The following is a 57,671-nucleotide window of genomic DNA, read 5'->3' on the forward strand; positions in this document are numbered from 1 at the left end:
TCAGTTGCGAGCTCTGCCATGCTTGGCTGCCATGTTGCTGCGTTATTAGGATCAAACCCTGCATTGCTGTCGCGACCATCTAAATAAACACTTTGTGTTGCAAATTCAGGATTAGTGTTAATCCAATATTCTACGTCGGCTAAATTAAATGATTGTGGATAAACATGGTTTGCGGGCACCTCCATTTGTGTGTATTCATCCAGCATTTTTTGCGCATATTGTGTTTGGGTCATGCCATTAAAAGGCATGCTCACTTGAGGAGATTTAAGCTCAGGGGTCATTTTTACACCCAATTCTTTAAATAGTGCAATACTTTGTTTGTGAGTCATGAGTGTACCTGAGGTAGCGTATAAATCAGTGCGCCAACTCGGTGTACCCTTCATATAATCGCTAACATTCGTTGCATTGGTGTTCGCGCCATCCATTTTACCCTCAAGGGTTAAAAATTCAGCCAGGCTAATATCGCTAGTGCAACATTTAGCTGTAGCAGGTGTACCACTGTTAGGATCCGCTGGCGTAAATGGCACGCTGCATTTAGCGGCAAGTTCTGGGATCGCTAAAATATTAGTGGTGGTATGTAAATCACATTGTGAATGGCGACATACCAGCTCTTTATCATTTGTAAACGTCACATCGCACTCAACAATGCCCGCGCCCATTCGAGCTGCTGCAATGTAAGATTCTTGAGTATGCTCAGGGTATTGCATCGGTGCACCGCGATGACCAATTGAAAAATCAGTACGATAAAAAGGGCCGTCTTTGCATGATTCTAATTTTGTTTTTAGAGCGCTGGTAGTCATATCGTCAATTAAGTAGTCAGGACGAGCACCGAGTTGAATATTTGTACCTTGCGCTACTTCAACAATAACAGGGGTAGGAACTTTAACAATTTCAACTTCAGTGTTGCTGACAACCACTTCTTTTTCGACTATTTCTGTATCGTCAGCGCAGCCAGTGAGTGTAATTAATAATAAACAACTAGCTAGTATAGGTGTGTGTTTCATTGTTTGTCCCTAAAAATCAAAGTGGACGCTACCTTACTAATTATTAGTGACAGTTTCACTACAGAGTAATTAATTTACTCTTTTCGCCATTATTTGGTTTACCACTAATGCAAAAAGTATCACTCCCGCGCCAATACTTAATCTAAGTAGGTCTGCGTCTCTATTCCAAATAAGCACATTAACAACAATGCCTGCAGGAATAAGCAAGTTGTTCATCACCGCCAGTGCGCCCACATTGACAATAGTTGCGCCTTTATTCCACATAAAATAGCCAATACCGGATGCCACAATTCCTAAATAAATCAGTATGCCCCATTGTGTTGACGTGCTAGGCAATTTGTTTGCATCACCAAATAAGACATAGCAGCTACTTGCAACAATGAGTGCGCCAATAAAAAACCAGCCAAACACGCTTTGCTGAGGGATATTTCTGTTTGCCATTAAACGTTTATAGGTCACTTGGCCTGTGGCAAAACACAGGTTGGCAGCTTGCACCAGTAGTAGCCCTGTCAAAAAGTTTTCATCAATACCTTGGTAGCGAATAGCAACAGCACCAACAATGGCCAATATTGCTACAAATAAAAACTGTGGATTAAAGCGTCGTTCAATCACATCGTTTAATAGTGCAATATAAAGTGGGGTCATCACAGTAAATAACAGTACTTCAGGTACGCTAAGGTATAAGAATGAGTGGTAATAAAAGCCATACATGGCACCAAGTTGCAGCGCACCAATTAGCATAAGTTTGGCAATGAGTTTAGGCTCTATGCCACGGTATTTTATAAAAGGTAAAAATACTAGGGTTGCTAAAGCGACACGCATCAAGACGCTAAACCAAGCATCTACTTGGCCTGCTAAGTAAACGCCAATTAAACTAAATGAAAAAGCCCATAGTAGGGTGGTTGCAAACAGGTAGGTCATGGTTGAGTTGTCTTTGCAAAAAACACGATTCTATACCAGTGAGCGATAAAATAATAATCGCATCATAAAAAAGCTCCCGTAAAGCGACGGGAGCCATTGTTTTAAGTCTTTATTGCTGCGCTACAAATTGCTTTGCGTCCGCTTTTAGCTGCTCAAGCGCGGCCTTGTTATAATAACGACTATGCGAAATAACCCCGCTGAGTTTTTGGGTGTTACGCACATCAAGCAATGGGTTAGCAGTTAGCAAAATAATATCGGCGGTTTTACCTTCAGTCAGCTCTCCAAACTGTTCGCTTTTACCTAAAAACTCTGGCCCTGCAAGGGTTGCTGATTGCAGTGTTTGCAGTGGCGTTAGTCCGTAGTCACTAAAGATAGCCAATTCTTGATGCAGTGATAAACCAGGATAAATATATGAATTTAAAAAGCCAGCATCGGTTCCGGCAATAATGGGTACGCCGGCTTGTTGCGCCAGTGGCAGTAACTGTGCGGTTTTTATAAAACGTTCTTTGCGTTGCTTTATTTGCTCTGGTGTATCTTTATTAGCTCTATCTACACGCCATTGATAAGTGGCTTTCAGGCCCTTGCCAAGGTAATTTAAAAACTCATCAGTTTGATGGTTATCTTCATCAATATAGGCGGTAATTCGGCCACCAATTAAAGTAGGTACGACTGCGGTGTTATTTTTAGCTAATACGGCGTATTTATTTAATGCTGTTTGGGTGTCAATATTGGCGGTGATAATTGGCAATGCACTGCGGTAACTTAGCTCACCTGAAGCGACTTTTGCTGATATTTCAGGCTCGTTGCTTGCGGCGGCTTTTAATAAGTAAGTCATGTGCTCGATGGCGTCTAACCCTGCATTTGATACATCTGTAACTGATAGCGAAAACGGAATATGACCAGATATTTGGTAGCCACGTTTTTTCACTTCTTTAACTGCTTTTAAATAAAGTTCAGGTGTTAATGCACTGTCGGTGATTTTGATAAAGTCCACATTCATAGCATCTAGGCTATCTATCGCTGCGTTCATTTCTGCAACGGTTTCTACTTCTAAATCGCCAGGCCAAATTGAGCCTTTACCTTCAAGTTTTGGTCCTGAGGTATAAATTGTTGGGCCAACTAATTGATTACTATTTACTTGCGCTCGCCAATTTAAAACTGACTCACTTAGATCCGCAGCTGCATCACGCACAGTGGTAATACCGTATGCTAAATATAACGGTAGCAGTTGCTTGTTTTCTTCTATCAGTTCTTCGCCGCCACCAAAATGGACATGCATATCCCAAAGCCCTGGCATTAGAAATTGATCATTAGCATCAATGTAATTATCGGTAATGAAGTTATTTTTTAGCGACTGGTTGCTGCGTTTAATGATCACACCATCACGGATGGCAAGAGATTGATCGGCACTAAGTTGCCCTGTTTTTACATCAATAACCGTGGCATTAGCGATCACGATATCGGCGCGCTCTGTTGGTTGAGTCGAACATGCAGCTAGTACTAAGCAGGTTGAAAATATAAGTGTATGTTTCATAGAGTAGTCCTGAATTTTTTATTCAGACTAGCACAGAGAAAACGAGAGGGAGCTAATTTGAGTTAGAAAGCCAAAAACACAGGCTGATTGCGATGAAAAGTGAGAGCCCATTGCGGGCTCCCAGTAATATTAGTTTACTTTATTCAACTAAACCACGGCGCTTCAGCAGCGCATCGGTGGTTGGCTTTTGACCACGGAACTCAATGTAGCTTTGCATTAAGTCGCGACTGTTGCCTTTTGATAGAATTTCTTTACGGAAGCTATCACCGTTTTCACGAGTAAGGCCGCCTTGCTCGGTCATGTGCGCAAACGCGTCGGCTGCAAATACTTCAGTCCAAAGGTATGCGTAGTAACCTGCTGAGTAACCACCGGCAAAAGTATGGCTAAAGTAACAAGACTTATAACGCGGTGGTACTGGGTAATAAGCTATACCGTGTTTTTCAAGTGCTTCGTGCTCGAATTTTTGTACGTCAGTGATATCTTCATCAGAACCAAATGAATGCCATTCCATATCAAGCAATGCGGCTGCTAAGTATTCAGTGGTGCCAAAACCTTGATTGAAGTTTTGTGACTCAAGTACTTTTGCTAGTAGCTCTTTTGGAATAGGCTCACCGGTTTTATAGTGCTTAGCGTAGTTAGCAAGTACTGTTGGTTCGATGTTCCAATCTTCGTTTGCTTGTGAAGGGAACTCAACAAAGTCGCGCGCTGTTGCAGTACCTGCAAGGCTTGGGTATTTAACGTCTGAGAATAAACCGTGCGCCGCATGACCAAATTCATGGAACATAGTCGTTACTTCAGAGAAGGTCATTAATGTAGGCTGGCCATCTGCAGGCTTTGGAATATTCTGTGCGTTGTAAATTACCGGTTTTGTGCCTTTTAAACCACTTTGACCCACGTATGAGCTCATCCAAGCACCGCCACGTTTACCTTCACGCGCATACGGGTCCATGTAGAATAAACCAATGGCGCTGCCATCTGCGTTAAATACTTCAAATACCATGACGTCTTCGTGATAAACCGGTAAATCTTTACGCTCTTTAAAGGTAATACCGTACAGTTTTTTCATCGCGAAGAATAATCCGTCATGGATCACTGATTGCATTTCAAAATAAGGCTTAACAAGCGCTGGGTCTAGGTCATACTTAGCTTGACGTACTTTTTCAGTATAAAATGCCCAATCCCAAGGCTGTAGTGCAAAAGTTTCACCCGATGCATCAATCACTTTTTGGATTTCAGCCGCTTCAGCTTTGGCTTTGTTCACTGCTTTTGGTGCAAGGTCATCTAAAATGCCGTATACATTGTCAGTGGTTTTAGCCATACGCGTAGTCATTACATACGATGCCCAATCTTTATAACCAAGTAACTCTGCTTTTTGCGCACGTAGGTTGGTTTCTTTGATAATGATAGGGCCGTTAGTGTTTTGTGCACGCGTTGCGGATGCTTTAAAAATACGCTCACGTAATTTACGGTTTTCAAGGCTGCTTAAAATTGGCTGTTGCGTGGTGTTCACTAGCGTGATCATGTAGCCTTCTTTGCCTGCTTTTTTAGCAGCTGCGGCTAAGCTGTCAATTTCGCCATCAGACAGACCCGCTAACTCACTTTTATCTGTCACTAAGATCACATCTTCTTTAAATGACTTTAGGATATTTTGCGAAAATTCAGTTGATAACTTAGCAAGCTCTGCGTTGATCTCACGCATTTTGGTTTTTTGTGCTTCGTTAAGTTTTGCACCAGCATTGACAAATTTAGTGTAGTAAAACTCAACTAGACGTTGGTCTTCAGCGTTTAGGTTTGCTTTGTTGTTATAAATGCTTTCAACGCGAGAGAATAATGCTTTATTCAAGTAAATGTCATCAGAGTGGGCCGATAGTACCGGTGCCATTTTAGCGGCAATACGCTGGTATTCACTGTCTGAAATTAAACCAGATAAGTTATAAAACGCTGTTGATACTCGGTCAAGTAACTCGCCTGATAACTCAAGCTCTACCAATGTGTTTTTAAATGTTGCAGGAGCAGGGTTGTTAGCAATTGCTGCGATCTGTGCTTTTTGCTCGGCAATACCGGCGTCAAAGACTGGCTCGTAATCTTTAGTGCCAAACTTATCAAATTCTGGTGCCATGTATTGCAGTGGGCTTGGCTTCATTAATACATTATCAATATTAACTGTTTGTACTTGAGATGCTTGTGCTGATGAGTCTTCTGCTTGTTGTGAACTACAAGCGGATAATAGTAAAACACTAGCAATAGTGCTAGCGATGAGAGATTTGCGCATAAGAGCTCCAATAAAAAAATAAGCCTTTTAAGACAGGTAAGGCATTAAGCATCTTAACTTAGCAAATTTTAGATTATATACAATAAAGTTTATCGGTTTAATGGGGGGATTGAGCGCAAAATACGAGCTTTACGGATAAAATATCGGAAAACTTGAAAATAGTAGCTAAAATATAATTACTAATATAAAAGCTACTGTTAGGTTGTTGTCATATTACTTAATGGGTAATTTACTAAATAGTTAATCATGCACAGCAAAATTAGTTGTAACCTAATACAAACTTCTTTTCACTACCAAAGCTGGCTGGCTGCTGGTGACCGAACTCTTTGTTAATTAAGTTTAAAGTTTGCTCTTGCTCTGCAAGAACAGACAAAATTTTATTTCGGTAATCTAAGCTAGACTCAAATAGTTCTAGATCAACCAAAGGCTGCAAAGTGGCTAACTTTTGATTTAAGGTTAGTTGTGACATCGATCTCTCCTCACGCTTTATTTACCTTACAATATATTTATAGCATCAGTTGTAAGGAATTGTTAATAATTTATTCATAAAAAACATATTGAACTTTAACTTCTCCGTAAATGCCATTATGGCGTGCTAAACTTACTTAACCCTGAATAGGTGTCTTGTTTTATTTATTTTGGAAAAAGTATGACGTTAGAGTTAGTCTTTCAGTATTTATCGTATGTAATTTTTAGTTATAACAACATTGAAATTACCGTCGCTAAAGTTATTCAAGTCCCTTTGATACTTTTTGCGATGTGGTTTGTGGTCACTCGCATTGGCCGTTTAATTCGTAAAACCCTGCTGGCGCGCAAAATGAACCCTGATGCGGTGCTGTTATTTACCCGTATCTATTTAGTATTAAGTATTGCGATATTAGTTTTTACGTCTTTAGAAGTGCTAAATATTCCCCTTACAGCATTTGCTTTTGTCTCTGGTGCTATTGCAATTGGGGTGGGGTTTGGCGCGCAAAATATTATTAATAACTTCATCAGTGGCTGGATCTTAATGTGGGAGCGACCAATTCGTATTGGTGACTTTTTAGAAGTGGGGACTGCAAAAGGCGTAGTCGAGACCATTAATACCCGATCAACTCGTATTCGTCGCAATGATGGTGTGCATATGTTGATCCCAAACAGTCAATTACTTGAAAACACAGTGACTAACTGGACCTTGATAGATCGCAATGCACGTTCATCTGTGAGTGTTGGCGTTGCCTATGGCTCGGATGTACTGCTAGTTGAAAAGCTAATTAAACAAGTATTAAGTGAACACCCTGCAATATTACCGACTCCAGCATCTTCAGTATTATTTGATGACTTTGCTGACAGCTCATTAGTGTTCAATGCTATATTTTGGGTCTGTGCGGAGTCTGAAACTATGCTACGGCAAGTGCGCAGTGATATTCGCTTTAGTATTTATAAAGTGTTTGCAGAACATAACGTCACGATTTCCTTCCCGCAGCGCGATATTCATATTGATGGTGAAATTGCTTTAACGAGACGCACGTTGAAATAACTACATCTATTACTGTGTATAAAAGTCGTTTATTGCCAAGTGCACTAAACGACTTTTTAGTTTGAGTTATTGCTGTTGTGCTAGTTTTTTGAGCTTTAACGAGAACAGTACGATTAAAGCACCAAAAAGCACTGCGTAAGTGGCGACTAACCAAAGTAGAGTATGGATCCCAGCACTGGGGTTAAAAATTAAATACAAGCCAAATAGTACTGACAGGGCGCCGGTAATAATTAATAGCCATTCACCTGAAATTTCAGCTCGTAATTTAAGTGCGACAAAAATTTCAACAGCACCAATGGCAATGGCCCACGCAGCGACATAATAAAGTAATAGTATTGCGGTAACGTTCGGCGCAAATAGGGTAACAAGCCCTGCGATGATTGATAACACCCCACCAGCCAATAACCAGCGCCAATAAGGGTTGTGTTGCTTAGAATTCCAAGCGATCCATGTTCTTAGCATGCCATCAAATAAAAAATAGCCGGCAAAAAATAACAGCATAATACTCAGTGAGGCGCTCGGTGCAAACCAAGTGATCACACCAAAAATGATTGCAATTAAGCCGCGTATAAAGAGTACCGACCAATTTTTTGAAAGTGTTGAGGTGAGATCCATCTTATTCCTTAATGATTAGCTCTGTTATGTTTATATACATTAGCACAAGGTGTGATTTATCAATAAAATATATCTATTAACTTTGCAGAAGTATTGTATAGCAGAATTAAATTTGGCTATGCTAGGTTTACCCATTGAGCATTATAGCTAATTAGCGCCCCCTACTTATTGATGCTCAATACATTTACAGTAATGTGATTGACAGGACAAATGTCCGCATGAAATAAATATATTTGCATAAAATCGTCAAAGTTCGCTTATCATGTCGTTATTTGTTGTAAAAAGTTTGTTTTATTGTACATATTTATGCAGCAAAACTGTCACACAGTGCTATAATCTTCATCGTTCGTTCAGCCTCTTTACTTCGTTTTGCACTCTCGACAAAGAGGTCCGCGCAGCTTACTGCAAGGCGCGAAAAATTGGCCGAGCCCGCCGAGTGAATTTGGCGCAACACACCAACCGTTGAACAAGAGTGCACTAAAAAGGTTAAAACCCGACATGAAAGCAATGAAAAAGATCTACGTTAGCAACCCTAATTAATGCAACGTTGTTCTCTGCCGTAGCAGGTACTTCATTTTCTACTCTTGCAGCTGATGAACAAGCTCCAAGTGCAAAAAGCAAGCTATTAGAAGTTATTCAAATCACTGCACGTAAGCGTGTAGAAAATGCACAGGAAGTACCTGTGGCGGTTTCTGCTCTACAAGGTGATAACTTAGATGCATACAGCTCTGCTGGTATGGATATTCGTTTTATGAATGCGAAAATCCCAAGCTTATCTATTGAATCTTCATTTGGTCGCTCTTTCCCACGCTTTTATGTTCGTGGCCTAGGTAATACCGATTTCGATTTAAATGCTTCACAGCCAGTATCATTGGTAGTTGATGAAGTTGTCCAAGAAAATGCTATTTTAAAAGGCTTCCCTGTATTTGATGTGGCACGCGTAGAAGTTTTACGTGGTCCCCAAGGTACTTTGTTTGGTCGTAACACGCCTGCGGGCCTAGTCAAATTTGATACAGTTAAACCAAGCCAAGACTTTGATGGTTATGGTTCAGTATCATATGGTAGCCGTGGTGCAGTTGATTTTGAAGGCGCGGTAGGTGGTGCATTAACAGACCGTTTATCAACACGTGTTTCTGTATTGTGGCAAGATAAAGACGATTATATTGATAATCGTGCGCCTGGCTTTGAGCAAAAAGATGCTTTAGGTGGTTATACAGATCAAGCTGCTCGTATTCAATTTTTGTACGAAGGTGACGATTTCACTGGCTTATTTAACTACCATATCCGTGATATGGATGGTTCTCCAATTGCGTTCCGTGCCAATGTTATCAAGCAAGGCAGTAATGACTTAGTGGATGGCTATGAGCATGATGTGGTTTTTCATGATGCAGCATCACGTGCAACTCAACAAGTTGACTCTCAAGGTGCAAGTTTAAAGCTTGAGTGGGATTTAGCGAACCATACAATTACCTCTATCTCAGCATGGGAAAGCGCTGAAATTTATTCTCGCGCAGATATCGACGGCGGTTACGGCGGTTATTCAATCAATGACGTACCTGTTGCTATGGGTCCTGGTTTTATTCCATTCTCTTCAGAAAGTGCAGATGGTATTCCAGAACATGATCAGTATACGCAAGAACTTCGCTTATCAAGCAATTTTGCTGGCGATTTAAATTATCAAGTGGGTCTATTTTACTTTGATGAAGCGCTAACTATTGAGAATTATAGCTATGACACGGCAGCTAATGGAGCACTAAACGGCTACGTAATACAGCAGCAAGACACTAAAGCATGGGCTGTATTCGGCTCAGTTGATTACACTTTCACTGATGATTTTAAAGTAACTGCTGGCCTTCGTTATTCTGATGATGAAAAAGAGTTTTCAGCAAATCGTACATTAAGCCCTGCAGGCGGTGGAGCATTGTTTTTAACTGAAAACCCAAGCGATGATCATATCAGCTGGGATATTTCATCAAACTATAAAATCAACGACGATGTTAACTGGTATGCGCGTATTGCTAATAGCTTCCGAGCACCAAGTATTCAAGGTCGTATTTTATTTGGTGATGAAGTCACTGTTGCTAAATCAGAGACTGTTACATCATACGAAACAGGCATTAAATCAGACGTATTAGATGGTCGTGGCCGTGTAAATGCGACTGTTTTTTACTATCAAATGGATGATCAACAGTTAACGGCTGTTGGTGGTGGCGCCAACTTTAACCGTTTAGTGAATGCTGATAAAACGACCGGTTATGGTTTTGAGTTAGATACTGAATGGGTATTAACTGATGAGTTAAATGCCACATTTAACTTAAGCTACAACAAAACTGAGCTGAAAGATAATGATCTCGCTGTTGCAGTATGTGCGCAGTGCACTGTGAAAGATCCAACATTCCAAGTTCCTGGGGCATTTGGCCCTGAAGATCGCGCTATTTTAGATGGTAATAGCCTTCCACATGCGCCAGAGTGGATCTCTAACTTAACGCTTCGTTATACTAAAGAGCTGGCTGGTGGCGACTTCTTCGCTTATACCGATATTTCATACCGCAGCGAAATTGACTTCTTCTTATATGAGTCAGTTGAGTTTGAAGGTAAATCACTATTAGAAACAGGTCTGCGAGCAGGTTATGCATGGGCAGAAGGTGATTATGAATACGAAGTATCTGCTTTTGTTCGTAACATGTTTGACGAGCAACAAGTTATTGGTGCTATCGACTTCAATAATAACACTGGTATGGTTAACGAAGAGCGTTATATTGGTGCTGAATTTAAAGTTAAGTTTTACTAAACTAAACTTTAACTAAATAGGTTAAAGCCCGCATTATTTGCGGGCTTTTTGTTTTCGCTTAGTGAAAAGCCCTATTAGAGCTGCTAAAGTAGCGCTAATTATATTTTAAAGAGAATAGTCATGGCTGGATTTTGGAACTACCGAGTGATTTTTTGTGAAGCAACCAAAGATGAAGCGGCGCAATATCAAATTCATGAAGTTGAATATAACCTAAATGGTAAAGTAACGAATTGGTCAGAAACCGGTGCCGCGCCTTTTGGTAACACCGTTGAAGAATTACAGGCCGATGCAGATCGTTTAAAAACAGCGTTTGAAAAACCAGTTTTAAAAGTGGTTAGAAAAGAGCGCGGTTATGAACTGGTTGACGTTGCAACGGGCGAAGAGGCTTTTGCCGAGCCGCCTGCGGGATTAACTGAGTAATTGATATAGTATAAAGGTGCCTTGTGCGCCTTTTTTGATTGTTAAATAAAGGAATGAGGATGACTTTAAAAGCAGTACTATTTGATATGGATGGCACCTTGGTCGATTCCGAAAGTGTCCATTTTACCTGCTGGAATGATATTTTAGCGCCGTTTGGTGTAAGTTATGATGAAGATGAGTTTTGCCAACGCTTTTCAGGTCGACCCACGTTAGAAGCCGCAATTGAAGTGGTTGAGCAATACAACTTATCAGTAACGCCGCAGTGGTTAGTACAAGCTAAATATGATGCCTTTGAAGAATTTGTACTAACACAACTGCCAGCCCTGATGCCTTTTGCTAAAGAGATTTTACACAAGGTTAAACAAAGTGGTTTAAAGATGGCACTGGTGACAGGCAGTGCTCGCCTTGAAGCGTTGCCGATTTTAAAAGGGTATGGCTTCTATGAGTTGTTTGATTGCGTTGTTACTAAAGATGATGTGCAAAACCCAAAGCCCGCAGGTGACCCTTATTTACTGGCACTTTCTACCTTAGGTATTTCAGCCGAGCAAGCGATTGCGGTAGAAGATACCCATACTGGTGTAACCGCTGCCACGAATGCAAAAGTCGCTGTGGTGGCAATACCGAATAAACATACTTTAGAGCATGATTTAAGTTTGGCATTTTCGCGCATGGATAATTTACAGCAACTATGGCAATGGGTACAAACTAAGCTATAGTTTTAGTCTGCTTGGATAAAAACAAGGGACTGACATGCGAAACGGACTAATCACAATATGGTTGTTGCTCACAGCGTTTAGTTGTTGGGCAACCGAACCACAACTAACTGCAAATGCACAACTTGCTAAGGTGTATCAGCAAGACAAAGCCCCCGCCATAAGTAATTATTTAGTAAGTGAAAAATTTGACGGAGTGCGGGCTATTTGGACTGGCACTGAGTTTATAACCCGTAACGATAATGTGATCCATGCTCCTGCATGGTTTGTAGCTGACTTACCTAACTTGCGATTAGATGGGGAGCTGTGGACTAAACGCGGCGATTTTGCAGCACTTAGCGGTATTGTGCGTACTCTACAACCGTTAGACAGTGACTGGCAAACAGTAACCTATCAGGTTTTTGATATGCCAGATCAAACAAGCCCATTTCAAGAACGCTATCAAAATTACCTTAACTTAGTAAATCGGATAAACCGTTCACATATTCGGGCGGTACAGCAACATCATTTCACCACAGAGCAAGCGCTATCCACTTTTTTTGAGCAGGTAATTGAACAAGGTGGTGAAGGCGTGATGCTACATTTAGCCACGGCAATACACAAAAGTGGCCGTAGCGATGCATTGTTAAAGCTAAAACCTTATATGGATAATGAAGCGGTCGTGATCGAGCATTTACCTGGTAAAGGCAAATACCAAAATATGTTAGGAGCACTGCGGGTAGTAACCGCTGAAGGTTTACAATTTACTATTGGCACAGGCTTTACTGATCAACAACGGCAAACCCCACCGGCCATTGGGGCTACGATCACTTATCGCTATCATGGCTTTACCAAAAATGGCCTGCCACGCTTTGCCAGTTTTATCCGCGAGCGTAAAGCTGAATAACGTTTAAAAAAGCCGGTAAGTATGCTAAATTGCGCGGCCTTTTGAGTAAGTAGTGGTGGCGGGATGTTTGTTGGTTTTGATTATGGTAGTTCTAATTGTGCAATGGGTGTAATGAATGCACAAAACGTTGTCGAGCTAGTACCGTTAGAACAAGGAAAGCACTACTTACCCTCTACTTTGTACACCCATCATAGTGCGTTAGTCGTTGATTTTGTTGCCCAACATTTAACTGGCAGCGCATATGAAAGTGATTTTAAAAGCCAGCGTCAGGCATTACTTAATACCATGGTGCGGATCAAGTCGGATTTAGACCTTGCTCCCGGTGAAGAAAATCTCTTTATTGGCCGCGAAGCCATTAATGAATATGTGCAGTTTCCTGAAGAAGGCTACTTTGTTAAATCCCCGAAATCATTTTTTGGGGCAATAGGCTTAAAGCAAGGACAAATCAACTTCTTTGAAGATATTGCCACCGCGATGATTTTAAAAATCAAACAGCGTGCTGAAACATCACTACAAAAAGAGTTAACACAAACGGTCATTGGCCGCCCGGTAAATTTTCAAGCCGTGGGTGGAGAGCAATCAAACCAACAAGCATTAGGAATTTTAGAGCGTGCAGCAAAACGCGCAGGCTTTAAAGAGGTCGCGTTCTTGTATGAACCGCTCGCAGCGGGAATTGATTATGAAAGTGACTTACAGCACGATCAAAAAGTGTTAGTTATCGATATTGGTGGTGGTACGAGTGATTGCTCGTTTGTACAAATGGGCCCCAGCTTTCGTAACAGCAGTGAGCGTGATCATGACTTTTTGGCTCATACAGGTAAACGTATTGGCGGTAATGATCTTGATATTGCCCTGAGCTACCATGCGCTTATGCCTTTGCTCGGGTTAGGCAGTAAGTTTAAATCGGGTTTGCCTTTACCTAATCAGCCATTTTGGCAAGCCTGTAAAATCAATGATGTGAATTTACAAAGCCAGTTTTATAGTCAGCAGCATACTCGCGAGTTACTTACTCAACTACGAGAAGTTCAAGCGCCCGAGTTATTTCAACGACTGATCGATTTGCAACAAAATAAGCAGGGCCATCAGCTAGTTCAGCAAGGGGAGGCGGCAAAAATTGCTTTATCGTCAGCCACTGAGTTTAATTGTGAGCTCGAATTTTTAGCGCCACAATTACACAAAGCGTTATCACGCGATGATTTAGCATTGGCGGTTGATGATTCTATTATGCAAATAGTGAGCTTAGCAAAACAAGCGATTAAAGATGCTGGCGCCGTACCTGATGTTATTTATCTTACTGGTGGTAGCGCCCAATCACCGCTGATCAAAGCGGCATTAGTTGAGCATTTAGGAGACATAAAAATGGTGAACGGTGATCACTTCGGTAGTGTCACCGCTGGGCTCACTAAATGGGCAAGCATGCTTTATCGTTAATCTGTGGCTGCGTTTATAGCGTAACTTGTCGGGTTGCCAGATACTTTTCGTAATCTGGCAAGCTGCGCTCAAGCTCTACATGCATTAATGATGAACTTAACAACATATCAGCACTCACTTCATTACACGCCACGGGAATATTCCACACTGCTGCTAAACGCAATAACGCTTTAACATCAGGATCATGAGGCTGAGAGGCGAGCGGATCCCAAAAGAAAATCAACATATGGATTTCGTGTTCGGCTATTTTAGCGCCTAATTGCTGATCGCCACCCATTGGGCCGCTAAGTAGTTTGATTACATCTAACCCGGTATTTTTTTCTATTAGGTGACCTGTGGTGCCTGTGCCATACAAGGTATGCTGACTCAAATCATCACGATGTTTATTACACCACGCCTGTAATGCGGCTTTTTTCCCGTCGTGAGCGACTAGCGCGATGTTTTTTTTAGCGGGTAATGTTTGCTGTTTTTGTTCCATGCTGACTCTTATTATTTTTTACACTAAAAGGTTGATAGCAAGTGCTATAAACACAATACCTGTAATTCGGTCTATCCACAATTGCGTATTTGGGTTGTCCCTGAAATAACTTGCAATTTTATCGCCAAAATAAATATAAGTGCAATCAATAGGGAATGCGAAAATAGGGTAGAGCAAGCCAAAAAAAGCCAGCTGAAATGTGGTAGAGCTGGATAAACTCGGATCCACAAACTGTGGAATAAAGGCAATAAAAAACAGTGCGACTTTAGGGTTGAGCACTTCCGTCATCATTGCTTGAAACATTACATTTTGCTTTTTACTGGTGCTGACATGGGGCTTGTCATCACAGTCGTCATTTATTGTTACAAAGGTGCTTTTTAGCATCATTATGCCTAAGTAACATAAATAAGCGGCACCGGCATATTGCACTGTCGCGTAAGCAACCGCAGATGCTTTTAAAATTGCAGTTAAGCCAACCACAGCAAAAAAAGTATGCACTACACCACCAAGGGCAAAGCCAAACGCACTTTGTAAGCCAGCAGTGCGGCCATTAGCAAAGGTTTGCGCCATTAAAAAAGCGTTTGATGGCCCCGGCGCCACAGCGATTAAAAAGCTGGCCGCTAAAAAGGACAGTAAAAATTCTGGATTGATCATCAGCGCAATTTATTAGTAATAGATGGCTGATCTTAACAAGCTTACAGGCAAAGAAAAAGCGGGCATTTGCCCGCTTAATTTGGTTGGATTAAACAACTTGAAAAAGCATCACCATTCTTTTTTATGATATACGATGATTGATAAATGCAAAGTAAGTAAAAGGGACTAGCAAAAGAAAATGCAGGCCAATTAACAAAGGCGTGGTTAAATTGAGAAATTGGGTAATAAAAACCAGTAAGCTAGCACCACTCATTTGCATAACGCCAATGAGTGCTGACGCTGTTCCTGCTTGTCGTGGAAATAAGCTCAATGCTCTGCCTGCGGCTGAGCCTAAGGTTAATGCAAAACCAAAGGCAGCAATAAACATGGGCGCCATTAAAGCCAGTGGCGTTTTATATTGGCTAAGGCTAAGCATCAGCACACCAGATAATACAAGCAGTAATAATCCTACCTTAAGGGCACGCTTTGGTTGACGCTTAATATAAAGCGGCGTGATAAAACTTGCGACAATGCTCAGTACGGCATTGAGAGTAAACCAAAAGGTGAAACTACCTACAGAGCCGCCGAGTTTAGTGATAAGCCAACCAGGAGCGAGTGTTACAAACACTAATATTGCCGACATAGCCACCATGCAAATTAAGCTATTAAAAAGAAATAGTGGGGTGCTAATGATGGGAATAAAGCGCCTTAAATCGAGAATATGGCCATGATATACGCTGTCGGCAGGGCGTGTTTCTTTGAACATCAATAAAGTAACCAATAAACCCAATAACGCAAAGCCAGCTAAAAACAGAAAATTCATTCGCCAACCAAACTGCAGCGTAAGCCATGCACCTAAAATGGGCGCTAAGGCAGGAATGAAACAAACAATACCGTTTAAGTAGGTGATCATTTGTGCGCTGCGCTCACTACCAAAACGATCCCGTACGATGGCAAAAGCAACCACAAATGTTGCACATGCGCCCAGACCTTGCACTGCACGTGCTAGCAACATAGCGTTAAAATGTGGTGCGTAATAAGCGCCAAGCGAAGCAACGGCATAAAGTATGATACCGCTAAGTGCAACAGGTTTGCGGCCAAACTTATCAGCTAGAGGGCCAGCAATTAATTGCCCCAAGCCAACCGTGAGCATAAAAATCGCAACGGTTTGTTGCACTTGTTTTTCGCCGACTTGAAATTGTTCCGCGATGGTTGGAAACGCGGGTAGGTAAATGTCAATTGCTAATGGGCAAAATATAACCAGTAAGGCAAGAATTAAAATAACACTAAGATGACTGCGGTGATCAGTTGTTGGCATGAAGGCTCCTTTTGCCGCGTATTTTAAGTCTGCAAAAATAAAAAAGAAAGGCCATATGGCCGACCTGACTGAAAATTATCAAGACAAGAAATAAATACACTTCAGCTATCTGGTCTGATGTGTTAATTTTAATCTCTATGCCTTTTAATTAAGAAAGTTATGAGTGACAAATCAGTGGTTTTAAAAACATGGTTAAAATTAAAAAATTTACCGCTAGGCAATTGGTTATTTAGCAAAGTAGTGTGCTTTAAAGCGCCTTATTTTGGCTCGATGAAACCTACTATTTTGGACGTAAAAGAGGGGTATTGCAGTGCTGTAGTGAAAAACCGCCGCAGTGTGCATAATCATATTGGTACTATTCATGCCATTGCTCAATGTAATTTAGCTGAGTTGTGTGCTGGCGTAATGGTTGATGCAACAGTGCCGTATAAAACCCATCGTTGGATACCCAAAGGTATGACAGTGCAGTATTTAGCGAAAGTGGACACCGATGTGACCGCGGTAGCTGAGATTGCTATGCCAAGACAATGGCAAGATAAAGAAGATTTAGTTGTACCGGTTAAACTTTATAATACCCGCAGTGAACTGGTATTCACTGCCGATATTACGATGTACATCACTAAGAAAAAATAGTTTACTCTTTTTCTGCGGCTTGTTTATTGAAGAACGACAAGTCGTTATCGCCTTCACTCAATACTGAGCTAAGCTCGGCTTTTGATTCGGTATTATTAGTAATTAACTCAACGGTTTCTGCTTCATGACGTTGTTTTAAGTTACCTTCAATAATGGCGCCAGCATCAATACTGAGTGTATCTTGGTAAACATCACCATGCACTTGCGCCGAGCGCTCAATAACCACTTTGCTGGCATTGAGTGAGCCAATGATCTTGCCTTTTACAATCACGCTTTCAGCAACCACTGAGCCCTCTACACAGCCAGTGTTACCAATAACTAAGTGGTTGACGCGCACATCACCATCAATACGACCATCAAGTTGTACTTCGCCTTGGCTAACCAAACTGCCGGTTAAGCGAACATCTTCAGAAATGATCGATGGCGTGTGGTTGGTTCTTTTTAATTGCGAATCAGAAGAGTTACTTACAGTTGATTTTTTTTTACCGAACACGAGAAAGCGCCTTTGTTATTTTGACAGGATTGACATGTTTGTCGTTAAGTAATACTTCATAGTGTAGGTGAGTACCGGTACTTCTGCCAGTGCTGCCCATTAAGCCAATAACATCATTTTTAGTTACCGTTTGGCCTTTTTTTACGTTGATTTTATTTAAGTGACCAAACCGCGTTACAAAGCCATTTTTATGTTGTAATTCAATAAAGTTACCATAGCCACCGTTACGCCCTGCACGTAGTACAGTCCCATCAGCAGGGGCAAAGATTTCGGTTTTATGCCAACCCGCTAAATCGACCCCTTTGTGATAAGCATGGCGCTTATTTACAGGGTCTTTACGCAGGCCAAAACTACTCGAAATATAGTAATTAGCTGCTGGCAGAGTTTGCGGTAACTCACTGAGTAAATTTTCAAGCTTATTCAACGCCAGCAGTTTATCGGCGATGACTAAAAACTCAGCAGGGATCTTAGATTCATCAAATAAATCCAATGGACCACCTTGTGCGGTTTCTGTCATGTCTCCATTGAGATTACGCGCTAAGGCGCTATCAAGCCCTGCACCTTTGAGCATGGTTAAAATATCTTGGTGACGTAACTCTACTTGTTGCTCAATTTGTAAAAAGCTTTTTAAGTAGTGAGCGTCGAGTTGAGCAAAGCGTTGCTCAACTGAAAGTAAATTGGCTTGTGCATTTTGTGGGTTTTTTTCATCAACGAGTGGCTCATGAAAATCGTCTTGTTGCTCGTTGGGAGCGACATTTTCGATTGTTGCGGCATCTTCTGTTGGATTGCTCATCGACTCAGGTAAAGAATCAATCATGCTCTGCAATAAAGCATGTTTTTGTTCCAATTCGGCAAGCTGTGCTAATTGTTTTTCGTATTGCTGTTGTTGTTGTTGTTTTTGCAGTTGCCACTGTTGTTGTTTTGATAGTTGGTTTTGCTCAATATCGGAGATTTTGTTGGTTTGCGAATAAATTTGTAGGGTAGATACCGCCAACCAAGCCAAAGCAATTAAAACAACCACTACAGCTGAAACTTGTAACCAAGGTGCTAATATCACATGCTTAACCTCACCATTTTGGCGGATCAACAGCTGTCTAGCTGGGAATAATTTGTGATAAAAAGACTTAATAAATGCTGACATGGCTTATAAATACTGGCTATTAACCGAATCAAGATAGCAATCTGAGCTGAAAAAGCCAGTAAAAAATTGTAATTAATCTTAAAAAAGGAGGCGTTGGTCGCCTCCTTATAATAAATGTATTTAATAAATGTTTACAATTTAGCTACTTAGCAGGAAGAACTGTTCCTTCAACGCTGCCGAAACCGATACGAGCAAAGCCTGCTTTTTCACACCAACCACGCATAATAACGTTGTCGCCATCTTCTAAAAAGCTACGTTGCTCACCATTATTAAGAGTGATTTTCTCTTTACCACCACGAGAAAGTTCGAGTAATGAACCCGCTTCTTCGTGAGTAGGGCCTGATTGTGTACCTGAACCTAGCATATCACCAGGCATAAAGTTACAGCCATTTACAGTATGGTGAGTAACCATTTGCGCAACTGTCCAGTACGAGTGTTTAAAACTTGATTTTGATACTAATGAAGGAGCTACACCTTGCTCACGCATTTTTGCGGTTTCAATTTGCACGTCCATTTTTATATCAAAGGCGCCCAGCTCACGGTTTTGGCTTGATTCTAGATAATCTAATGGCTGAGGGTCATTTTCATCACGAGTCCATGATGTTCTAAATGGTGCAAGCGCCTCAGTTGTTACAATCCACGGCGAAACCGTTGAAGCAAAGTTTTTCGCAAGGAATGGACCTAATGGTTGGTATTCCCATGCTTGTAAATCACGTGCTGACCAATCATTGAATACACAAAAACCAAATACATGGTTTTCAGCGTTTTCAATAGCAATCGCATCGCCTAACTCGTTACCTTTACCTAAGTAAATACCAAGCTCTAATTCATAATCTAAGCGTTTACATGGACCAAGTGATGGTACTTCTGCATCTGGCGCTTTAGTTTGACCATTTGGGCGGTGGAATGTTTGTCCTGATACATCGATTGATGAAGAGCGACCATGGTAACCAATTGGTACCCATTTGTAGTTAGGCAGTAATGGGTTGTCTGGGCGAAATAGGCTACCCACTGCAGTTGCATGATAGATAGATGTATAAAAGTCAGTATAATCGCCAATACGACATGGCAATGCAAACTCAATGTCTGCTTGGGCAATTAGTGCTTCACTTAGCTTTGCTTGCTCTGTTGCGCCTTCACGCAATGCTTTAGATAGTGCTAAACGTAGCGCTGACCAGTATTGCTGACCAAGGCCCATATATTCATTCAGTGTTGCTTGGCTTGCTGCTGCTACGGCAGTTTGGGCATCGCCTGAGAAAATTGCTAGTTCGTTTACTTTGGCAAGGTCGATAACTTGATCACCAATGGCAACGGCACCGCGAAAAGCTTCGTCAGAATTCTTACGGCGTACTTCTGCAAATGGTAGATTCTGGATCGGGAAGTCACAATTTGCAACATTCGCTGAGGCAACCCAGCTAGTTAAATTTATATCATGGGTTTCGTTAATTAAACTCATTACATTTCCTTTGGTTTAGTCAGTCGCGCTTTACAGTGGATATGGTGATGAATGGCGCGATTTAAACGGTGAAATTTATAAAATTGATGAAACGACAAAAAGCAGCGAAATACGCTGCTTTTTAAATCTATACGCGAGTGTTTATAAAACGCCGCGACGCTCTTGGTCACGTTCGATTGATTCAAACAGTGCTTGGAAGTTACCTTCACCAAAACCACCGTCATCAACGCGTTGGATCATCTCGATAAAGATTGGGCCAAATAAGTTTTTCGAGAAAATTTGTAATAAGTAGCAATTTTCACTTTGGCTATCTACTAAGATCTGATGTTCACGGATCTTTTCTTTATCTTCTTTTACCCAAGGTACACGGTCAAAAATGGTGTCGTAGTACTCAGGGATAATATCAAGCGTTGCAATAGTTGATTTGTCTAGCTTATCAAGTGAGCTAACTAAGTCATCCGTTAAGAATGCTAAATGCTGTACGCCTGGACCATTGTATTCACCAAGATATTCGTCGATTTGGTTGTTATCGTTGCCTTTACCTTCATTGATCGGAATCGAGAAGGTGCCACACGGTGATTTAAGTGCGTAAGAAAGCAGGGCTGTTTTTTGCCCTTTGATATCAAAGTAACGAACCTCCGTAAAACCAAATACGTCTTTGTAGAAGTTAGCCCATGTTTCCATAGTGCCTTTGTAAACGTTATTTGTTAAATGGTCGATACGGATAAAGCCTTTATCTGCAACGATATTTTGCTCACTTAAGTCTTCAAAATCTTGCTCATAAATAGAGCCCTTATCGCCAAATTGCTCGATAAAGTAAATTAAGCTGTCACCGATACCGTAAATAGCTGGGTAAGGTAAGTCTTTGTGGGTTGAATCTGTGGCAGGTTTTGCACCACGTGCTACTGCAGTATCAAATGCCAGTTGTGCATTTTCAACACGCCAGCCCATAGAGCAAATTGCAGGACCATGGCTTTTTGCAAATTCTGCTGAAAAACCATCACGTTCATTATTTAGTAAAAAGTGAATATCGTTTTGGTTGTAGTAAACAATGTCTTTACCTTTAAATGTTTTTAGCTTTGAAAAACCAAAATCGGTAAACACTTTATCCATATAATCTGCATCAGGTGTAGCGTATTCAGTAAACTCGATACCTACCAAACCTAAAGGGTTAGTTACTTCACTCATTATAATTCTCCCGCAATAAACACTGCGTCTTGTTGTGTCTGATGCGCAGATAATTAACCATAACGAGTAAAAGGGGAAGAGCCCGCATCTATTTAGCTAAGCGGCTATTTGTAAATTAAATGGGACGATCATTTGAAAATGATGATGGTAGAGGAGGAGCTTTAGCTGTTAGTCTTCGATAATCAAATTTTAACGGTGTAGGTTGTTGCTTAGTTGATTGATATTAATGGTTAATTTGTTTTTATTGCGGATGTAAATTAAGCAAATTAAGGGAGTTTCCTCCCTCAATTAAATGGACGCATTGTAATTAATTGTTTACGCTAGCGCCGCGTTTGTTAAAAAACTTGCTGCGCTGCTCTAACCATAGGTTCGCTTTTATAGCCGGAGCATTTTGGTAATGACGCTCAACAGCCTGATTTAGTGAGCGTGTGCTTGGCACAAAGTTAAGAGTTTGCTGCGCGCCGGCCATACTTTTTATTTCATCGCGCGTCATTGCACGCCCTGCATATAGCAGTGCGTTTAAATAGCCGGGTTCAGTTTCATAGTTATTATCAGTTAGCAGCAGTACGGCTTGATCTAATGCCCAGCGACGATTAATTTCACCTTCTCTTTTTACCCCTGCTAACTCACCGTCAATATAAACTTCAAACACGCCATTATCAGGGGCGGTATAAAACACAAAGGCGATGCGATGCCAAGTATCTGATTGGGTATGGCCAAAATAACCACTTTTACTGGTTGATTTACCTAAACCACCTTCAGGGTTAATATAGATATCAGCATCATCTGTTAAGTAATTTACAGTATCTGTTTGCACCAGCGCGCGGTAAATGTCTTTTGCTGCCAGAGGCCAGTAAATGTCCATCACTAGGGTGTAATCGGATACCAGTCCTTCATTTTCAAAATCACCATTAGGCGGCGTGTTAAGCGTGATCTTTAATCCTTCTGTTGGAGAGTGGTCGGTAAAGGCCATCACCCCTGAAGCACCGTCGTTTAGATCTGCAATCTGTAATTGTGTGGTGGTTTTGTATATTGTGTCTTGGGCGCCCCAGCCACTATTTTCAGGATCAAAATAGCTTAATGTTGATGGGCCATAGTCAGCTTTGAATGGATCGCTTGGATCGTTGAAATTCCAAATAGTAATGTTCGCTTGATTTTGACATGCATTGAGCTGAGTGTCGGTGTCTATATGCAAACATTGGCTGGTACGCTGGCGGGCATATTGATCGAGTAATTGCCATGTTTCTGCAATTAATTGTGGCTCAGCAAACGCAACCCCATTAAAAAATAATTCACTATTAAAAGCAGGCCCTTTTTGTAGTGCCAAGGTATAGTTTTGACTGTCATTTATACTTTCAGGGGCCAATAGTAGCCAATCAGGTTGATTCGCTGCCATGGTTTTTAAATCAAGGCCGCTGACTGTGACTTGATAAATTGCACTGAAGCCGGGAGTGTTCGAAGGCTGTCTTTCAACTTTAAATGCATTGTGAAAATCTTCTTGGGTGAGCGTACCCGGTGTCCATCGTTGTTGTACTAGGTTTGTATCAAATAAGGCTGCATCAACTTGGTGTAGCTGTTTTGCTGCAAGCGCAGTAATATTCATTATCTGTGCGGTAGTCGGGTAATTCTCTGAAATAGCGATTTCAGTATTGGCATCGGGGGCATATTTACCCATCAAAAAGTCAATTTGTGTTTGCAGTGCTTCATCAAAGGTGTTGATCTGCGTCGTTGCTAACGTAGAATAATTGATATCAGCAACAGTTTTTGTAGTTAGATCAAAGGTTAATTCTAAATCAGTTAGGCCTTGAGCAAAAAAGTTTGGTTGGATCACTAAACTGCCATTATCGAGTTGCTGAAAACTCTCCCCGCCATGGGTGTGGCCGCCAAGCACTAGATCAATACCAGCAATGTTTTGTGCAATTTGCGTATCTGCACCTTCACCTAAATGACTCAACATCACCATGTAGTCGACATCTTGGCTATATTGCTCGACAATATTTTTGGCAATATCTTGCCATTGCCAATTCATTTTAAAGTTAGCGATAAAGTCGGGGATTGGTGCGGTCTCTACGGGTTGATCAAGTTCATTCCACGGTACAGATGTCATCCCGAAAAAACCGACCTTGAGGCAACCGACTTGTACAATAGAGAAATCAACTGCGTTAAAACTTTGCGTATTATCGCCTGTATAACGCGTGTTACTGGCTAACACGATGGCGTTATCATCATTGGCGTAGTCAAGTAATTGTGCTGGCCCCCATGCATAGTCATGATTACCAACAACACGGACATCAAACGCCATAGCTTTTATTGCCTCAACCGTTGCCATGCCTTTAGAGATTTGTTCTGCAACGGTGCCTTTTTCATAGTCATCACCACCATTGGTAAATAAAGTATAGGGTTGCTCGGCTAGTGCATGGTTGTAGTAGCCTTTAATTTTGCTGAAGTATTGTTCTTTAAAACCAAACCGCGCATGTAAATCAGCGACATGAATAAAACGCATAGATTGTTCGGATTGGTTTGCTTTACATTCAGAGCCAATAGTTTTGCTGACTTGGGGTAATGTACGAGCGCGTATTGCAAATGTACCAAAGCTGTTTATTTGTGCGCTAACAGTATTTGCAGAAGAGCTTGAGCTTACTAATGGTTGCCACTGTCCATCGATTAGCTTCACGATAGACAACTGTTGCTCAGGGTCTGCTGAATTAGCTAATGATATTGTGAGGCTTAAAGGCGTATCGAATGTTAAATCTTGAGGGCTAAAGGTATATAACGCAGAAACAATATTAAGAACCTTATTCTCATCATCAAGCTTTTTTTTGCTAAAAATAAAACTAGTATCGGTTGCTACAGCACTGGCTGGGGCCGTGAGTAAAACAAGCGCACCATCAAAGCTTTTTGATAAGCCATCATTGGCGCTAATAATTAATTTTGATTCGTCTACAACGAAGTTCGTATCTTTCTCAGTGCTATCGCCGCAAGCGTTTAACAAAGTAAACACTGCAACGAGCATTGAAAACCTGATACCGTAATAGAAAGTCATAATAGCCATACTGTCACTTATATAATGTGATTATCATATCAGTATTTAGGATGGGGTTACAGGTGGTCAATATAGAAAAACATACAAATAATAGGCAGCTGCTAATTAGTTGTTTACACGATTAACGTCTTTACTTCGAGTCATTAGGATAATGTATTATATAAAGCAGAGAGGGAGTTTTGTTAACTCGAGTCAATTTTACACAAATAAAAAGGCAAGATATTGCTATCTTGCCTGATTGGAATAAAACTGAGCTGATGCTTTTATCAAGCTCAGTTTAAAAACGGCTATTACTGGGCGCTACTCTCAGTCAAACCTTGTTTTTCCCATACTTTAGCTTTAAAACTCATTAATACTAAAATGATACCTACACCGATACTAAATAATGCAATTTGTAGGTAAAGGTTAGGAATTTCTTCAACATTGTTAGGATCAAAGTTACCAGCAAGTAATCCAGAAATTACGTTACCAATTGAGTAAGTGAGTACGAATACCCCCATCATTTGACCTGTATAGCGACGAGGCGATAACTTACTTACGGCACTTAATGCAACAGGGCTTAAACAAAGCTCGCCCACGGTATGTAAGAAGTACGTAGTAACAAGCCAATAAGGCGCTACTTTTAAGCCTTCAGCTGCGTAATGTGCCGCCATAAACATAACTAAAAATCCTGAAGCCATAATAACTAGACCCAAGGCACATTTTACGCTGTAAGTGGGCGATACCATTTTCTTTGATAGATTAATCCAAAGCGCGGCAAAAAACGGCGATAGGGCAATAATGAACAGCGAATTTAAAGATTGGAACCAAGTTGTTGGGATTTCAAATGTGCCAACAAGGCGATCTGTGTAATCGCGAGCAAATAGGTTTAATGAAGAACCTGCTTGTTCAAAGCCAGACCAAAAACAGGCAGAGGCAATACATACTAAAAATAGTGCCCACATTCTTTGCTTTTCAGCATCGGTTAGTTTGCCATTGAAGTAAACAAGACCAAAGTAAATGAAAAAGATAATAGTAAATACAACAGCAGTATACCCTGCTACAACGGTAGGGTTAATTACAATAGCACCCGTCATCGCAGCAACGGTTACACTGGTCGCAACAATTACAAATGTTGCAATACCAATCCATGCCCGTGATACACCTTTAGGGCTTAATGGGTTAGCTGGTAATGCACTATGCTCTGGTAAGTTATTAAGTGTACGTTTGTATTGTATTAAACCGATACCCATACCTACAGCAGCTGCACCAAATGCCCAGTGCCAACCTACGTTTTCCATAAAGTAACCACAAACGTAGTAACCAATTAAAGAACCTAAGTTAATACCCATGTAGTAAATAGCATAACCACCATCACGGCGTTCATCTTCGTCAGTGTAAAGCTGACCAACCATTGCACTGATATTAGGTTTAAGTAAACCTGTACCTGTTGCAACAAAGATTAAACCGATAAAAAATGAATAATCATGTGGAACGGCTAAAATAATATGGCCACACATGATAATGATACCGCCGTACCATACTGCTTTTTGACCACCAAATAATCTATCTGCTAGCCAGCCACCAGGCAAGCCTAAAAAGTATACTGAACCTGTGTATAAACCATAAATTGCAGCAGCAGAAGCAACGGTAAATCCTAAGCCTTCTTGTTGTAAACTCGCTGTCATAAATAATACGAGCATTGCTCGCATACCGTAGTAACTCATTCGTTCCCACATTTCTGTGAAAAACAGGGTTGAAAGTCCTTTAGGGTGACCAAACCAGCCACTGTCAGAATTTGAACTCATATTTACTTCCTAACTCAACGTTAATTATTGTGGCCTTATATTTTTTGCTTTGGTCGTTCATGTGATAACAACACAAATAGAACGGGTGGCCATGAATATTATTTTTAATGCAGCTAAGGTAATGGTTTGCTCACTAAGTTTTTGCTTAGTGGGTAAGAGTCACACCCTTATCCTAGCTACAATTGCGGCTAAGTATACATACACGGGCTGTGCAGGGGAAGTGCTTGCGATAGTTAGCTGTGCCATGGTTTTAAAACCTAATAGTCAGCGTAAGGGACTACGGGGCTACCAGGGAAAATCATTTCGCTATAAACAGGTTTAAAGTAATAGCGGAAATAAAGCTGGGCATAGTTAGGTTCATAAAAATCAGCGCGATCTAAGTTGAAGAAGCCACCAAAAAACCAATGCGGTGTATAGCGATATTCAAAGCTACCGGCTAAGTTATATGATATGCCAGACGTTGTACTGCCTGCAAAAACTGGATCAACACCGGTGATTGAAGTTCTTTGTTGTGCCTGCGCTTGTAGCTGCGGATCATTAGGAAAAAAATCACTGTCGTCATTTGTGGTGGTTGACCATGAGATACCGGCTCGTACACGGTAAATAAAATCGTTATTAACGCGGCGGTCATAAGTAACCGGCATTGAAACGCCGAGGTAGTTTTGTGGACTATAATAGCCGCCATGGCCAAAGGTTTCTTCACTTAAATTATATTGATAAGACCAGTGCAATAGACTTGCACCGAATGTTAATTCGGTATTCTTTTCACGGATGTAACGGTGATAAGCGCCGCCCATAAGACTGTAACGTTGATTGTCTTTGACATTCTTGCCTTGTAATAACTGCAAATCAGCTGAGCCCCAAAAACCCCAATCAAGGCCTAGATCATGTGATAGATTAAATCGTAATGTGGTTGCTCTAACGCCCCCCCAAACTTCATTTGTGAATACATCTTCAAGGCCCGCATACGATAATACTGAGCTGGTTACGGGGCGTTTATTAAGTGTAATTCCATAACCAAAATTCCCTATGTCGCCATTGTAGTCAACACCCCAGACAATATCTTCCACCAAAAAACCCAGTGGTGTAGTGCCTATGTCAAAACGCCATGTATCGTTTAACCATGCAAAGCCAATATCAATGCCTTCTTGTTGTGGTTCAATACTATTTAACGGGCAATCGAAAATACACAATGCCCCATGGCCATAGCGACTGCCCGAAAAGCTCTCATCAAAGCGGGTTACTTGACTGGCAATGGTCATCGGATCAAGTTTAATAATCCCGGTGCCATGCCAAAGTGGCAAGCCGACCTCAATAGGCATAGAGCCTGCACCTAGGCTGGCATCGTTTTGAGTGCTGGTTTGACTGCTAAAGTTAATGCCGGCCGTTATATAGGCTTGCTCGCGCTGTTGAATTCGAGCAAGCTCTCTTTTCGCATTATTTACATACCAAGGTGCCTCGTCATTTAAGGCATATAATTCGTAGTTAAGAGTGGCATCGTTTTGTGCTTTTATACTGCTATTTGGTTCAATTGCCTCTTTATACCAGGTTTCTGCGTAAGCATTTTTATTATGAGTTTCTGCAACTTGCGCAGCTTGATAATACATTTCTTGGCTATAGCCTGATTTAACGAGTAACTCATTGGTTAAGCGAATAAGATTATCTTCATCTTTAAAATCAACAAGGGCGGTCATTAATAACTGTTGCTGATATGTTTGATCTTTATCTACGTCATTTATTAATGTAGTAACAATGCGATCTGCCAGAGCATGGTGATTTAGCTCGCGGCTAACCCTTGCTACGGCAAGTTCGGTCTCGGGTGCTAATTTTTGGCCTTGTTGAACTTGCAGCTGGTATAGAACAATAGCAGCTTGGGGTCTATTTAACTCAATATTAGCAGTGATAAGCGCATTATATACTACTGGGTTGTTAGGGTTTTGTTGAGCAAGTAACGCTAATTTTTCAAGGCGCTGCTCACCCTGGTTAAACTTATTGATGTAATCAGTTTGCAGAGATAGCCAACGTATTTGTTGTTCTTCAGTGGTCACTTTTGGTAGTTGATAGTGTGCAAACCATTGCTGTGTTTGTTGTTCCTTATCACTGTTTAAAAGCCATTGACCGTATGTCATATGCCAATAAGGACTTAAGCTGTTATCCCGTTCTAAGGCTGTGCGTAATTGCCTTAGTGCGTAATTGTATTCATTAATTTGCTGCCATTGTGCTGCCAGTTCTGCCTGCATTAAAGGCGTTAAAGGTTGGGCTTCGAGCTCTGTTAGATTATAAATAATCGTACTTTTATTATCTTCGCCGTTATTAGCAAGTTTGCTCATCTTGGCATTGATTGAAAGTTGCTGGGCGAGTTGAGCAACGTCTGCGGTACGGGCATTATTAGGCACGTAGCTAAGGGTATCAAGAGCGCCTTGGTAGTCGTTCAAAGATCGTAAAAACAGTGCGTGGCTGTATCGCAACTCAGCATCGAGGGGAAATTGCCATAAGGTCTTATTATATAAAGCTTTAGCGTGGTTTAGTAAGCCTTGTTGTTGATATAAGTTAGCCAGATCATAATAAAGCCAACTTTCTCTAGGCGTTTGTTTTATCGCTAAGAGAAGCAAATTAACGGCCTGATCTAATTTTCCTGCAGCGGTGAGCTCATCGGCACGCGCGCGTAATTGGCGACTTTGAATTCGAGTATACTGTTCAGTTATTAAAGCCTGTTGTTTTGCTGTTAACTGGTTATAAAATTGATGACTTCGGGAAAAGTTATCATCGCTACTTGTTAGGGTTAACATTGCCCCTAAGGTACGGGCTTGTAGCGGCTCTTGAGCCAAAATTTGCTGATAATAAACCATAGCTTGCTGAGCTTGACCTGCTTTTTCTGCCAGTTGAGCGCGGTAAAATAACACGGTCAGTGGGTCTTCATCGAGCGTGTGTGCTAAATCAAGTTGCAATTTAGCGCGACTTAGATTGTTGTCATCTATCGCTAATTCTGCCAAGTTTATGTATTGCCAAAACTTGGCAGTGGTTGCTAAACCTTTAAGGACCGCAATCCGATTAACATTGTCACTTAGCTGCTCGGCTTTTTTGAAATAACGGTAGGCTGCGGCATTATCTCCTTGGCGTAGCTTTAATAGCCCTAAGCTACTGAGTACTTCAGGATCTTTAGGTCGACCAGCCAGAGCTGTTGTAAAGTATCGATTGGCTTGATTGTATTTTTCATTTTCAAGCGCAATAACCCCTTTTTGCCACGCTTGATATGCAGGATCGGCTTGTTTAATGAGCTCTTCTTCTAATTGTTTTGCAAAGTCATTATATTGCAGCTTGCCCTTATTACTTTTTGGATAAGCTAAAAAATAGCTTTGGTAAGCATTGTCTGTTTGTTTACTAATAGGCATTTCTTCAAGCGCGGACAACCATGCAGATTCAGCCTCAACAGCAAGAAATTTACTATGTGCATAGTGATTTAATATACGCAATGCATCATTGTTTTGTGGATTTTGCTCTAGTAAGTGTTTTGCGTAGGTAAGTTCAATACGACTAGATTCAGGGTAACGTTTAAGTAATGAGCGATAGCCTCGTAATGCTTGCTGCCAGTTATCGTCACTTTGCGCTAACCAGTTTATATACTCAAACTCATACTCGATACTAGGGTAGGTCGATTTGAATAAATTATCATAAAGTGCGATTGCAGCACTGTACTGTCCAGCTCGCGCTAACAATTTGGCTTCTTGAACTGATGCCCTGTCTTGGTCGTTAACCCGAGCTAATAAGCTTATTTGCTTAATACAAGGATGGTGTTCACCCTTTAATTTACTAAGTAGATTAGTTGCTTTACTGTTTTGAGCGAGTGCAAAATACACATGCGCTTGGGCGCATTGCACCTCAATATTGTTAGGTGCAATACTTAATAGCTTATCTAAGCTATCAGTCATTAACTGTAGATCTTGTTCGATCTCACCAAGCTGAACTTGGCTTATGAGCCAATGAACTGATTCTGTATCTAAGTCTTGCTGTTTAGACAGCGATACAAATGAGCTAAATAACAGTACAGCAAGCGGCCACTTTATCGGCATTCATTGCTCCAATTTGGAAGTAGCGCACCTTGCTTATCAATAGTAAAACGTTTATTTGTGGTACTCGTTCCAAACAAATATAACACGCTGTCGTAATAGCGATTTGTAATAAAGCGAGTGTCTATCATCAATTTTTGTTGTAGAGCTGCTAACGTTTGGGTTTGGCCTTTATCAGCAAGCAATGGTAGTAATGCAGCGATAAAGCCAGCAGGGCCAGAACCTGACGCTTTACCTGTATCGACTCGGCTTTCAAGTGGCGCTCTATTATTGTTTACTAGGTACTGCAGCATAGGATCGAACTGTGCTATTAGCTCTTTTTTGTATGCTGCTTCATCAGCCATCATACTTGCCCACAGGTAGACGCGAATTGCATTATAGCTACCAATAGCGGGGGCTTTATCTGTGTGGTAAAAACCTTTTTCGGGGTTATACATAACCCAATCAGGGCTGAAGCCATTTTTGCTGGTTTCAAGTATTAACTTGGCTGAACTGTCATGAAGTGCTTGCCATGCAGAGTGTGGATAACGCTGTGCAAACTGCTGCAAAATAAACAGTGGGGCATAACTTGGATTTAATTTCCAGGTTTGTTCACTCGGCTCAAAACCATTGGGTGCAGGAAGTAATGTTAACCCTAAGTTAGGTAAATAAGCGGTTTCTTCACGTATAATACGCTCTGCCATAACACTACTTAGCACAGCGTAACGCCGTTCTTGCCAAAGAATTGCTGCTTGCGAAAGTGTATAAGCTATCCATAAGTCTGAGTCGGATGCAGGGTTTGAGTCGAGAATTTTACCTTTTCCATTACCATCAATCCCCCATTGCCAAGCTGGCAGGCGAGTGCTTAAGTCGCCTTCAGCGAGATGGGTTTGCGTCCACTGTAAAATTTGCTCAAAGCTTGCTTGATCGTTTGCAAGTAGAGCAAAAAATAGCGCATAGGATTGACCTTCAGAGGTCGTAATACTTTGTTTACTACCAAGATCAATGACCCGACCTTGATCGGAAATAAAATGCTTTTTAAAGGTATCCCACTGAGACCAATCAGCGCAGCTTTGGGCTACAGCGTTTAATGGCCAAATAAGTAGCATGCTGACGAATAACACAATGTTTTTCATTATTTATTTTCTCCTTCAGATAATCGTTTTTGCGTCAGTAACATTAATAATCGCCATAACAAAAATGATATCAGCAACAGAGTAATAATCGACAGCACGGCGAGCAAAACTGGACGGTCTGAAAAGTGGAACCAAATTAAAGTATGAATAGGAACATGACCAACAAAATATTGTTCGTCAGTTTTTATCGTTTTTATACCTTGGCTATTGATAATTGCCGAGCTGCCGGTGATTTTTGCTGTTTGTTCATTTATCAGCAAAGCTTCATTCAACAATGGGTAGGCTGCATTGTTCGTTGCGATTAAAGACACAACTGAGCGCTCAGAATCAAACGGAGATTGAAAGCCAGAGATGATGCCAAGTTTGCCCATACTTCGGATATTAACTTGAACTCTTTCAGGATCGCTTGTATTAAACGCACCATTATAAATAGCCTGGTTAACCACTCTATTGTTATCATTTATCAAAACACTGAGCGCACTGTCTTTGCTCATGTCATGATGAAGAGAGTCAGGTTTACCGATAATAATAATATCTTTGTCGTCAAAGTTAATATCTTGTGCTGGGAATTTAATAGCCAGTCGATGTGATGGGTAACCTGTTATTGCCCCTAAATGGCCTGTAAAGTTAAGCAATAGACGAATGCCCTCTACTGAACTGTTTGGTTCCATAATTAACACTGTCTGATGTAAATCGGCAAATTTAGTAAATGGAAAGCCACTGTTTGCAAAAGCATGTAGATTCGGTAATGCCATATAATGATTAAACGCACTCACATCAATTGAAGAACTGCCATCGATAGCGCCAAACTCACCGCCCGCAGGTATGGCGTTACATGCACCAGATTTAGCCACCGCAAAGTTAAAATCATAAGTAAGTTGGTTTTTCATGGTCAAATCTAAACCAGTTAACTCAAAGTCCTGACGCGTCTGATTTGGATTAATATCAGACAGTAAAGGTAAGAAAGTATTGGTTGTGATGGTTTTTCCACCGTCATCATCAAGTACAAAGCCATCAATGAATTTACCGTTGATCAGCATGTTCAAGCGAGAAATTAAGTTTTTTTCTGCCGGTGTATTACGGTAATTAAGGGTGATAGGGATACCATTTTCACGCCACGTAAATAAATCCGGTGCAAAACGTAAATCAAGATTCACAGGTTGACCTCGAAACCCTTGTGACTGTAATTGAGTTGGGTACTCGATGAATTCATCAAATGTTACAGCACGGTCTGAGCGAAGCCAAAAAGGCGCATCATAGGCTTTACGAAGTGGTAACTTACTAATTTCATCAATCACTGCAGTGCGACCAGTCATTACTTTATGACCAAATAATAAACCAATCACAGCATCTTTTAGCTGCTTTGTATCTTTACCTAAAACAAGCAGTACTTTGGCATAGCGATGTGTTGGGCTACTGATTATTTCTATAGTCGGCTTTTCTACATCTGGGTAATTTAACAAAAAGTCTGGTTTGTCATTATTGGTAGCAAACACCACACTATGAGTGGTCGGTATTTTGTTTATTGCTACTGGGAAATCTGCTTTACGCCATTTTGCTTGCCCACCAAAGAAACTAGCAAGTGAGGACGCTGCTTCAAGCGTGGTTTCATCTGGTTGAGAAGCAAAAATGAATGGCAAAGTTAACTGGTTATTATCCCGCTCATCGTAAAAAGGAGCAGGGAAATACTCTAATAGGCTTTCTAAAGCCAAGCTTTGCTGTTCAATTTCTATCGCGCTCTCTTTATCTATTTCAGCCCAAATAGTTTTACTAAAATCATCCTGACAGACTAAATCATAAAAACCAATCAGTTCAAAACGAACTTGGTTAAAGTCTTTCATCAGCTTAGCGTTGAGTTCAATATTGTGCTGTGACTTTGAACCAGTAACAGCAAGCTTATTGTCTATAGGCAATACGGTTACCAAATGTTCGTTAAAAAACACTTTAATATGAGAAACACGTTCAATTAACGCAGGCGAGTTTGTGAAGGAAAAATTGAGCATTAACTTTGTGCCGAGTTTATCAAGGCGATTGGTAAAATCAACACGCGTATTATTGCTGACACCATCGAGCCGAAACTTGTTAATGCCTAAACGTTCAAAGCGCAAAGTTAACTGCTCTTGAGGAGGTGCTTCTGGGTAGCCATTATCAAAGATAGACTTATCTGAAAGTGGCTCTGCCGCTGTAGCCAAGCAATTAATGCTGAGCGTGCTTATAGCGAATAACACGGTGAATAATGATCTTATCATAATGTTTCAAATACTTTTTTAGGTTTTGTGGGTAAAAGTGTCGTAATAAACGTAATTGACCGCGATAACAGTTCGATCAAGGGTTTTAATTTAGTTGGAGCATGAAAAATTAAATTTTTAAAGCCTCTTAGACTAACTCGTAAGACATTGGAAAAGCTGTAAGAAGGCTTATCATGCTTAAAGTTTTCTTGCCAATCAAGCCATGCATCCGCTCGCGAAAATGTACATTGGATAAACGCTTTTTGTTTTTCAATATCAAGATCTCTTAAAGTAAGACCTATTTGTTTATCACGTGTATTACAAATATAAGTAGCAAAGGAAAATTGTTTTAAACCGCGACTCATTAATAGCTCAACCTTATCGTTAACTCGGCAGGTTGCAATATGTTGTGTTTCTATCCCCACACCGCTGTCAGAGTAATCGGTTATTTTCACTTTAATGGTATGGCCATTGGCGAGTCTAATTGCCGCGGGAAAATTTACGTTAACACGGTGTGAACTTCTCACTTGTTTAGCTTCTGCGGCAACCGCAACCGCAGCACCTAATATAATAATATTGTAGCTTGCCCAGAGCATGCTGATCAGCAGTACACCTATTTGTGATGTATCACCAAAAAATAGTCGTAAAATACCGTAACCCATGCCAACAACATTAATGAGCAATAAAACGATATATGGTTTAGAAATGATCCAGTCATACCGTTCAATATTGTTTAGTCCACCTTTCTCGGTTACATTAAATTTGCCCTTATTAGGATTTATGAGGGCAACAGTCGTCGGTTTTAAAATATACCAAGCAAGCACTGACTCATAGACTTCGCCCCAAAACGAATAACGATACTTGCCCTGAATACGTGAGTTGGTAATTTTTACTTGTAGTAAAGTGGGCACTATATACAAGAAAATAGCGAGAAAAGGGGCATAAATAATCGCCGCATTAAAATAGATAAGTGCTAGTGGAGCAGTTAAAAATACGATGCGGGGTATGCCTGATAAAAAGTGTAGCATAGCATTGAGGTAACACATGCGCTGTGCCAGATTTAATCCTTTACCAAGTAATGGGTTATCAAGACGGAATATTTGTGCCATGCCCCTAGCCCAGCGGATCCGTTGGCCTACGTGAGCAGAAAGACTGTCAGTGGCAAGGCCTGCTGCTTGAGGAATATTTATATAAGTTGTCTTATAGCCAGCTCGTTGCATACGCAGTGCTGTATGAGCATCTTCGGTAACGGTCTCTACTGCAAAACCACCAATTTCGTCAAGCGCTGCGCGTTTTAAAACAGCACAAGAACCACAAAAGAAAGTCGCATCCCACATATCATTACCGTCTTGGATCAGGCCATAGAACAGCATGTTTTCATTTGGTATTTTGCCTTGGTTATTTAAGTTTCGCTCAAAGGGATCGGCTGAAAAAAAATGGTGAGGCGTTTGCACCAAACATACTTTTTCATCTTTGATAAATTGCCCCATGGTCATTTGTAAAAATGAGCGGGCAGGGATATGGTCACAGTCAAAAATCGCAATATACTCACCATCAGTATATCGCATGGCATGATTCATATTTCCTGCTTTAGCATGGTTATTATCAGGACGTGCTATATAGCCAACCCCGATTTGTTTTGCAAACTCGGCAAATTCTGGCCGTTTGCCATCATCTAAAATATATATATTGAGTTTGTCAGCGGGCCAATCGATACTTTGCGCAGCAATAGTTGTCGGTTTTACCACGCTTAAAGGTTCGTTGTAAGTAGGAATATAAATATCAACTGTAGGCCACGATGTTGATTCTTCAGGCAATTGTACAGGTTTACGATTGAGTGGGTTGATAGTTTGAAAAAAACTTAATATAAGCACCAGCCATGCGTAAGTTTCAGCGAGTAACAGGCCAATACCTAACGCTAACGCTAAAGGGTCAGCCCAGTTTAGTGTTTCGGTATAACGCCACCATAAATAACGAGTCGAGGTTGTCACCGATAAGGTAATCATAGTGATCGTGGCAATCTGACCTTCAACACGACGCAAAGTGTAAGCAACTATTAGAATTAAGCTAATAAATACAGCTTGTGCTTCGACGCTAAAAGGCACCGTTACAAACACCACAACTGCAAAAAATAACAACATAATAAACGCAACTTTTAATATTTGGTTTTGCCAAATATTGGCTTCGCTGATGCGTTTGTAATTAGCTTGTTGTGACCTTTTCTTGCTAATAAACCAAGCATGTTTAAAGGCTTTAACGAGTTTTATATCAACAAGACGGAGAATACGAACTGAGCGTTTAATATCTTGCCACGTTTTCGTTTTTTCAGTATTGAAGTAAGCAAGGCTGGCTTTATTTGTTTTAAAAAAAGCTAAGTATACTGTTTGTAAAATAATCCGAACGCAATTACTGATTGTACATACAGGTAAAGTAACATGCGGATAGAAATAGCTAAGTCTTGATTTTATTTTGCGTTTTTTATTGTTATCTAATTTAACGAACAGCGATAAAAATAATAATAAAAAAGGCAAACAAAATGCGGCTATCACACTCATTTTGTGCTGGTTGAAATAACGATGGAATTTTAAAAAAATAAACCGTACGAGTAGCTTGCTAAAAAACAAGCTAAGTAAAAGCCGAAACGCTTTTTCAGTAAAAGACATACGTGAATTAGCTTTCATCTTGATTAACTCTACTAACTAACCACCCGGCTAAAGTCTCAAAATCGTCATTTGCTACACTATACGGCGCACAGTTAATCGCAACATTTCTAAAGGCTGTTGCTTCTTTAATAACTTCATCTTTATTTATGTATAAAGAAGCTAAAAGGGGAATGTCTGATTGCCAAAGTTGTAGTAAATCGAATTCTAGCTCAGATGCACTGTTATAACGGTTAGCTAAAAAATAATGCTGCCACTGTCCCTGTGCTTTAGAGAGAGTTTGTAATCTTTTGTAGATTAAACTATGGCATATGGGGTCACAATTAACGACTTCCAAAAATACATCATTTTTATTTAATGAGTACTGAGTTACGTCAATGTGGGCTGGGCAATCAAATAATACCCATGCATTATCGCTATTGTCGATTTGATTACAGCCTTCAATGATATGAGCTGACGAAAACTGCGCTTGGCTATTTGAGCCAAACGGTAAAAACACGACACCATCACTGTCTTGATGGAATTGACTGCTCGCCTCGTTAAAAGTTGGGTAGTTGCTCCACCCCTGCTCATGTGCCCATGCTAGCCCTAAGTGTAGACCAACATCAGATTTTGGATCTAAATCTATTACATAGACTTGTTCTTTTGACTTTTTCAATGTGCACGCTAAATTTGCCACCACTGACGTTGCGCCGGTTCCTCCTTTAATTCCTTTTATGAAGATTTTTTTCATTATTTAGTCTGTGCTTTTGTTAATTTTATGATCTTGCTCTGTTTCTGTAATAGATATAGATATATCTTTAAGCAATGGGTATTTTTCAATTGTCGATTTATTTTTCGCCACATTGACTATTTCAATGTAATTTTGGTTGGCGCTGCCAAACTTCCGATATAGGTTATCAATATCATAATCCGTTAGAATATTTGATTTTTTTACTGCAAAGTGGCTCATTTAAAGCACCCTAAATGATAAAAGTCGTTTAAATTTGTGATTTGTTTGTGTACATAAGCTGTATTATATATAGAATACAGCTTAAAACTAGTACTAAAGTATCCTTTTGAGGGGTTAAGTTGCTTAAATTAAATATTTCAGGATTAAATACAACATTTTCTGAACTAAAGTGTAGTGCGAATTATGCACTGATTGCGCCTTTAGACAATCAGTTAATAGAATTAACTCAAAGCATGCTTTCTAATACTAGTGAACATATATTTTTGCTGTCAAAGCAAGTCGATATTTTTTTTGAAAGTGACCATTCAGACCACTTACACACCCTGTATGACGAAGGTAAGCTGCATCCATTTAATTTAAGTAACGATATCAGCTTTGCAAAAAAGCGATGGTTTTCTAAAGGGATCCTCAATGAACTCAAAGAATACACAGTAATAAAAAATAGTTGTGTGATGGTTCATTTGAGCTCTGATATGTTTGTTGACTATAAAACCGAAGAGCTTAAAGGTCAGCTCACACTTTACAAAAATTTTTCAATTGCAGAAAATGCGACCGTGGTGTTTTTAATTTCAGGAGCAAATAATAGTGACTTGCGTCGCCAGCTCTTAATGTTTAATGATGTGATTGATGGTGTGGTAAATATGACTCAAGAAGCATCAGTTTACAGCTTAGAATATGATTTCTGGCATCATAGTGAAGGCGTTATTGCGGCAGAGACCATTAATTATCAACGTAAAAATAACCAACTCATAGTGTTAACTGCTGAAAAAGATACCTCACAAGCTTACGGGAGCAGTGCAACTAACCAAGACTTTGATGAAGATGACGTTTGGCTTGTGAAAAGTGCTGTACCAGCGGGGACAAAACTACCTGCGTATTACAAAGTTATTGAAGATAATGATGCTCTGTATGAACATGCATTTAAAATGAAGGCTGCCACGCTGGTTTTTGCTGTAACGCGCTATACCGACTTGTCTTTACTGGCTAGAGAATGTTTTTCCTTGCGTAAACAGTGCGGCAGAAAGTTAAAACTAGTAATTCAGAACGTTGATGGCGTTATTCGACATCAAGATGAGTGTTTATTTTTAACCTTAGGCGTTAACCTTATCTTATATAGTTTTTCTGAGCCTTCACGTTTATTGTCGCAGATCCAGTCGATTCAAGGTTTCCAATTTTCTAGGCCGTTGCCAAGCTCAATCGACGATGTGTTAAAATACAGCGATAGCGTACTTCACAAAGGTTATTTGCCACTCAGCGATTTTGCTAAGCAGGTCACTAAGCACAGTGATTCAGCTGCTAATTTAGGCGTTAGTGGTGTGTTAGTGGTATTGGAATTATTACCACGTATTGATGCAATTCACCCGTTACATTTACTTCATGTAAAGCGAGAGGGCGATATTTTTAGCTATGTTGACGGCCAGGTATATCTCTATCTACATGCCTGTAGAGAACATGATGTGGACAGTGCTATTAAACATTTATTTAAGTTAGATATTGCTGACTTTTTCATTTCGAAAAATGTGATTGCTGATCATTTTTACATTCAGCAAGAGTGTCGCCGTTTAGCTCGGGAGTATCAAGCAACACAAGTGCCTGATTACACAGAGCAGTTACAGGAAAATATAAGTTATATTTTTGATGGACAAACACCGGATGTTGCTACTTTGAGTGCTGAAACGGCTGAATTTAGAAAAGTCGTGAGACCAGTTTCTATGCCCATTAAAGTTATTCTCAAAGGGGAGTCAACATGAGCTTAAATCAGTTTTTTATAACCTTTGTAATTGCTTTATTGCTGGGGATTATCCTTGGTAATATAGGTAAGGCGGTGCTAAGTAAACTTATAAAAGTGTATCGAAAACTAACATTTCGCCATGTTTTATTAATCCCATATACTCCCAAAAAACAGAAAAAGGACGGCAAGTGAAGCTTTCAGGATTAGGTGTTTGGAATTTATACTTTTTAGCAAAATTTGCTTTGTATCTGCGAGGTGATATTTCATTTGATTGGTTATCTAATGCTGCTTTTTTTGCGTTTCTTTTGTTATCAAGCGACTCTCGCATAGTTATGCGCATTAAAAATGGACTTTCTGTCGTTTTAGCAATAGCGCTTTTATATCATGATTCTTGGTTACCCCCTATTTCTAGGTTATTAAAGCAAGCTACAAACTTACAAGAGTTTAGTTTTGATTATTTTTTAGAGATTGTAGCACGCATGGTGAGTATTGATTTGTTGCTAGGCGTGTTTGTATTAAGTTTAATTTATTGGTACAGCGTAAAATGGTTACGTTATACCAGTATCACAGTCCTTGGCTTTGCGTATGTTTACTGGTTTTCAACGACACCGGTAGCAGCTGTAGATGCTAGTTTACCTACAGTGGCAAGTAATAAAGTAACATCGCAAGTGGTGCCAGTTAATATCACTCAGTCTGAACTTGCTGGTACCCCAGACCAACAATTAAAAATGTTTTATCAACAGCAAGCAAGATTAAAAACACAATTCGCTGATACGTTTCAAGGTGAACAGTTTGATGTGGTTGTGTTGAATATATGTTCATTAGCTAATGCAGATCTAAACGCAATTGGTGTTAAAGCAAATGAGCTGTTTAAAAACTTTGACATTTTGTTTAGTGATTTTAATTCGGCCACCTCCTACAGTGGTCCTGCTGCAATTCGTTTGCTCAGAGCAAGTTGCGGGCAAACAGATCAAGACTCATTATTTAAACCAGTCGATGAACAATGTCACCTGTTTAATAACTTAACTAAGTTAGGTTATAGCAACAGTGTAGCAATGAATCATGATGGCCATTTTGATGATTTTATTGGCTTGCTTAACCAACACGGTGGTGTGTCAGCTCCTAAGTTTGATTTTTCTGGGTTATCACCGATGCAATATGGGTTTGACGGCAAGCCAATTTATTCTGATTCAGAAGTATTGCTGGATTGGCTTAATAAACAACCAAATAACTCTCAGCCTAGGGCCTTGTATTACAATTCAATCAGTTTACACGATGGTAATCAGTTAGCAGGACGTGGTCGAATGAATAGCTTACAAAGCTACCCAACCCGACAGCAACAATTATTCAATGATATTAATCGCTTTATTGATGAGCTTGAAAACCAAGGACGCAATGTATTGTTAGTGGTTGTGCCTGAACATGGCGCGGCATTAGCGGGCGACAAGTTACAATTTGCAGGCCTAAGAGAAATTCCAAGCCCGTCAATTGTATCAGTACCAACCGCTGTTAAGTTTATTGGGCCTAATGTGAAAAACCGTGAACTTATAGAAGTAACGGACACTGTGAGTTATTTTTCATTATCTGAGCTAATAAATAACGCAGTGAAAAGTGATGTTTTCTCTGGAACAACAGCAGTTGATAGATTACTTGGTAATACTCGCAGCATCACCAAAGTCGCTGAAAACCAGGACACCGTTATGATGTACATTAAAGGTGAACCTTATATTCAACTTGATGGCGGAGAATGGACCCGATACCCTAGTAATTAGACGCTATTGTCCAAAAATCTTTACAATAGACTACCCAGCGATGGGTAGTTAGCGTATTATTCTTGGCATATAGGTTTTCTCTTTTGAGGGTGTAATGCGTTTAGATATCCATTGTGCAGATCGTATTGGTATTGCACAAGAAATACTCAATATCTTGGTGAACTATCAAGTTGATTTAAAAGGTATTGAAGTAGATTCTGTAAACTGTCGTATGTATGTGAGTTTTCCACCGATTGAATTTGAGCAATTTCAAAAAATCATGCCTTCAATTCGGTTAATAGACGGTGTGCAGGATGTACGTACCACCGCTTTTTTACCTTCTGAACGTGAGCATAATGAGCTCAATACATTATTGCGTGCGCTACCAGATGGGGTGATCTCAATTGATGCCAAAGGCTGGGTGAGATTATGTAATGATGCTGCGTGTAAAGACTTGCAGTTGAGCGAAAAAGAAGTAATTGGCGCAAACATTAATAATCTACTCAAAGGCTTTAATTTTACGCGTTGGTTAGAGAGTAAAGAAGTATTAGGGCAAACAACCCGAGTAGAAGTTGCGGGTGAAGATTTTATTGCTGACATATTGCCAATTGCAGTGCCACAAGGAAATGAAGGTGATGTACTCGCTGGTGCGGTGATCAATATCAAATCACAAAGCCGTTTAGGTCAGCAAGTCAGTGCGTTTCGCCGTTACGGACAAGAAAGCTTTGCAACCATTCATAACTTCAGTACTGCGATGCGTCGTGTGGTACGTGAAGCGCGAAAAATGGCACAACTTGAAGCGCCCATTTTAATAACTGGTGAAACCGGCACTGGTAAAGAGTTATTAGCGCGTGCGTGTCATTATGCGTCTAACCGTTCGGTAAAACCGTTCATTGCGTTATCGTGTGCGTCATTACCTGATGATGTCGCTGAATCTGAGTTATTTGGTTACGCCGGTTACGAAGAAAATGCCGCGCCAAAACGCGGTGTGCTTGAGCAAGCAGATGGTGGCACGGTATTTTTAGATGAAGTAGGCGAGATGTCTACCCAGCTACAAACTAAGTTACTACGCTTTTTGCAAGACGGTACATTTCGTAAAGTTGGCGATGAAAACGAAGTAAAAGTGAATGTGCGGATCATTGCTGCAACACAAAAAGACTTGCCGGCAATGGTACAAGAGGGCGTTTTTAGAGAAGATTTATACTACCGTATTAATGTACTCACCCTTGAAATTGCACCGCTGCGCGACCGTAAAGCGGACGTTGGTCCGTTAGCTGAGCACTTCATTCAAAAATATGCGCAGCAAAATGGTCATGCTATTCCGGAACTATCAGCTGAGTGTTTGTCTTTTCTGCAAGAATATCCGTGGCCTGGTAATGTTCGTCAGTTAGAAAATGCAATTTATCGTGCTGTATCATTATTAGATGATAATGAGCTGCGCGTTGAGCATTTACAATTACCTACCTTTACTCATGATTTAGGTTATTTAGAATCTGATTTTGAAGGGTCGTTAGATCAAGCGGTAAAGCGCTTTGAAGCGACGTTATTACGAAAGCTCTATCCTGCGTACCCAAGCTCTCGGCAGTTAGCTAAGCGGTTAGGCTTAAGCCATACTGCAGTGGCGAATAAACTACGCGACTATGGCATTAATCGCAAAACGGTAAAGGTTTAATTTACCGATTAAAAACCAATACATGGGCTACTGTTTGGTGCCCATGTCTTTAGTGACCCCATCAATGGCAATATTATCAATACCATTACCGTCAGGGTTAAACTTAATGATAATGCTGATGTTATTGCGGGCAAAAAAGTAGTCTTTATTATCAAGGCTAATAACATAATTTCCTTTCACGGGTTCTTTAAATTGGCGCTTTTCTAGTTTGATGGTGTGTTCACCAATTTGCCAAATAAAGCCCTCAAAAAAGCCATTATTAAACTCTTGCACCCACACTTGTTGGTCATCTTTGGCAAGCGTTATCGCGATGGAATACGATTCTGGTAACGCCATTGAGTATGTTTTGCTACCAATGGTAAATTGTTCATCAGCTTGTTGCCAATTAAAGCCAAACTTAAATGGTTTCTCAGCCCCTGTTGGGTAGCTTATGGTGCCTGTTCCTGGGTAGTTAAAGTCAGCCCACGCACTGTTGCAGCATAGCAGTAGTAAAAATCCAACAGAGAAAATCACTTTATTCATTATTGTTGCTACTTTTTATGATTATGAACCGTGAGATTAGAGCAGAATATTCTCCAATGCAATACGCTATGCTACACTTGGTCAATTGTTAACTGGTAAGACCTTTATTGTGAACTTATATTTTCGCCTTTTATTATTGTTTTTTAAAATCAAACGTAACCGTGATTACCAATCATTGTTAGAGACAGTAGACATAGAATACAAAGCACTGCCTAGTGATTGTGATATTAATTTGCACCTGACCAATTCACGTTACTTAGCGATGATGGATTTAGCGCGTACATGGATGACTGAGCGCGTTGGGCTGCTTAATACCATCATGAAAAAGCGTTGGTTTCCTATTGTGAATGCCACTGCCATTACCTATATCCGAGATATTAAGCCCATGCAGCGTTACACTATCAGCACTCGCTTAGTTGGTTGGGATCATAAGTATTTTTATATTGAGCAAAAATTTCACTCTGCGCGTGGTTTACATGCGATTGCGTATGTAAGAGGCGTATTTAAACGTAAGCGTGGTGTGGTCAGTGTCGAAGAAATGTTAGAGGCGGTTAACTTTGATGGTGTTGCGCCGATTTTACCAGCAGAGATAATGCACTGGAAAGAAATGTTAGAGCAGAAAAAAATAACAAACCTTCCCAGCTAATAATATAAAAAGGCCGTTAGGCCTTTTTTAGTGGCTAATTAAAAAGCGTATTTTACCCCTAACATTGCAACAACAGGGTCAATTTTCACTGTTGACGTTAAAGCTTGTGCGCCATCTGCGTAAACAGTTGCATCAGTTTCGATATCGATAACTGATACCATGGCATGTAAGCCCCAGTTTTCATTCATCATATAGTTAAAGCCCGCTTGTGCTGCAAAGCCAAAAGAATTGTCTAATTTAACTTCTACGTTATCAGTGCCTAATGTTGCTTTGAGTGCATCCGTTGGTTGCTCATCAAAAAACACCGTGTAGTTAATGCCTACACCAACAAACGGGCGAAACGCATAGCTGTTATCAAAGAAGTGATACTGGGCAAACAATGTCGGTGGTAATTGTTTAATATCTGCAATTTTATTGCCTGCTAAACCGCCGGTACCATTTACGTTGTGGTCAAAAGGTGTGGCTGTAACTAGCTCAAGTACCCACTTGTCATTAAAAGCATAGTCGATGGTGACACCTAGTTGGGTATCCGCACCGCCTTTTAAGCCAAGAGTAGGCGCTTCATTTATTGCTGAGCTACTGTTGTCTGGGTCAACACTAATAGCACCTACATTAACGCTAAAGTTTGCACTAGCAAAAGGAGAGGCTATTAAAAGTGAAGTGAGTAACGCTGCGCTAAGTTGTTTTTTCATGCTGTTCTCCGAGAACTCTATTTTTTGAATTGACGCTATTATCAATTAATCGAAAAATAAAAAGCTGTTCTAGATCAAGCTTTATCACCCTGCATTTAGTGCTGTTGCGTTTATTTGATGTAGATTAAGCTTTGCTTGTTTGAGCACTGAAACTTATTGACATGGGACTCTTTTTTTTGCGCAATTCATCAAGAGGTCATAGAAATAAGGTATACTTGTGGTTCAATACAAGGGCATAAAATGAACGATACTAACCACCTTTTTTTATCTGGGTCTATCAGCAAAGCACTGTTAAAACTTGCCGTTCCTATTATTCTCATCAATATCTTGCAATCAGCTTATCAATTAACCGATGCTTTTTGGGTTGGCCGCTTAGGCGCAGCGCAAGTGGCGGCTGTGTCTGTCAGTATGCCGGTGACTTTTTTAGTGATCGCAATAGGCTCTGGACTTGCGATGGCTGGCGCTATTTTATCCGCGCAATATATGGGCGCAGGCCAGCAAGATAAAGTGAATCATGTTGCCGCGCAAACCGTACTGATGGTGACGGTGACAGCGATTATATTAGGGGTAATTGGCTATTTATTATCACCTTACTTTTTGCACTTGCTCGGTGTTGAGGATGCGGTTTATAGCGATGCTTTAAAATTCATGCATGTGTCGTTTGCAGGTGTGGTGTTTGTATTTATTTATGCCATGTTTCAGGCCTTAATGCGCGGGATTGGGCAAACAAAAGTGCCCTTGATCATAGTGACAGTGACCGTGCTGTTGAATTTTGTACTCGATCCGCTATTTATTTTTGGCTATGGCAGTTTTGAAGGCTTAGGCGTAATGGGAGCGGCATTAGCCACCTTAGTGACACAAAGCTTAGCGGCCATTGCTGGGATTATTATATTTTTACGTGGTCGTCATGGTATTAAGCTTAAGCTATCAAGTTTCGTCCCTGATTACAGTTATATAAAACAGGCATTTTATTTAGGCGCGCCAGGCTCTGTTGAGCTCTCTGCGCGTGCATTTGGGCTTATTATTATGTCGTTCTTGGTGGCCAGTTTTGGCACTCAGACCATTGCCTCCTATGGTGTTGGCTCTAATATTTTGCAGATGGTGATGATCCCCGCAATGGGGTTGTCTATGGCAGTATCTACCTTAGTTGGGCAAAACATGGGGGCTGGCAATCCACACAGAGCTGAACAAATTACTAAACTGGCAGTGCTGTGGGGCTTATGTGGCCTATCTTTTATTGGTGTACTTGCTTATCTATTTGCGCCTCACTTAGTGGCATTTTTTATTCCTGATGATCAAGCTGTGATCAGTAAAGGAGCCGAGTTTATTCGGGTTATGTGCTTAACTTGGGGTGGTATTGGGGTGCAGTTATGTGTCGTTGCTGCATTTAGAGCATCGGGGAATATGCTTAATGCAATGTTATTGGCATTGTTTTCTCAATGTGTGGTGCAATTCCCTGCGGCGTATATTTTGTCAAAACACACGGCACTTGGCGATCAAGGGATTTGGTACTCGTTTGCAGTAACCAATGTGCTCGTTGCTGTGGTGTCATACTTGTGGTTTGTGCGTGGCCGTTGGCAGCAAACAAAGCTCACTAAAGACGATAAAGACATCGCTCAAGTCACCCAAGAAGCATTTATCGAAGAAGGTGCACACTAATCCGCGTTTTCATAAAGCGGTCATAATCTCAGGTTGTAATGAGTACACTTTATTTTAATTGGTGTGTTTATTATGACCTTTGCAGCCCAACCTCACATTCTCCAGCGAGCAACCCAAAGTAATGCTGTGGTTGACGATTTACAAACGCTGATCAAGTTCAAATCTGTGACGCCTCAGCAAGCAGGCGCAATCGATTGGCTTAGTGCGCAGTTAAATGCACTAGGTTTTGATTGTGAGCAATTTACCTTTAATAAAGTGACTAATCTCATTGCCAAAATTAGCTTTGGTGATGGGCCTAACTATGCTTTTTCAGGTCATATAGATGTTGTGCCAGCCTCTGGTGGGCCGTGGCGAGTAGAGCCATTCTCTGGGGAGATCATTGACGGTGCTATATATGGTCGCGGTAGCGCTGATATGAAAGGAGGCGTTGCAGCTATGTTATCAGCAAGTCGCGCTTTAGTAAGCCATACGGCGAATAAGCAAGGTACTTTTTATTGGTTGATCACCTCAGATGAGGAAGGTGAAGCCGAATATGGTTCACTGCTTATTGCTGAGCGTTTAGCACAACAAGGTGTGCAATTAGCGGGTTGTATTGTGGGTGAACCAACCAGTCACTTGCAGGTGGGTGATACGATCAAAAATGGCCGTCGTGGGGCGCTTTCAGCGCAGTTAACAATTAAAGGTAAGGCTGGTCATGTTGCATACCCTGAAAACACCTTAAATGCAGCTCACCTAAGTGCCGATGTAGTAAAGCGCTTAACTACGATTAACTGGCTACGTGATGAGCCCGGCTCTAAAACCAGTGTGCAAGTCACTGGAATTAATGTTGCAAATGTGGTTGATAATATGGTGCCAGCATGGTGTGAAATGACATTTAACATCCGGTATAGCCATGGTTACAAAAGCAGTGATATAAAAAATGAAATTCAACTTTCGCTCGCTGATTTACAGCACAATATAGATATTCAGTGGCAGCGTCCTTGTGAATCCTATTATACCAGTCATCAAACACATAATTGTTTATTAGCAAAAGTAGAGCAAGCGGTTTTTGATATAACCGGGAGTTACCCGTTATTAAGTACCAGTGGCGGAACTTCTGATGGGCGTTTTTTTGCTAACCAATACACGCAAGTCATTGAATGCGGTGTGAGAAACCATACTATTCATCAAGTAAATGAACATGTAGCAATTAATGATTTACTTAAAATAGAGCAGATCTATACGCGCTTATTAGAGCAAATATTCATTTTAGTTGAGAGGTGAATTAATGTGGTTTGCTTCTTATTCAGGTAACCATATTTTTTGCTAGAAAAATAGTTTCTCAGTGGTATTTTTATGCATTAAAGTATATTTTAGGTACTCCATTTCGTGATTAGTTTGGTCTATTTAAGGAATAATAAATTAATGATAAGAATGGCTAAGAAAGATGATTTAACGGCAGTTTTAAAATTATATAAAGAGCTGCGCCCAGCAGATCCAGAGTTAGACAGTAATCTTGCCAAACAAGCATGGCAGGCGATGATCGAAGACCCTCAAACCTTTTTGATCGTTGCAGATATAGCGGGCGAGCTTGCTTCAACATGTACTTTGACTATCAATAAAAGCATCGCCAATAGCGCAAGACCATTTGCAATGATAGAGCATGTAATTACGGCAAAAAAATTTCGTAGACAAGGTTTGAGTCGCCAAGTATTAGAATTTGCAATTAGTACAGCATGGCAACAAAATTGCTGCAAGGTTATGCTGTTATCAGGCGAAAAACTAACAGCAGCACACGCTTTATACGAGTCAGTCGGGTTTCAAGCCGGTATTGAAAAAGGCTTTGTAATTAAACCAACCTTATAGCTTAGAAAGGTTGGATGTAAAAATGACAATAAAATTGATCAATGATCAAACTTGGTCTGCAGTGTTAAAAATTCAAGCACAGGCATACTTAAGTGTTGAGCCTGAAAGTTTAGCTGTGCTGAAAAGTAAATGGTATAACTCGCCCGAAAGCTGTTTTGTTTACCAGCAAGACGAAAGCATTGTTGGCTATTTGTTAGCACATGCTTGGCATAGTGACGCGCCGCCAAAATTATTTCAGCCATTACCAAGAGAGACGACAGGTAGTACTTTATTTCTTCATGATCTAGCTGTATCTAAAAGTGCATTAGGTCGTGGAGTAGCGACATTGATGTACCAACATTTGCATCAGCATGCTTTATTATCGGCATACCAGCAGATCAGACTTGTGGCTTTACAAAACTCGGTGGGATTTTGGCAGCGACAAGGCTTTGAGTATGTAGAGCAAAGTATCAGTAGCAGCTATGGTACGGATGCCTATTTGATGCAGGCAAAACTTTATTAACCTAGGGGTTAAGCGTACTGCTATGAAGCTAAATTGATTCTTTGCCTAAGTATCTTTTTGCTTTGCCTTCTTTTACTTTTTCAAGATCAACAAGTACTAAGCCATCAATGCAGTTGTTGAAATCTGGATCAACACTAAAACTTAAAAACTGTACGCCGCCAGACTCACATAGTTCGGTGTATTGTTTAAATAGAGTAGGCACTTGTGCGCCCATATTGGCAAGAATATGCTTCAACTCAACAAAGTCTTCTTTAACATCATCACCACAAAATAGGTTTTGGCATTGTTTAAACTGCTGCTCAGTCAGTTTAAACTCATTGTTAGGGGTGGCGAGTTTTTGCGCAGTACCATAATAATGTTGATAGTAATGTACTAGCAGCGCTTTAGCTTGCTCTGGCAGGGCGTTTGAAACACTCACCGCACCGTATAAATAGCGATATTGTGGATAGTTTTGAATAAATGCGCCGATGCCATACCATAAATATTCAAGGCTTTTACGCCCCCAATATTTAGGTTGCACAAAGCTGCGGCCAAGCTCGATACCCGCCTTGAAATAGGGGGTCATTTCATCACTGTAGGCAAATAAGCTGTCAGTATATAGACCTTTGCGGCCGTGTTTATCAATAATAGCTTGCGCGCAGGCTAGTCTGTACGCGCCAACCAGCTCAAGTTGTGAGCCATCCCATAAAACCAAGTGCTGATAATCCATATCGTACTTATCAATATCACGACGCTTACCACTGCCTTCACCAACGGTACGAAACGAAATCTCTCGCAATCGGCCAAGCTCTCTAAAAATCGGTGAGCTGCCTTGATATTGATAAAGGTATATTTGCATGCCATCTTGGGTACTCCCTAAACGTTCGCATTGCTCTATGGCTTTTTTAAGTTCTTTGCGACATTCAGGCGTGGCAATAGGGGTTTGAGTTTTCAGTGGTAAGGTTTTTTTTGAAGTAAGCATATACAGCTGCTTACGGATAAGGTTTACCACCTCTTTGTCTTTTAGGTTTTCTATTAAATAAGATTCTGGCGGAATAGACGCGCCAATTTCAAACTCTAATGACTTTTGTCGTTGCTTAAACATTTCTTTAACCAGTAATAAACTCGCTAACGGCTTGTAAATCATCGAGGTACCATAAAATAGTGGGCTATTTTTGGCTTTAATAAAAATCGGCAGAATAGGGCAATTCGCTTTTTTGGCGATCCGTAAGAAGCCACTGTTCCATTTACAGTCTTTAATACCTGTTGGGCTTAGTCGTGATACTTCCCCCGCAGGGAAAATTAAAAGTGCTCCTTCATCCCTTAGGTGTTGATGAATATTGGTCAACTCCTGCTTCTTGCTCGTACCAGATAAATTATCCACGGGTAATAATAATGAATGCATTGGTGTGACTGACATCAGCATGCGATTTGCGACGACTTTTAAATCTTTACGTACACTTGATAATACTTTAATTAATGCCAGTGCATCTAAAGAGCCAATAGGGTGGTTAGCAACAATAACTAACTTACCTTCACTTGGAATATGCTCGATTTGTTTTGGTTTATAACGTGTATCAAAATCGAGTTCATCAAGTACTTGCTCAACAAATTCTATTCCTTGTAAATGTGGGTATGCATCACCAAAGGCAACAAATTCTTGCTCATGAAGTAAATAACCTAAGCCCTTTTTCACTAACCCTTTTACTTTAGGGGAATTTTCTAACTGTGGTAGGTTTGCTGCGATTACTTTATCAACACTGATCATAATTACCTCATCGTCATCTAGCGTTCAATCTGTGTTCAGCATAAAAGCTTGCTATGACAGTTAGGTTGCAGTTGTGTGACTGTTTAAATAGTCGCGGCAACACATTGTTTTCTAGTTAGATAAACAGTATTGATTAAGGTTATACTGTTCAAAATTAACAACGATGAAAGTATCAACATGCATGTTCTTGTGGCTATAAGTGGGCGAGATTGCAGTAAAATTATTGCAGCACTCGCAGCTAAATTACCGGATATAACTATTTCACAATGGCCTGATTGTGAAAACTTAACCGATGTTGAGTTTGTGATTGCTTGGCTTGCGCCAGCACAGATGTGGCCGCAGCTGCCAAACCTAAAAGCTGTCTCTTCTTTTGGCGCAGGCGTTGATAGCATCGATATGAATTTAATCCCTGATAGCGTTGCTGTAACACGGATAGTGGATGATAACTTAGCTGAAGATATGGCCGAATATGTACTTACTCATACTTTAGCGCACAAACTCAGGCTTAAAGAGTACTTTATTAAACAGCAAAACCAGTTGTGGCAGCCTAAGCGCGCTTTTAAACATCAACATGTGGCTATGCTTGGTTTTGGTGAGTTGGGGCAACGTTGCGTTCAACGCTTAGTTGCTAATAATTTTAGCGTCACTGCCTTTTCGCAAAGCCCTAAAGATATTGCTGGGGTAAATAGTATTCATCAACGCAGTGACTTGGCGAAAGCGCTACCGCGAGCTGATTATTTAGTGTGTTTATTGCCACTTACAGCACAAACCAAAGGATTTATTAATCGTGATTTATTAGCACAATTACCGCCACACGCGGTGGTAATAAATGTAGCCCGTGGGCAGCATGTCGTCGAAGAGGACTTACTGTGGGCATTAGACAATCAGGTTATTCGTGCAGCAACGTTGGATGTCTTCGAGGATGAGCCTTTAGCAGCCGAACACCCATTTTGGCACCACCCAGCAATTACTATCACCCCGCATTGCGCAGCACTCTCTGATGTTGACAGTGTGACGCAGCAAATTGCTGAAAATGTACAGCGCTTGCAAACAGGCAATAAACTAATTAATAAGGTTGATAGAACAAAAGGTTATTAATAATTGATGAATACATGTTGTTAACATATGTTATTTTGGTTAACCTAGGTAGGTATCTTTATAATAAAAATAACAATAAGGTTTATTATGAAACAGCAACAGGGTGGTGTAAAACTCAGTATTATTGTGATCTCTATTATTTTAATGGGCGTGTCCGCATGGTTTAACCAAGCTGGTGCGAATGAGCAAGCCGAGGTTATACAAGAGTAAACACAATAATAAGCTTTACTCAGCGCTCATTATTTACACCGGGTCAGCGTTTACTGTGACGCTCCCGGTTTTCACTCTTTTTCTCATCACTTTTCTTTATCAATACATACGTTGCGCCACTTCCTCCATGGTGTCTCATTGCGCTATGAAAAGCTAACACGCAATCAATTTCCTGTAGCCATTTGTTGGTATAACTTAGTTCATTTTTGCCCAAGTTCTTCCTGCGCAAAAAAATACCCTACTGAGTAAAACTCAGTAGGGTATATAAAATTATCTTGGGAGAGATATTAATTCTGCGGCACATTTAACTGGCCAAAAGTATAAACTTTGAACAGGTAAAAGGTGTTGATCAACACTAAACTCATGTTTGAAATAACACTCGATGACATTAAATCCAAGCTAAATGATAAAAACAGTAGTACGCAGGCGCTGATCGCCGCTACACGCAATATTGTTAATTGATTGATAAAAAACGCCCCTAATCCTAGGGCTAACAGTATAAAATTTAAAAGCCAATCTAGCTCGTTTAGCATGGTTGTATCAGTGTTCATGTGTTGAAAAAAGGAGCGCCATTATGGTGATAAATTGCGCACCTTTCAAGCAAGTAATTTTATATTTTCAGATTAGTTTTTTTAATCCAAAATTAATTTATTTAAAGCTGAAAAAAAGCCAGCTTGTTCAGTTACTCGATATTTGTGACAGGTCTCAGGTTGTTTATTGTTTTGGCATAAATACAGGCTATTACGTGCTAAATCGGCATTTGGTTGTAAATTTGAATCAAATAGCATTGCACCGTAACCAAATACTCCGGGCCAATACACACTTTGTGTAACTAGGCCTAGTTTTTCATAGGTTAATAATTGCGGTTTAGGAATAATTAAAATAGTGCAAACAACGACAATGGCAGCGATAAGCCCGGTACGGCTTTTTTTGGTTACCGGTAACTCAGGACTAACAGCACTCGACGTTGGCTGGGGAGCTGCGCGAGTTTGGCTGGTGGCTTTGCGCTTGTTAGTTGATGCCACTGGTTTTTTTCGTTGTGGGGTTTTTCCTAACAAGGATTGTTTTTTTATTTTGTTCGACATAAAGCAAATCTGGCCTTTTAAGCAGAGCTCTCTATAATGAGATTATTAAATTATATACATAATAACTTAAACCTAGTTCATAACCTACGGGGATTAACTATGAATACGCAGCTTTCAATTTTAATAGTGGATGATGTGGGAACAGTGCGTAGCTTTCTTAATCAAACACTCATGCACTTAGGCATTGAAAAAGTTAATGAAGCATCAACAGCTGCACAATGCATCAGTGCATGTCAGGCGGCTGATTATAATATTATTTTTTTAGATATAGAATTGCCTGACGGCGACGGTAAAGAGATTATTGCCCAGATCAATGAGATAAACCCTGAAACCAACGTGGTGATGGTATCGGCTCATTCAACGGTTGAAAACGTTAAAGATGCAATTGAAAAAGGTGCTAAAGGGTTTATTGTAAAGCCGTTCACCCCTAAAAAAATTGCCGCTATGTTGAAAAAGTTTTACCCAGATTTAGAAGTCGTGTGATGAGGTAAATAGCAGATATAAAAAAACCGGCCTAGGCCGGTTTTTTATATTCTAGCAAAAACAAATTATAGCGCTTTGATCTTAGCTGCTAAACGGCTCTTATGACGAGCTGCTTTGTTTTTGTGAATTAGACCTTTAGTTGCATAACGGTCTAAAATAGGTGTAGCAACTGCGAAAGCTTGCTGTGCAGCTTCCTTGTCGCCCGCTTCAATAGCAACAACTACTTTTTTGAAGTATGTACGCATCATTGAACGACGGCTTGCGTTATGCTGACGGTTTTTTTCGCTAGTGATAGCGCGTTTTTTTGCAGACTTGATGTTAGCCAAGGTTTGCTCCTAACAATCTTAAAATAAGCTTAATTTAAAGGCCGTGGAATATGCCTTTTTTAATCATGAATGTCAATAAAAATTTGACATAACAAGAAAAACTGCTCCTTTATAACGAACATCAATTTGCCGCTTTAGCAGTTAATGACGCTATTGTAACAAAGGCGGTGAGTTCAGCCTAGTGCTTTAGAGCGATTTATAAAAAAGACTGTGGCATAATCGGCTTTATTGTTGGTTTTAAAGCAGGTTTAAAGTGGCTAAAGGATTATTTCGTTCCGGTATGATTGTAAGTTGTATGACAATGATATCGCGTATTTTAGGTTTAGTACGAGATGCTGTGGTTGCGAACTTACTCGGCGCAGGTGCTGCCGCAGATGTTTTTTTATTCGCTAATCGGATCCCCAATTTTTTACGTCGCTTATTTGCCGAAGGTGCATTTGCACAGGCCTTTGTCCCTGTGTTGTCGGAAATTAAAGAACAGCAAGGCGACGATAAAGTCAGGTTATTTGTGGCTCAAGCAGCAGGCACTTTAGGGACTATCTTACTGGTTGTTACCCTCTTTGGTGTTATTGCATCGCCGGTTATTGCTGCGTTGTTTGGAACCGGTTGGTTTATTGAGTGGTGGCAAGGGGGCGCAGAGGGGGAAAAATTTGTTTTAGCCAGTAGTTTACTTAAGCTCACTTTTCCTTATTTATTTTTTGTAAGCCTCGTTGCGCTCAGTGGTGCGGTAATGAATGTTTATAATCGTTTTGCTGTAGCTGCATTTACACCTGTTTTACTCAATATTTCGATTATAACCTGTGCCATTTTCTTACATGATAAATTTTCAGTGGGTGCCTATGCACTCGCTATCGGTGTCTTTGTCGGCGGTATAGTGCAGTTATTATTTCAATTGCCGTTTTTGTATCGTGCAAAAATGCTGAGCCGTCCGCGCTGGGCGTGGCAGGACGACAATGTCAAAAAAGTGCGTAAGTTAATGTTGCCTGCGTTATTTGGGGTCTCAATTAGTCAAATTAATCTACTATTAGATACTGTGATTGCGTCGTTGTTGATGACCGGCTCAATTGCTTGGTTATATTATTCTGATCGACTCATTGAGTTCCCGCTGGGTCTATTTGGTATCGGTATTGCGACCGTAATTTTGCCTGCCTTATCAAAATTACACAGTAGCAAAAAGAATAGTGACTTTCAGCACACCTTAGATTGGGGGGTGCGGTTTGTGATCTTTTTAGGCTTACCTGCAATGGTTGGTTTAATGATCATCAGCCCACTAATTATCTCAGTATTATTTGATCATGGCGCATTTAAAGACGGTGAGATTGACCATGTACAGGCTGTTAGTTTGGGGGTTATGGCCTATTCGGTAGGGTTAGTCAGCTTTATGCTGATCAAAGTGTTAGCGCCTGGCTTTTATGCTCGCCAAGATACCAAAACGCCAGTGCGTATTGGTATTATTACCTTAGTGCTCAATATGGTGTTTAACATTATGTTGGCGCCGTTTATTGGCTATTTAGGCCTAGCTCTTGCAACGTCGATGTCAGCCAGTTGTAATGCGTACCTACTTTATCGTCAATTAAGTAAAGAGCAGGTTTATCAATTTTCGCATTTTAGTTTACTGTTTACTTGCAAATGTGCTGCCGCTGCTTTAATCATGGGAGGTGTTGTTTGGTATGCTGCAACGCAGTTTTTATGGCGTCAATGGCATTTTAGTGAGCAAGTTGTATTGCTTTCAGGCTTACTTGCGTTGGCAGGCGTTGTGTACTTTTTTGTATTGTTTTTACTCGGTGTGCGACTAAATACCATAAAAAACGTTATTACTGCATAATTGGACTAAAAAAATTAACTGAAACTCGCATCTTGAGGTGGTTTGGGTATAATCGGTGGTTCTGTAACCCAAGTGAAATTTTACTCGGTACATAACGCGCATTAAGGCATTAGGTGGCATGGAGTTAATTAGAGGTATTCACAATATTCGTGCGCAGCACTATGGCTGTGTGTTGACCATTGGTAATTTTGATGGTGTGCATCTAGGTCATACGGCAGTGCTCAATGGGTTACTCAATGACGCTAAGAAATATAACTTACCCAGCACGGTAATGTTATTTGAGCCGCAGCCGCAGGAGTTTTTTGCTAAAGACAATGCACCAGCTCGACTAACGCGATTACGTGACAAGCTACTTTTATTAGCTAAATTGGGCATAGACCGCGTTATTTGCATTAGTTTTAATCAACAATTCGCCAATATGCAAGCAGAGCAGTTTGTAACAGAAATACTGGTTAATAAACTTGGTGTGAAAGCGTTAACAGTAGGTGATGATTTTCGCTTTGGTAAAAGGCGCCAAGGGGATTTTAATCTCCTCACTAAAATGGGCCAAGCGGCGCAGATGGATGTAAAAAGCACCGCGAGTTTTCGACAATTAAATGCTAGAGTAAGTAGCACATTGATACGTCAAGCACTTGCTGATGGTCAACTCGTGCACGCCAAAGCGATGCTCGGTCATGATTATGCAATATCAGGGCGAGTGATCCATGGCTGGAAGCGCGGCCGAGAACTTGGTTTTCGCACTGCGAATATCGCATTAAAACGGCAAGTATGCCCAGTAAATGGGGTGTTTGCTGTGCAAGTAACGTTAAACGATAAAACAGTGTATGGGGTTGCAAATATTGGCAACAAACCCACATTTAATGGAACACGCGCATTATTAGAAGTTCATTTGTTCGACTTTGCGCAAGATATTTATGGACAGTTTATGCACGTGGAGTTAATTAAAAAACTTCGCGATGAGAAAAAATTCGAGACATTAACACAATTGACGGCACAAATAGCAACTGATGTTGCTGCCGCTAAACAGTGTTTTGGTTTAAATTAGGTAGCCGATACGGAAACTAGGATTAATGAGCGACTACAAGCATACTTTGAATTTACCGGAAACAGAATTTCCAATGCGCGGCAATTTGGCACAACGTGAGCCAAAAATGCTTAAAACATGGTATGAAGATGACCTATATGGTCAAATTCGCAACGCTAAAAAAGGTAAAAAGACCTTTATTTTGCATGACGGCCCTCCGTATGCAAATGGCGATATCCATTTAGGCCATTCAGTAAATAAAATTCTAAAAGACATTATCGTAAAATCAAAAACTTTATCTGATTTTGATGCACCGTACGTACCGGGCTGGGATTGTCATGGTCTACCAATTGAATTAATGGTAGAGAAAAAAGTAGGTAAGCCGGGTGTAAAAGTTACGGCGGCAGAGTTTCGTGAAAAATGCCGTGCCTATGCGAAAAAACAAGTTGAAGGTCAAAAAGTTGATTTTAAACGTTTAGGTGTTTTTGCTGATTGGGATAAGCCTTATCTAACCATGAACTTTGATTTTGAAGCCAATGCAATTCGTGTACTAGGCCGTATTATCAAAAATGGCCACTTACACAAAGGCGCAAAACCTGTGCATTGGTGTACAGATTGTGGCTCAGCATTAGCAGAAGCTGAAGTTGAATATCAAGATAAACAGTCGCCAGCAATTGATGTACGTTTTCAGTTTGTTGATCAAGCTGCGGTGGTAAGCGCATTTGATTTAAAAGCGGATCATCAAGGCACAGGCACCGTTAGCACTGTGATCTGGACTACGACACCTTGGACCCTGCCTGCTAACCGCGCAGTTGCTGTACATGCTGATTTAGAATACGCACTAGTGCAAGTGGATGATGAAGGCGCACAACAACGTTTAATCTTAGGTTCAGAGCTGGTTAAAGATGCCATGGATCGTTATGGTTTTAATCATTACCACGTATTAGGGTATGTAACCGGTTCAGCACTTGAGAATTTACAAGTAGCGCATCCGTTTTATGACTTTAATGTGCCAGTGATTGTTGCTGATCACGTTACCACTGACTCAGGTACAGGTATCGTGCATACTGCACCAGGACACGGTCAAGAAGATTTCGTGGCGGGTCTACAATATGGCTTAGAAGTGGCTAACCCTGTTGGCGCAAATGGTGTGTATTTACCCGACACTGAGCTTTTTGCAGGTCAACACGTATTTAAAGCAAATGCTAGCGTAGTTGAAGTGCTTATCGAGCGTAATGCTCTAATGCATCACCATGCCCTTACGCACAGCTACCCGCATTGCTGGCGTCACAAAACGCCAATTATCTTCCGTGCTACGCCGCAGTGGTTTGTGAGTATGGATCAAGCTAATTTGCGTCAAGATTCATTAAAAGAAATTAAAAACACACAGTGGTTACCAGAGTGGGGCGAAAGCCGCATTGCGAACATGGTTGAAGGTCGCCCTGATTGGTGTATTTCGCGTCAACGTACTTGGGGTGTGCCAATTGCTTTATTTGTTGATAAAGACACTGGTGCTCTTCACCCAGATACACAAGCATTGATTGAAAAAGCGGC

General features: G+C 40.6%; 48 protein-coding genes and 1 pseudogene (2 of these 49 only partly in view). 21 read left to right on the forward strand and 28 right to left on the reverse strand.

Annotated features, from left to right (window positions below):
- From NDQ71_RS17055 to NDQ71_RS17075, 5 genes are all read right to left on the reverse strand, one after another.
- Window positions 1-1,004, reverse strand: partial view of a glycerophosphodiester phosphodiesterase family protein gene (locus NDQ71_RS17055; protein WP_301561916.1) — the 5' portion only. Its footprint begins 322 nt before the window's first position; only the first 1,004 of its 1,326 coding nucleotides appear in the window; its start codon is at window positions 1,002-1,004; its stop codon lies beyond the left edge, outside the window.
- Between the two features lie 69 nt (window positions 1,005-1,073).
- Entirely contained in the window at window positions 1,074-1,925 is an 852-nt protein-coding gene (locus NDQ71_RS17060) for a carboxylate/amino acid/amine transporter (protein WP_301561917.1), read from the reverse strand.
- Window positions 1,926-2,034: 109 nt separating this feature from the next.
- Entirely contained in the window at window positions 2,035-3,459 is a 1,425-nt protein-coding gene (locus tag NDQ71_RS17065) for an amidohydrolase family protein (RefSeq protein ID WP_301561918.1), read from the reverse strand.
- A gap of 139 nt (window positions 3,460-3,598) precedes the next feature.
- Entirely contained in the window at window positions 3,599-5,731 is a 2,133-nt protein-coding gene (locus NDQ71_RS17070) for a M3 family metallopeptidase (protein ID WP_301561919.1), read from the reverse strand.
- 259 nt (window positions 5,732-5,990) lie between these two features.
- On the reverse strand, window positions 5,991-6,200 hold the full coding sequence (locus tag NDQ71_RS17075; RefSeq protein ID WP_064665796.1) for a hypothetical protein: 210 nt from the start codon (window positions 6,198-6,200) through the stop codon (window positions 5,991-5,993).
- Window positions 6,201-6,380: 180 nt separating this feature from the next.
- On the opposite strand from NDQ71_RS17075, the gene NDQ71_RS17080 reads away from it, so the two are divergent.
- Complete coding sequence (locus NDQ71_RS17080) at window positions 6,381-7,250, forward strand: mechanosensitive ion channel family protein (protein WP_192540466.1); 870 nt, start codon at window positions 6,381-6,383, stop codon at window positions 7,248-7,250.
- A 66-nt stretch (window positions 7,251-7,316) separates the two neighbouring features.
- Here NDQ71_RS17080 and NDQ71_RS17085 read toward each other — a convergent pair whose 3' ends face one another.
- Complete coding sequence (locus tag NDQ71_RS17085; protein ID WP_301561920.1) at window positions 7,317-7,865, reverse strand: HdeD family acid-resistance protein; 549 nt, start codon at window positions 7,863-7,865, stop codon at window positions 7,317-7,319.
- Between the two features lie 547 nt (window positions 7,866-8,412).
- Here NDQ71_RS17085 and NDQ71_RS17090 point away from each other — a divergent pair.
- The 5 genes from NDQ71_RS17090 (at window position 8,413) to yegD (ending at window position 14,106) form a co-directional block, all read left to right on the forward strand.
- Complete coding sequence (locus tag NDQ71_RS17090; protein ID WP_225736450.1) at window positions 8,413-10,656, forward strand: TonB-dependent receptor; 2,244 nt, start codon at window positions 8,413-8,415, stop codon at window positions 10,654-10,656.
- A 120-nt stretch (window positions 10,657-10,776) separates the two neighbouring features.
- Window positions 10,777-11,076, forward strand: a complete 300-nt coding sequence (locus NDQ71_RS17095) for a hypothetical protein (protein WP_192540465.1) — start codon at window positions 10,777-10,779, stop codon at window positions 11,074-11,076.
- A 59-nt stretch (window positions 11,077-11,135) separates the two neighbouring features.
- A complete protein-coding gene (locus NDQ71_RS17100) occupies window positions 11,136-11,792 on the forward strand; it encodes an HAD family phosphatase (RefSeq protein WP_301561921.1) in 657 nt (218 codons plus the stop codon).
- A gap of 34 nt (window positions 11,793-11,826) precedes the next feature.
- Complete coding sequence (locus NDQ71_RS17105; protein WP_192540464.1) at window positions 11,827-12,675, forward strand: DNA ligase; 849 nt, start codon at window positions 11,827-11,829, stop codon at window positions 12,673-12,675.
- Window positions 12,676-12,738: 63 nt separating this feature from the next.
- Complete coding sequence (gene yegD / locus NDQ71_RS17110; RefSeq protein WP_301561922.1) at window positions 12,739-14,106, forward strand: molecular chaperone; 1,368 nt, start codon at window positions 12,739-12,741, stop codon at window positions 14,104-14,106.
- 13 nt (window positions 14,107-14,119) lie between these two features.
- On the opposite strand, the gene NDQ71_RS17115 is transcribed toward yegD, so the two are convergent.
- From NDQ71_RS17115 to NDQ71_RS17125, 3 genes are all read right to left on the reverse strand, one after another.
- Window positions 14,120-14,584, reverse strand: coding sequence for a methylglyoxal synthase (locus NDQ71_RS17115; RefSeq protein ID WP_192540462.1), 465 nt, complete (start codon window positions 14,582-14,584; stop codon window positions 14,120-14,122).
- An 18-nt stretch (window positions 14,585-14,602) separates the two neighbouring features.
- Window positions 14,603-15,238 (reverse strand): LysE family translocator, encoded by a 636-nt coding sequence (locus NDQ71_RS17120; protein WP_192540461.1) that lies wholly within the window; start codon window positions 15,236-15,238, stop codon window positions 14,603-14,605.
- 121 nt (window positions 15,239-15,359) lie between these two features.
- Window positions 15,360-16,535, reverse strand: coding sequence for a multidrug effflux MFS transporter (locus NDQ71_RS17125; RefSeq protein ID WP_301561923.1), 1,176 nt, complete (start codon window positions 16,533-16,535; stop codon window positions 15,360-15,362).
- A 159-nt stretch (window positions 16,536-16,694) separates the two neighbouring features.
- Between NDQ71_RS17125 and NDQ71_RS17130 the strand changes: the two genes are divergently transcribed.
- Window positions 16,695-17,168 (forward strand): hotdog fold domain-containing protein, encoded by a 474-nt coding sequence (locus tag NDQ71_RS17130; RefSeq protein WP_064665809.1) that lies wholly within the window; start codon window positions 16,695-16,697, stop codon window positions 17,166-17,168.
- Window position 17,169: 1 nt separating this feature from the next.
- Here NDQ71_RS17130 and NDQ71_RS17135 read toward each other — a convergent pair whose 3' ends face one another.
- The 12 genes from NDQ71_RS17135 to bcsR all read right to left on the reverse strand — a co-directional run bounded on the left by NDQ71_RS17135 (window position 17,170) and on the right by bcsR (window position 37,298).
- Window positions 17,170-17,661 (reverse strand): polymer-forming cytoskeletal protein, encoded by a 492-nt coding sequence (locus tag NDQ71_RS17135; protein ID WP_192540459.1) that lies wholly within the window; start codon window positions 17,659-17,661, stop codon window positions 17,170-17,172.
- The gene (locus NDQ71_RS17140) at window positions 17,651-18,802 is read right to left on the reverse strand and encodes a M23 family metallopeptidase (RefSeq protein ID WP_192540458.1); all 1,152 of its coding nucleotides are present in this window, start codon (window positions 18,800-18,802) and stop codon (window positions 17,651-17,653) included. The genes NDQ71_RS17135 and NDQ71_RS17140 overlap by 11 nt, the downstream gene beginning before the upstream one ends.
- 142 nt (window positions 18,803-18,944) lie before the next feature.
- Window positions 18,945-20,258 (reverse strand): fumarylacetoacetase, encoded by a 1,314-nt coding sequence (fahA, locus tag NDQ71_RS17145; RefSeq protein ID WP_301561924.1) that lies wholly within the window; start codon window positions 20,256-20,258, stop codon window positions 18,945-18,947.
- A gap of 141 nt (window positions 20,259-20,399) precedes the next feature.
- Window positions 20,400-21,446, reverse strand: coding sequence for a 4-hydroxyphenylpyruvate dioxygenase (gene hppD, locus NDQ71_RS17150; protein WP_064665813.1), 1,047 nt, complete (start codon window positions 21,444-21,446; stop codon window positions 20,400-20,402).
- 307 nt (window positions 21,447-21,753) lie between these two features.
- Window positions 21,754-24,498, reverse strand: a complete 2,745-nt coding sequence (locus tag NDQ71_RS17155; RefSeq protein ID WP_192540457.1) for a metallophosphoesterase — start codon at window positions 24,496-24,498, stop codon at window positions 21,754-21,756.
- A 281-nt stretch (window positions 24,499-24,779) separates the two neighbouring features.
- Window positions 24,780-26,276: a peptide MFS transporter gene (locus NDQ71_RS17160; RefSeq protein ID WP_192540456.1), complete on the reverse strand. Its 1,497-nt coding sequence runs from the start codon at window positions 26,274-26,276 to the stop codon at window positions 24,780-24,782.
- Window positions 26,277-26,533: 257 nt separating this feature from the next.
- The gene (locus NDQ71_RS17165) at window positions 26,534-30,346 is read right to left on the reverse strand and encodes a cellulose synthase subunit BcsC-related outer membrane protein (RefSeq protein WP_301561925.1); all 3,813 of its coding nucleotides are present in this window, start codon (window positions 30,344-30,346) and stop codon (window positions 26,534-26,536) included.
- On the reverse strand, window positions 30,337-31,458 hold the full coding sequence (bcsZ, locus tag NDQ71_RS17170; protein WP_301561926.1) for a cellulose synthase complex periplasmic endoglucanase BcsZ: 1,122 nt from the start codon (window positions 31,456-31,458) through the stop codon (window positions 30,337-30,339). The genes NDQ71_RS17165 and bcsZ overlap by 10 nt, the downstream gene beginning before the upstream one ends.
- Window positions 31,458-33,707: a cellulose biosynthesis cyclic di-GMP-binding regulatory protein BcsB gene (gene bcsB, locus NDQ71_RS17175; protein ID WP_192540452.1), complete on the reverse strand. Its 2,250-nt coding sequence runs from the start codon at window positions 33,705-33,707 to the stop codon at window positions 31,458-31,460. The genes bcsZ and bcsB overlap by 1 nt, the downstream gene beginning before the upstream one ends.
- Window positions 33,704-36,367 carry a UDP-forming cellulose synthase catalytic subunit gene (bcsA, locus tag NDQ71_RS17180; protein WP_301561927.1) on the reverse strand — a complete coding sequence of 888 codons (2,664 nt, stop codon included), beginning with the start codon at window positions 36,365-36,367 and terminating at the stop codon, window positions 33,704-33,706. Before bcsA ends, bcsB begins: the two co-directional genes overlap by 4 nt.
- Window positions 36,357-37,079, reverse strand: a complete 723-nt coding sequence (gene bcsQ / locus NDQ71_RS17185) for a cellulose biosynthesis protein BcsQ (protein WP_301561928.1) — start codon at window positions 37,077-37,079, stop codon at window positions 36,357-36,359. The genes bcsA and bcsQ overlap by 11 nt, the downstream gene beginning before the upstream one ends.
- A gap of 3 nt (window positions 37,080-37,082) precedes the next feature.
- A complete protein-coding gene (gene bcsR / locus NDQ71_RS17190; protein ID WP_301561929.1) occupies window positions 37,083-37,298 on the reverse strand; it encodes a BcsR/BcsP family cellulose biosynthesis protein in 216 nt (71 codons plus the stop codon).
- A gap of 119 nt (window positions 37,299-37,417) precedes the next feature.
- Here bcsR and bcsE point away from each other — a divergent pair, with 119 nt between their 5' ends.
- From bcsE to tyrR, 3 genes are all read left to right on the forward strand, one after another.
- Window positions 37,418-39,049, forward strand: coding sequence for a cellulose biosynthesis protein BcsE (gene bcsE / locus NDQ71_RS17195; protein ID WP_301561930.1), 1,632 nt, complete (start codon window positions 37,418-37,420; stop codon window positions 39,047-39,049).
- Between the two features lie 169 nt (window positions 39,050-39,218).
- Window positions 39,219-40,802 (forward strand): cellulose biosynthesis protein BcsG, encoded by a 1,584-nt coding sequence (gene bcsG, locus NDQ71_RS17200; protein ID WP_283711021.1) that lies wholly within the window; start codon window positions 39,219-39,221, stop codon window positions 40,800-40,802.
- 94 nt (window positions 40,803-40,896) lie between these two features.
- Window positions 40,897-42,453 carry a transcriptional regulator TyrR gene (gene tyrR, locus NDQ71_RS17205; RefSeq protein ID WP_064665823.1) on the forward strand — a complete coding sequence of 519 codons (1,557 nt, stop codon included), beginning with the start codon at window positions 40,897-40,899 and terminating at the stop codon, window positions 42,451-42,453.
- A 27-nt stretch (window positions 42,454-42,480) separates the two neighbouring features.
- Here the strand turns inward: tyrR and NDQ71_RS17210 are convergent, their stop codons facing one another.
- Window positions 42,481-42,975, reverse strand: a complete 495-nt coding sequence (locus tag NDQ71_RS17210; RefSeq protein WP_064665824.1) for a hypothetical protein — start codon at window positions 42,973-42,975, stop codon at window positions 42,481-42,483.
- Between the two features lie 109 nt (window positions 42,976-43,084).
- On the opposite strand from NDQ71_RS17210, the gene NDQ71_RS17215 reads away from it, so the two are divergent.
- Window positions 43,085-43,621: a thioesterase family protein gene (locus NDQ71_RS17215; protein ID WP_192540441.1), complete on the forward strand. Its 537-nt coding sequence runs from the start codon at window positions 43,085-43,087 to the stop codon at window positions 43,619-43,621.
- 38 nt (window positions 43,622-43,659) lie between these two features.
- On the opposite strand, the gene NDQ71_RS17220 is transcribed toward NDQ71_RS17215, so the two are convergent.
- A complete protein-coding gene (locus NDQ71_RS17220) occupies window positions 43,660-44,313 on the reverse strand; it encodes an OmpW family protein (protein WP_064665826.1) in 654 nt (217 codons plus the stop codon).
- Window positions 44,314-44,553: 240 nt separating this feature from the next.
- Here NDQ71_RS17220 and NDQ71_RS17225 point away from each other — a divergent pair, with 240 nt between their 5' ends.
- The 4 genes from NDQ71_RS17225 (at window position 44,554) to NDQ71_RS17240 (ending at window position 48,319) form a co-directional block, all read left to right on the forward strand.
- On the forward strand, window positions 44,554-45,972 hold the full coding sequence (locus tag NDQ71_RS17225) for an MATE family efflux transporter (RefSeq protein WP_192540439.1): 1,419 nt from the start codon (window positions 44,554-44,556) through the stop codon (window positions 45,970-45,972).
- A gap of 72 nt (window positions 45,973-46,044) precedes the next feature.
- Window positions 46,045-47,235 (forward strand): succinyl-diaminopimelate desuccinylase, encoded by a 1,191-nt coding sequence (gene dapE / locus NDQ71_RS17230; RefSeq protein WP_192540437.1) that lies wholly within the window; start codon window positions 46,045-46,047, stop codon window positions 47,233-47,235.
- A 150-nt stretch (window positions 47,236-47,385) separates the two neighbouring features.
- Window positions 47,386-47,817: a GNAT family N-acetyltransferase gene (locus tag NDQ71_RS17235; RefSeq protein WP_225736448.1), complete on the forward strand. Its 432-nt coding sequence runs from the start codon at window positions 47,386-47,388 to the stop codon at window positions 47,815-47,817.
- 22 nt (window positions 47,818-47,839) lie between these two features.
- Window positions 47,840-48,319, forward strand: coding sequence for a GNAT family N-acetyltransferase (locus tag NDQ71_RS17240; protein WP_064665830.1), 480 nt, complete (start codon window positions 47,840-47,842; stop codon window positions 48,317-48,319).
- 28 nt (window positions 48,320-48,347) lie between these two features.
- Here NDQ71_RS17240 and NDQ71_RS17245 read toward each other — a convergent pair whose 3' ends face one another.
- On the reverse strand, window positions 48,348-50,066 hold the full coding sequence (locus tag NDQ71_RS17245) for a lysophospholipid acyltransferase family protein (protein WP_064665831.1): 1,719 nt from the start codon (window positions 50,064-50,066) through the stop codon (window positions 48,348-48,350).
- A gap of 177 nt (window positions 50,067-50,243) precedes the next feature.
- Here NDQ71_RS17245 and NDQ71_RS17250 point away from each other — a divergent pair, with 177 nt between their 5' ends.
- Together NDQ71_RS17250 and NDQ71_RS17255 are read left to right on the forward strand one after the other, a co-directional pair.
- Window positions 50,244-51,164 carry a glyoxylate/hydroxypyruvate reductase A gene (locus NDQ71_RS17250; RefSeq protein ID WP_192540433.1) on the forward strand — a complete coding sequence of 307 codons (921 nt, stop codon included), beginning with the start codon at window positions 50,244-50,246 and terminating at the stop codon, window positions 51,162-51,164.
- An 87-nt stretch (window positions 51,165-51,251) separates the two neighbouring features.
- Window positions 51,252-51,374, forward strand: coding sequence for a hypothetical protein (locus tag NDQ71_RS17255; RefSeq protein WP_283711015.1), 123 nt, complete (start codon window positions 51,252-51,254; stop codon window positions 51,372-51,374).
- Between the two features lie 43 nt (window positions 51,375-51,417).
- On the opposite strand, the pseudogene NDQ71_RS17260 reads toward NDQ71_RS17255, so the two are convergent.
- From NDQ71_RS17260 to NDQ71_RS17270, 3 genes and pseudogenes are all read right to left on the reverse strand, one after another.
- Window positions 51,418-51,570, reverse strand: a pseudogene (locus NDQ71_RS17260) (Smr/MutS family protein); the annotation flags it as partial.
- 91 nt (window positions 51,571-51,661) lie between these two features.
- Window positions 51,662-51,907, reverse strand: a complete 246-nt coding sequence (locus tag NDQ71_RS17265) for a hypothetical protein (RefSeq protein ID WP_064665936.1) — start codon at window positions 51,905-51,907, stop codon at window positions 51,662-51,664.
- 99 nt (window positions 51,908-52,006) lie between these two features.
- The gene (locus NDQ71_RS17270) at window positions 52,007-52,459 is read right to left on the reverse strand and encodes a hypothetical protein (protein ID WP_192540431.1); all 453 of its coding nucleotides are present in this window, start codon (window positions 52,457-52,459) and stop codon (window positions 52,007-52,009) included.
- A 99-nt stretch (window positions 52,460-52,558) separates the two neighbouring features.
- On the opposite strand from NDQ71_RS17270, the gene NDQ71_RS17275 reads away from it, so the two are divergent.
- Window positions 52,559-52,942, forward strand: a complete 384-nt coding sequence (locus NDQ71_RS17275; protein WP_192540429.1) for a response regulator — start codon at window positions 52,559-52,561, stop codon at window positions 52,940-52,942.
- A gap of 65 nt (window positions 52,943-53,007) precedes the next feature.
- On the opposite strand, the gene rpsT is transcribed toward NDQ71_RS17275, so the two are convergent.
- Window positions 53,008-53,268, reverse strand: coding sequence for a 30S ribosomal protein S20 (gene rpsT, locus NDQ71_RS17280; RefSeq protein ID WP_016708897.1), 261 nt, complete (start codon window positions 53,266-53,268; stop codon window positions 53,008-53,010).
- A gap of 253 nt (window positions 53,269-53,521) precedes the next feature.
- On the opposite strand from rpsT, the gene murJ reads away from it, so the two are divergent.
- The 3 genes from murJ to ileS all read left to right on the forward strand — a co-directional run.
- Window positions 53,522-55,093, forward strand: a complete 1,572-nt coding sequence (murJ, locus tag NDQ71_RS17285) for a murein biosynthesis integral membrane protein MurJ (RefSeq protein ID WP_264373503.1) — start codon at window positions 53,522-53,524, stop codon at window positions 55,091-55,093.
- A gap of 118 nt (window positions 55,094-55,211) precedes the next feature.
- Window positions 55,212-56,138, forward strand: a complete 927-nt coding sequence (gene ribF / locus NDQ71_RS17290) for a bifunctional riboflavin kinase/FAD synthetase (protein WP_192540427.1) — start codon at window positions 55,212-55,214, stop codon at window positions 56,136-56,138.
- Between the two features lie 25 nt (window positions 56,139-56,163).
- Window positions 56,164-57,671, forward strand: partial view of an isoleucine--tRNA ligase gene (ileS, locus tag NDQ71_RS17295; protein WP_192540425.1) — the 5' portion only. 1,321 nt of this gene lie beyond the right edge of the window; 1,508 of the gene's 2,829 nt are visible here — the first part of the coding sequence; the start codon lies at window positions 56,164-56,166; its stop codon lies beyond the right edge, outside the window.

The sequence above is a fragment of the Pseudoalteromonas sp. KG3 genome, from assembly GCF_030436385.1.
Classification (GTDB): domain Bacteria; phylum Pseudomonadota; class Gammaproteobacteria; order Enterobacterales; family Alteromonadaceae; genus Pseudoalteromonas; species Pseudoalteromonas prydzensis.

Excerpts from the sequence above, each read along its gene's own strand:
- NDQ71_RS17060 (WP_301561917.1), bottom strand. The coding sequence starts at position 1,925 with ATGACCTACCTGTTTGCAACCACCCTACTATGGGCTTTTTCATTTAGT.
- NDQ71_RS17065 (WP_301561918.1), bottom strand. The coding sequence starts at position 3,459 with ATGAAACATACACTTATATTTTCAACCTGCTTAGTACTAGCTGCATGT.
- NDQ71_RS17070 (WP_301561919.1), bottom strand. The coding sequence starts at position 5,731 with ATGCGCAAATCTCTCATCGCTAGCACTATTGCTAGTGTTTTACTATTA.
- NDQ71_RS17075 (WP_064665796.1), bottom strand. The coding sequence starts at position 6,200 with ATGTCACAACTAACCTTAAATCAAAAGTTAGCCACTTTGCAGCCTTTG.
- NDQ71_RS17080 (WP_192540466.1), top strand. The coding sequence starts at position 6,381 with ATGACGTTAGAGTTAGTCTTTCAGTATTTATCGTATGTAATTTTTAGT.
- NDQ71_RS17085 (WP_301561920.1), bottom strand. The coding sequence starts at position 7,865 with ATGGATCTCACCTCAACACTTTCAAAAAATTGGTCGGTACTCTTTATA.
- NDQ71_RS17095 (WP_192540465.1), top strand. The coding sequence starts at position 10,777 with ATGGCTGGATTTTGGAACTACCGAGTGATTTTTTGTGAAGCAACCAAA.
- NDQ71_RS17100 (WP_301561921.1), top strand. The coding sequence starts at position 11,136 with ATGACTTTAAAAGCAGTACTATTTGATATGGATGGCACCTTGGTCGAT.
- NDQ71_RS17105 (WP_192540464.1), top strand. The coding sequence starts at position 11,827 with ATGCGAAACGGACTAATCACAATATGGTTGTTGCTCACAGCGTTTAGT.
- yegD (WP_301561922.1), top strand. The coding sequence starts at position 12,739 with ATGTTTGTTGGTTTTGATTATGGTAGTTCTAATTGTGCAATGGGTGTA.
- NDQ71_RS17115 (WP_192540462.1), bottom strand. The coding sequence starts at position 14,584 with ATGGAACAAAAACAGCAAACATTACCCGCTAAAAAAAACATCGCGCTA.
- NDQ71_RS17120 (WP_192540461.1), bottom strand. The coding sequence starts at position 15,238 with ATGATCAATCCAGAATTTTTACTGTCCTTTTTAGCGGCCAGCTTTTTA.
- NDQ71_RS17125 (WP_301561923.1), bottom strand. The coding sequence starts at position 16,535 with ATGCCAACAACTGATCACCGCAGTCATCTTAGTGTTATTTTAATTCTT.
- NDQ71_RS17130 (WP_064665809.1), top strand. The coding sequence starts at position 16,695 with ATGAGTGACAAATCAGTGGTTTTAAAAACATGGTTAAAATTAAAAAAT.
- NDQ71_RS17140 (WP_192540458.1), bottom strand. The coding sequence starts at position 18,802 with ATGTCAGCATTTATTAAGTCTTTTTATCACAAATTATTCCCAGCTAGA.
- fahA (WP_301561924.1), bottom strand. The coding sequence starts at position 20,258 with ATGAGTTTAATTAACGAAACCCATGATATAAATTTAACTAGCTGGGTT.
- hppD (WP_064665813.1), bottom strand. The coding sequence starts at position 21,446 with ATGAGTGAAGTAACTAACCCTTTAGGTTTGGTAGGTATCGAGTTTACT.
- NDQ71_RS17155 (WP_192540457.1), bottom strand. The coding sequence starts at position 24,498 with ATGGCTATTATGACTTTCTATTACGGTATCAGGTTTTCAATGCTCGTT.
- NDQ71_RS17160 (WP_192540456.1), bottom strand. The coding sequence starts at position 26,276 with ATGAGTTCAAATTCTGACAGTGGCTGGTTTGGTCACCCTAAAGGACTT.
- NDQ71_RS17165 (WP_301561925.1), bottom strand. The coding sequence starts at position 30,346 with ATGCCGATAAAGTGGCCGCTTGCTGTACTGTTATTTAGCTCATTTGTA.
- bcsZ (WP_301561926.1), bottom strand. The coding sequence starts at position 31,458 with ATGAAAAACATTGTGTTATTCGTCAGCATGCTACTTATTTGGCCATTA.
- bcsB (WP_192540452.1), bottom strand. The coding sequence starts at position 33,707 with ATGATAAGATCATTATTCACCGTGTTATTCGCTATAAGCACGCTCAGC.
- bcsA (WP_301561927.1), bottom strand. The coding sequence starts at position 36,367 with ATGAAAGCTAATTCACGTATGTCTTTTACTGAAAAAGCGTTTCGGCTT.
- bcsQ (WP_301561928.1), bottom strand. The coding sequence starts at position 37,079 with ATGAAAAAAATCTTCATAAAAGGAATTAAAGGAGGAACCGGCGCAACG.
- bcsR (WP_301561929.1), bottom strand. The coding sequence starts at position 37,298 with ATGAGCCACTTTGCAGTAAAAAAATCAAATATTCTAACGGATTATGAT.
- tyrR (WP_064665823.1), top strand. The coding sequence starts at position 40,897 with ATGCGTTTAGATATCCATTGTGCAGATCGTATTGGTATTGCACAAGAA.
- NDQ71_RS17210 (WP_064665824.1), bottom strand. The coding sequence starts at position 42,975 with ATGAATAAAGTGATTTTCTCTGTTGGATTTTTACTACTGCTATGCTGC.
- NDQ71_RS17220 (WP_064665826.1), bottom strand. The coding sequence starts at position 44,313 with ATGAAAAAACAACTTAGCGCAGCGTTACTCACTTCACTTTTAATAGCC.
- NDQ71_RS17225 (WP_192540439.1), top strand. The coding sequence starts at position 44,554 with ATGAACGATACTAACCACCTTTTTTTATCTGGGTCTATCAGCAAAGCA.
- dapE (WP_192540437.1), top strand. The coding sequence starts at position 46,045 with ATGACCTTTGCAGCCCAACCTCACATTCTCCAGCGAGCAACCCAAAGT.
- NDQ71_RS17235 (WP_225736448.1), top strand. The coding sequence starts at position 47,386 with ATGGCTAAGAAAGATGATTTAACGGCAGTTTTAAAATTATATAAAGAG.
- NDQ71_RS17240 (WP_064665830.1), top strand. The coding sequence starts at position 47,840 with ATGACAATAAAATTGATCAATGATCAAACTTGGTCTGCAGTGTTAAAA.
- NDQ71_RS17245 (WP_064665831.1), bottom strand. The coding sequence starts at position 50,066 with ATGATCAGTGTTGATAAAGTAATCGCAGCAAACCTACCACAGTTAGAA.
- NDQ71_RS17250 (WP_192540433.1), top strand. The coding sequence starts at position 50,244 with ATGCATGTTCTTGTGGCTATAAGTGGGCGAGATTGCAGTAAAATTATT.
- NDQ71_RS17255 (WP_283711015.1), top strand. The coding sequence starts at position 51,252 with ATGAAACAGCAACAGGGTGGTGTAAAACTCAGTATTATTGTGATCTCT.
- NDQ71_RS17265 (WP_064665936.1), bottom strand. The coding sequence starts at position 51,907 with ATGCTAAACGAGCTAGATTGGCTTTTAAATTTTATACTGTTAGCCCTA.
- NDQ71_RS17270 (WP_192540431.1), bottom strand. The coding sequence starts at position 52,459 with ATGTCGAACAAAATAAAAAAACAATCCTTGTTAGGAAAAACCCCACAA.
- NDQ71_RS17275 (WP_192540429.1), top strand. The coding sequence starts at position 52,559 with ATGAATACGCAGCTTTCAATTTTAATAGTGGATGATGTGGGAACAGTG.
- ribF (WP_192540427.1), top strand. The coding sequence starts at position 55,212 with ATGGAGTTAATTAGAGGTATTCACAATATTCGTGCGCAGCACTATGGC.